This window comes from Niabella drilacis (genome assembly GCF_900101395.1).
Taxonomy (GTDB): Bacteria; Bacteroidota; Bacteroidia; order Chitinophagales; family Chitinophagaceae; genus Niabella; species Niabella drilacis.
This window is the reverse complement of the sequence record NZ_FMZO01000004.1, coordinates 358680-416350: the sequence shown is the minus strand read 5'-3', so window position 1 is coordinate 416350 and position 57671 is coordinate 358680. Positions and strand designations below refer to the sequence as shown.

Annotated in this window: 48 protein-coding genes and 1 pseudogene (1 of these 49 only partly in view); 28 read left to right on the top strand and 21 right to left on the bottom strand. The window is 47.1% G+C overall.

The genetic code is table 11. The features are described from left to right. Positions 1–605, bottom strand: the 5' portion of a protein-coding gene (locus BLS44_RS10250; protein WP_090389971.1) for a Yip1 family protein. It extends 13 nt beyond the left edge of the window; the window shows 605 of its 618 coding nt (coding positions 1–605); the start codon lies at positions 603–605; its stop codon lies beyond the left edge, outside the window. 320 nt (positions 606–925) lie between these two features. Between BLS44_RS10250 and BLS44_RS10245 the strand changes: the two genes are divergently transcribed. The 4 genes from BLS44_RS10245 to BLS44_RS10230 all read left to right on the top strand — a co-directional run bounded on the left by BLS44_RS10245 (position 926) and on the right by BLS44_RS10230 (position 3474). Then, positions 926–1294, top strand: a complete 369-nt coding sequence (locus tag BLS44_RS10245; RefSeq protein ID WP_090389970.1) for a hypothetical protein — start codon at positions 926–928, stop codon at positions 1292–1294. A gap of 22 nt (positions 1295–1316) precedes the next feature. Next, complete coding sequence (locus BLS44_RS10240) at positions 1317–2183, top strand: pirin family protein (protein ID WP_090390013.1); 867 nt, start codon at positions 1317–1319, stop codon at positions 2181–2183. Between the two features lie 73 nt (positions 2184–2256). Then, the gene (locus tag BLS44_RS10235) at positions 2257–3150 is read left to right on the top strand and encodes a pirin family protein (protein ID WP_090390012.1); all 894 of its coding nucleotides are present in this window, start codon (positions 2257–2259) and stop codon (positions 3148–3150) included. A 6-nt stretch (positions 3151–3156) separates the two neighbouring features. Beyond that, positions 3157–3474, top strand: a complete 318-nt coding sequence (locus BLS44_RS10230; protein ID WP_090389969.1) for a GNAT family N-acetyltransferase — start codon at positions 3157–3159, stop codon at positions 3472–3474. A gap of 83 nt (positions 3475–3557) precedes the next feature. Here BLS44_RS10230 and BLS44_RS10225 read toward each other — a convergent pair whose 3' ends face one another. Beyond that, entirely contained in the window at positions 3558–4679 is a 1122-nt protein-coding gene (locus BLS44_RS10225) for a Fic family protein (protein WP_218127721.1), read from the bottom strand. A gap of 280 nt (positions 4680–4959) precedes the next feature. After that, positions 4960–6300, bottom strand: a complete 1341-nt coding sequence (gene ffh / locus BLS44_RS10220) for a signal recognition particle protein (protein ID WP_090389967.1) — start codon at positions 6298–6300, stop codon at positions 4960–4962. Positions 6301–6526: 226 nt separating this feature from the next. On the opposite strand from ffh, the gene BLS44_RS10215 reads away from it, so the two are divergent. Next, the gene (locus tag BLS44_RS10215) at positions 6527–6904 is read left to right on the top strand and encodes an START-like domain-containing protein (protein WP_090389966.1); all 378 of its coding nucleotides are present in this window, start codon (positions 6527–6529) and stop codon (positions 6902–6904) included. A 26-nt stretch (positions 6905–6930) separates the two neighbouring features. Here BLS44_RS10215 and BLS44_RS10210 read toward each other — a convergent pair whose 3' ends face one another. Beyond that, entirely contained in the window at positions 6931–7539 is a 609-nt protein-coding gene (locus BLS44_RS10210) for a hypothetical protein (RefSeq protein ID WP_090389965.1), read from the bottom strand. 117 nt (positions 7540–7656) lie between these two features. Between BLS44_RS10210 and BLS44_RS10205 the strand changes: the two genes are divergently transcribed. The 3 genes from BLS44_RS10205 to BLS44_RS10195 all read left to right on the top strand — a co-directional run bounded on the left by BLS44_RS10205 (position 7657) and on the right by BLS44_RS10195 (position 10992). Further along, positions 7657–9477, top strand: a complete 1821-nt coding sequence (locus BLS44_RS10205; protein ID WP_090389964.1) for an LptF/LptG family permease — start codon at positions 7657–7659, stop codon at positions 9475–9477. Between the two features lie 12 nt (positions 9478–9489). Continuing rightward, positions 9490–10494 (top strand): cation diffusion facilitator family transporter, encoded by a 1005-nt coding sequence (locus tag BLS44_RS10200; protein WP_090389963.1) that lies wholly within the window; start codon positions 9490–9492, stop codon positions 10492–10494. Between the two features lie 90 nt (positions 10495–10584). Then, positions 10585–10992: an RrF2 family transcriptional regulator gene (locus BLS44_RS10195; protein WP_090389962.1), complete on the top strand. Its 408-nt coding sequence runs from the start codon at positions 10585–10587 to the stop codon at positions 10990–10992. Between the two features lie 322 nt (positions 10993–11314). On the opposite strand, the gene BLS44_RS10190 is transcribed toward BLS44_RS10195, so the two are convergent. From BLS44_RS10190 to BLS44_RS10125, 14 genes are all read right to left on the bottom strand, one after another. After that, a complete protein-coding gene (locus BLS44_RS10190; protein ID WP_090389961.1) occupies positions 11315–11989 on the bottom strand; it encodes a hypothetical protein in 675 nt (224 codons plus the stop codon). Between the two features lie 220 nt (positions 11990–12209). Further along, positions 12210–12902 carry a hypothetical protein gene (locus BLS44_RS10185; protein ID WP_090389960.1) on the bottom strand — a complete coding sequence of 231 codons (693 nt, stop codon included), beginning with the start codon at positions 12900–12902 and terminating at the stop codon, positions 12210–12212. Positions 12903–13129: 227 nt separating this feature from the next. Beyond that, a complete protein-coding gene (locus tag BLS44_RS10180; RefSeq protein ID WP_090389959.1) occupies positions 13130–14056 on the bottom strand; it encodes an OmpA family protein in 927 nt (308 codons plus the stop codon). 48 nt (positions 14057–14104) lie between these two features. Further along, positions 14105–15103, bottom strand: a complete 999-nt coding sequence (locus tag BLS44_RS10175) for a hypothetical protein (protein ID WP_090389958.1) — start codon at positions 15101–15103, stop codon at positions 14105–14107. Between the two features lie 166 nt (positions 15104–15269). Continuing rightward, complete coding sequence (locus tag BLS44_RS10170; protein ID WP_143019718.1) at positions 15270–15758, bottom strand: hypothetical protein; 489 nt, start codon at positions 15756–15758, stop codon at positions 15270–15272. A gap of 30 nt (positions 15759–15788) precedes the next feature. Further along, the gene (locus tag BLS44_RS10165; protein WP_090389956.1) at positions 15789–16433 is read right to left on the bottom strand and encodes a hypothetical protein; all 645 of its coding nucleotides are present in this window, start codon (positions 16431–16433) and stop codon (positions 15789–15791) included. A gap of 82 nt (positions 16434–16515) precedes the next feature. Continuing rightward, entirely contained in the window at positions 16516–16842 is a 327-nt protein-coding gene (locus BLS44_RS10160) for a hypothetical protein (RefSeq protein ID WP_090389955.1), read from the bottom strand. A 65-nt stretch (positions 16843–16907) separates the two neighbouring features. Beyond that, a complete protein-coding gene (locus tag BLS44_RS10155; protein ID WP_090389954.1) occupies positions 16908–17417 on the bottom strand; it encodes an RICIN domain-containing protein in 510 nt (169 codons plus the stop codon). 12 nt (positions 17418–17429) lie between these two features. Beyond that, positions 17430–18119 (bottom strand): hypothetical protein, encoded by a 690-nt coding sequence (locus BLS44_RS10150; protein WP_090389953.1) that lies wholly within the window; start codon positions 18117–18119, stop codon positions 17430–17432. A gap of 44 nt (positions 18120–18163) precedes the next feature. Continuing rightward, entirely contained in the window at positions 18164–18880 is a 717-nt protein-coding gene (locus BLS44_RS10145; RefSeq protein ID WP_090389952.1) for a hypothetical protein, read from the bottom strand. Positions 18881–18889: 9 nt separating this feature from the next. After that, positions 18890–19951 (bottom strand): cellulase family glycosylhydrolase, encoded by a 1062-nt coding sequence (locus BLS44_RS10140; protein ID WP_245729174.1) that lies wholly within the window; start codon positions 19949–19951, stop codon positions 18890–18892. 10 nt (positions 19952–19961) lie between these two features. Next, a complete protein-coding gene (locus BLS44_RS10135; RefSeq protein ID WP_090389950.1) occupies positions 19962–20444 on the bottom strand; it encodes a hypothetical protein in 483 nt (160 codons plus the stop codon). A 360-nt stretch (positions 20445–20804) separates the two neighbouring features. After that, positions 20805–21506, bottom strand: a complete 702-nt coding sequence (locus tag BLS44_RS10130; protein ID WP_143019716.1) for a hypothetical protein — start codon at positions 21504–21506, stop codon at positions 20805–20807. 70 nt (positions 21507–21576) lie between these two features. Beyond that, positions 21577–22350, bottom strand: a complete 774-nt coding sequence (locus BLS44_RS10125; protein WP_218127720.1) for a hypothetical protein — start codon at positions 22348–22350, stop codon at positions 21577–21579. A gap of 296 nt (positions 22351–22646) precedes the next feature. On the opposite strand from BLS44_RS10125, the gene BLS44_RS10120 reads away from it, so the two are divergent. The 19 genes and pseudogenes from BLS44_RS10120 to BLS44_RS10025 all read left to right on the top strand — a co-directional run bounded on the left by BLS44_RS10120 (position 22647) and on the right by BLS44_RS10025 (position 52555). Beyond that, positions 22647–23360 carry a LytR/AlgR family response regulator transcription factor gene (locus tag BLS44_RS10120; protein WP_090389947.1) on the top strand — a complete coding sequence of 238 codons (714 nt, stop codon included), beginning with the start codon at positions 22647–22649 and terminating at the stop codon, positions 23358–23360. 8 nt (positions 23361–23368) lie between these two features. Then, entirely contained in the window at positions 23369–24181 is an 813-nt protein-coding gene (locus BLS44_RS10115) for an AraC family transcriptional regulator (protein WP_090389946.1), read from the top strand. 471 nt (positions 24182–24652) lie between these two features. Next, the gene (locus BLS44_RS10105) at positions 24653–26635 is read left to right on the top strand and encodes a tetratricopeptide repeat-containing sensor histidine kinase (protein ID WP_090389944.1); all 1983 of its coding nucleotides are present in this window, start codon (positions 24653–24655) and stop codon (positions 26633–26635) included. A gap of 302 nt (positions 26636–26937) precedes the next feature. Then, positions 26938–27573 carry a peroxiredoxin gene (locus tag BLS44_RS10100; RefSeq protein ID WP_090389943.1) on the top strand — a complete coding sequence of 212 codons (636 nt, stop codon included), beginning with the start codon at positions 26938–26940 and terminating at the stop codon, positions 27571–27573. 74 nt (positions 27574–27647) lie between these two features. Further along, positions 27648–28343 (top strand): phosphoadenylyl-sulfate reductase, encoded by a 696-nt coding sequence (locus BLS44_RS10095; protein WP_090389942.1) that lies wholly within the window; start codon positions 27648–27650, stop codon positions 28341–28343. Between the two features lie 85 nt (positions 28344–28428). Then, positions 28429–29337 (top strand): sulfate adenylyltransferase subunit CysD, encoded by a 909-nt coding sequence (gene cysD, locus BLS44_RS10090; protein ID WP_090389941.1) that lies wholly within the window; start codon positions 28429–28431, stop codon positions 29335–29337. 36 nt (positions 29338–29373) lie between these two features. Beyond that, on the top strand, positions 29374–30615 hold the full coding sequence (locus BLS44_RS10085) for a sulfate adenylyltransferase subunit 1 (RefSeq protein ID WP_090389940.1): 1242 nt from the start codon (positions 29374–29376) through the stop codon (positions 30613–30615). Positions 30616–30703: 88 nt separating this feature from the next. Further along, positions 30704–31579, top strand: a complete 876-nt coding sequence (gene cobA / locus BLS44_RS10080) for a uroporphyrinogen-III C-methyltransferase (protein ID WP_090389939.1) — start codon at positions 30704–30706, stop codon at positions 31577–31579. Next, on the top strand, positions 31569–33263 hold the full coding sequence (locus tag BLS44_RS10075) for a diflavin oxidoreductase (RefSeq protein WP_090389938.1): 1695 nt from the start codon (positions 31569–31571) through the stop codon (positions 33261–33263). Before cobA ends, BLS44_RS10075 begins: the two co-directional genes overlap by 11 nt. Positions 33264–33343: 80 nt before the next feature. Next, positions 33344–35017 (top strand): annotated as a pseudogene (locus BLS44_RS10070) (NADPH-dependent assimilatory sulfite reductase hemoprotein subunit); the annotation flags it as partial. Positions 35018–35144: 127 nt separating this feature from the next. Further along, complete coding sequence (epsC, locus tag BLS44_RS10065; RefSeq protein WP_090389936.1) at positions 35145–35984, top strand: serine O-acetyltransferase EpsC; 840 nt, start codon at positions 35145–35147, stop codon at positions 35982–35984. Between the two features lie 6 nt (positions 35985–35990). Further along, positions 35991–37583, top strand: a complete 1593-nt coding sequence (locus tag BLS44_RS10060; RefSeq protein WP_090389935.1) for a TSUP family transporter — start codon at positions 35991–35993, stop codon at positions 37581–37583. A gap of 463 nt (positions 37584–38046) precedes the next feature. Next, the gene (locus BLS44_RS10055; protein WP_090389934.1) at positions 38047–39432 is read left to right on the top strand and encodes a TSUP family transporter; all 1386 of its coding nucleotides are present in this window, start codon (positions 38047–38049) and stop codon (positions 39430–39432) included. A 255-nt stretch (positions 39433–39687) separates the two neighbouring features. Then, positions 39688–42654, top strand: a complete 2967-nt coding sequence (locus tag BLS44_RS10050) for a TonB-dependent receptor (RefSeq protein WP_090389933.1) — start codon at positions 39688–39690, stop codon at positions 42652–42654. A gap of 196 nt (positions 42655–42850) precedes the next feature. Beyond that, positions 42851–44101: a 6-bladed beta-propeller gene (locus tag BLS44_RS10045; RefSeq protein WP_245729173.1), complete on the top strand. Its 1251-nt coding sequence runs from the start codon at positions 42851–42853 to the stop codon at positions 44099–44101. Further along, a complete protein-coding gene (locus tag BLS44_RS10040; RefSeq protein WP_090389932.1) occupies positions 44098–47055 on the top strand; it encodes an outer membrane beta-barrel protein in 2958 nt (985 codons plus the stop codon). Before BLS44_RS10045 ends, BLS44_RS10040 begins: the two co-directional genes overlap by 4 nt. Positions 47056–47494: 439 nt before the next feature. Further along, positions 47495–48718, top strand: coding sequence for a hypothetical protein (locus BLS44_RS10035; protein WP_143019715.1), 1224 nt, complete (start codon positions 47495–47497; stop codon positions 48716–48718). A 3-nt stretch (positions 48719–48721) separates the two neighbouring features. Next, positions 48722–51547: a TonB-dependent receptor gene (locus tag BLS44_RS10030; RefSeq protein ID WP_090389930.1), complete on the top strand. Its 2826-nt coding sequence runs from the start codon at positions 48722–48724 to the stop codon at positions 51545–51547. Positions 51548–51634: 87 nt separating this feature from the next. Next, entirely contained in the window at positions 51635–52555 is a 921-nt protein-coding gene (locus BLS44_RS10025) for a lipid A-modifier LpxR family protein (RefSeq protein WP_090389929.1), read from the top strand. Positions 52556–52696: 141 nt separating this feature from the next. On the opposite strand, the gene BLS44_RS10020 is transcribed toward BLS44_RS10025, so the two are convergent. The 3 genes from BLS44_RS10020 to prfA form a co-directional block, all read right to left on the bottom strand. Beyond that, the gene (locus tag BLS44_RS10020) at positions 52697–54031 is read right to left on the bottom strand and encodes a thioredoxin domain-containing protein (protein WP_090389928.1); all 1335 of its coding nucleotides are present in this window, start codon (positions 54029–54031) and stop codon (positions 52697–52699) included. Positions 54032–54041: 10 nt separating this feature from the next. Further along, positions 54042–54998: an energy transducer TonB gene (locus BLS44_RS10015; protein ID WP_090389927.1), complete on the bottom strand. Its 957-nt coding sequence runs from the start codon at positions 54996–54998 to the stop codon at positions 54042–54044. Positions 54999–55157: 159 nt separating this feature from the next. After that, positions 55158–56222, bottom strand: coding sequence for a peptide chain release factor 1 (prfA, locus tag BLS44_RS10010; protein WP_090389926.1), 1065 nt, complete (start codon positions 56220–56222; stop codon positions 55158–55160). Positions 56223–56509: 287 nt separating this feature from the next. Between prfA and BLS44_RS10005 the strand changes: the two genes are divergently transcribed. Continuing rightward, positions 56510–57652, top strand: coding sequence for an amidohydrolase family protein (locus BLS44_RS10005; RefSeq protein WP_090389925.1), 1143 nt, complete (start codon positions 56510–56512; stop codon positions 57650–57652). Positions 57653–57671: the final 19 nt, after the last annotated feature.

Below are 57671 nucleotides of genomic sequence, written 5' to 3'. Positions count from 1 at the left end.
ATGGATTCCAGGATATCTTTTGACATCGAAAGTCCCATGGAGGGCATTACCAGGGCGCTCATGATCATTCCAATAACAAAATAAACGGCCAGGATCACCAGCAGGGATACAATAAAATAAGAGAGCTGCTTATCTTCCGGTGTCCTTTTCATTTTGGGCAACCCGATATATAAAAGATACAGGCCATAAAGCGCGAAAATGGCCCCCAAAAAGGCCAGCCGGGGCAATACCGCCAGTAAACCGCCTACCCATGCCGGCGTATAGGCATAGGCCACCAGCTGCACAGACCGGCCCATATTTTTTTCAGAACCAAAACTGGACGCTAATGCATCGATCACAAAGGCGCTGACAAACACTCCCAGCACAGCACCAACCAGCGTGTTGATAGCCTGGTAAATACCCCAGTTGATACCCTTGATCCGGAACAGCCCCGCATCAAAACCGATAAAGGCGTACCCGATAAAGGCCGCTATAGCTGCAAGACCAGCCAATGGCAATACATAACCGGTGATCACTTTGGCATTATCGGGCTGCTCGCCGTCAATAACATCCCATTCCGTTTTTGGGGAAAGAATCATACTTTTTGCGCGGTTGATAACATTCATAATCAGAGCGTTTTTAGCTTTTGAATTGAAAAATTAAAGTTATGGAGTCTTTGTTACTTTATCATGAACAAACGGATCGCCAAATCAGGCGATACCGGTAATCTTATCGTTGTCCTTTCCCCGTTCTGTATATGGATCCTTTATACCCGCCCCAACTGCAAAAGTAACAAGCCTCTCCCTATTATTGCGTCTTGTTATCCGGGAAAATACAGGCAGCGCGCAGGCGCCTGTTGATATGTGCGTACAATTCCGGCACTTAACATAGTTTAAGTATAAATCTTTTATGCCGTTGTAACTTTATACCACAAGGAGTAAAAGATATGAAAACAGAAATTTTAGGCATACACATCAATGAACAGGCAAGACGCCTGCTGAAGGAACAAAAAAACAGCAACCTGGTTGAAGTATCAACCGCTGAAGCAGCCGTTGAGAAGTTCCAGCTTATTGATTTTGACGTGGTTGTTGCGCCGGAAAACGACCTGGCGTCCAATGCGGAAGCAATGCTGAAAAAATTGCTTTCATTGAACGATCATGACAGCATGTGGATCACCTATCAAAGTGATCATGAAGAAGAACTGGGAAAAGAGATCGCTGCTTTTTTAAAAGAGCAGGAAACGGCACCCCGGCATTCTTTCTCTGTAACCGATGACGGTTTAAAGCCGCAGGGCCTCAAAATTGAAATTTTATAAAAAAGTAAGGAGTACGCATAATATGAAAAAAACAATTGCAAGAATAACACCCCGGCCGGCGCAGCCGCATATGGTAGGTGACGGGTTCAGGGTATATGGCTTTATTCCTGCTGCTGTTGACCGGCGCAGTATGAGCCCCTTCCTGGTGCTGGATTTTAACCCGGAATACGATTTTGGTCCTTCCGAAATTCCTCGGGGTGTGGGAGCACACCCGCACAAGGGCTTTGAAACCGTTACTATTGCCTATAAGGGCAGTGTACAGCATGCAGACAGCAGTGGCGGCGGTGGCGTTATTAGCGAGGGGGATGTGCAATGGATGACAGCTGGTTCCGGCATCCTGCACAAAGAGTTTCATGAAGAGCACTTTTCAAAAACCGGCGGCCCCTTTGAGATGGTACAACTTTGGGTAAACCTGCCGGCAAAAGATAAAAATACAACGCCCCACTATCAGGCCATTACCAAAGACCGCATGGGCCGGTATGAAATACCCGGTAATGGCGGTGTGGTAAACGTAATTGCCGGCGCCTTTAACGGGATAAACGGTCCTGCAGCAACCTACAGCCCGGTCCATCTCTCCAACATCCGCTTAAATGCAGATGCAGAAGTGACCACCAGCCTTCCGGCAAACTATAACACGGCCCTGCTGATCATAAAAGGCAATGTAGAAGTGAACGGGCAGCCTGCAGGAGAGCACAGTTTCGTCCACTTTACAAACGAAGGCGAGGATATTGTTATAAAAGCCACCCGCAACGCAGTGGTATTACTGCTGAGCGGAGCACCCATTGATGAACCCATTGCGGCCTATGGTCCGTTTGTAATGAACACACAAGCGGAGATCTATGAAGCCATGGAAGCGTTTCAGGCCGGTAAATTTGGTACACTGGTTTAAAGAAACAGGTGAGGGCGCCGCTATGTTAGCATACCTCACCTGTTTACCTTATATTCACATAAAACCGATAATAATGTCAAATATTGGAATGATCATTGAAGAACGGGCTGCAGATATCGGCAATTTTCTGGTTGGCCGCCTGTTACCCTTCCGGCAAAAACGAATGGTTGGTCCCTTTATTTTTATTGACCACATGGGACCTGCCAATCTCCGGGACCACCAAAACCTGGACGTGCCGCCGCATCCGCACATCGGTCTCTCTACGCTCACCTATCTTTTTGAGGGCGCCATTATGCATCGCGACAGCATCGGGTCAGAAGTGGAGATCACTCCCGGGGCAGTGAACTGGATGACGGCCGGAAAAGGAGTGGTACATTCTGAACGGACACCTGAGCGCCTGCGTACAACGGATAAAAAACTGCATGGACTACAAATATGGGTAGCGCTCCCCAAAGAGCTGGAACAATGCGAGCCCTCCTTTACCCATGTAGAAGCCACGGCCATCCCCGTATGGCAACAGGACGGGGCCGAAATAAAACTGATTTCCGGTACGGCGTTTGGCAAAACATCCCCGGTGCCCGTACACAGTCCGCAATACTTTATCAAGATCGTTACCCCTAAAGGGCAAAAACTTAATATCGGCAAGGATCTTTACGGAGAAAGCGGGCTATATATCCTGGAGGGCAGTGTGATCAGTGAGGGCAATACCTATGGCCCCAGGCAGATACTCGTTGCCAGGGATAGTACTCTTTGTTCTTTTGAAACCACCGATGATACAACCATTTTCATTTTTGGGGGCGAGCCTTTTCCCGAAGAGCGCTTTATCTACTGGAACTTTGTAAGCGCTGACAGGGACGTTATTGAAAATGCCAAGCAGGCCTGGCGGGACCAACGCTTTCCACCCGTGCCCGGCGAAACTGAATTTGTACCATTACCGGAACAATCCGGCAACATTAATCTAAAATAAGCAATCATGAAACCCGAATTTACCGGTATCCCCCTTATAAAAAACGACAGTGAGAAGCAATACGAATTGACAATAGAAGGCTATACTGCTGTCATCCGGTTTAACGAAACCCCTCACCATATTACCCTGGTACATACCGAGGTGCCTGCTGAACTGGAAGGTAAGGGCGCCGGTACGGCGATCGTGGAAAAAACCCTGGAATCCATTGAGCAAAGCGGTAAAACCCTGGTACCCCTCTGCCCCTTTGTGTTTGCCTATATCAAACGGCATCCGGACTGGAAGCGTATTGTGGACCCTGGGTTTAAAGGGTTTAACCAGGCATAGGCATTGTCTTCGTTCCAACAGGGGGCGTTCGCTATTCCTGATACGCCCCTTTGCGTCTTTTTGGGCCAGTGCGTTAGTGCTGTTTATACCCGTACCAGGCGCATCAATGGCTCAAAGGAATACAAGGCAGATTTACGCCCAGCCGCCTCCTGCTGTAAGTAAAGCAAGCCCTCATCAAGCAGTTTTTTAATGAACGTTGAGGCCGATTTTTCGGGTATCCCTGCTGTCCGGTACAGGTTGGGCAATCTGAATTTGGGATAGGTAAAAATATAGTCCAATACCTGCATACTCCATTTTGAGGCCAGTGTTCCTGAAACACGCAGTTTCATATCTTCATACAACCGGTTTATCTGTTCTGCAATTTCCAGGTTTTGTGTGGCCTGTTCTTTCACAGCTGTTAAGAAAAAAGCACACCACTGCTCCCAGTTTCCTGTTTTGGACACTTCGCGCATCCTGTTAATATACGCATCTTTATGTTCTTCCAGGTAGCCGCTGATATAAAAATGCGGGGCACTGATTATTTGCTGCTGCCACAGGAACAATGTTATCAGCATTCTTCCTATTCTTCCGTTCCCATCTTTAAAAGGATGCAGCGCTTCAAACTCCAGGTGCATTAATGCTGTTCTTATCAGAACCGGGTGTGTATTGCTTTTTAAATAGGTAAATAAGCGCTCCATGCCGTCCTGTAATTTTTCTGGTTCAATCGGAACATAAGAGATCTGTCTTCCCGCCTGGTCTCCGATAAAGTTCTGTTCTGTTTTGTACGCCCCGGGCGATTTTGAAGCCCCCCTTCCAAAACTTAATAATTGCTGATGAATCTGCTTGATCAGGCTGTCTGATATTTGATATCCGGCTTCCATACCTTTTTGCGCGTTACGCAGGGAACGTTGATATAAAAGAGTTTCAATAACATCAGAACGTACATCCATGTTGTAAGTATCTTCATGATCTTCTTTTACATTGGCCTCAAATTCCATAATCTCATCAATGGTGCTGATGGTGCCTTCCATACGGGAAGACAATACTGCCTCCTGGTTCCGGAGGGGCGCCAGGAGTATTTCACTGTTATGAAGATTCTTCAGCATCTGGTCAAAGCGGGCAAGCGCCTGTTCTGCTGCTAATAATTCATTTATAATGGGTTCATAATGAATTTTTTCAGGAGGGAACAGCCCTTCATGATACCGGGTTGCATTTTGTAAGTTCATGGTTGAAATCATGGTTAAGCAAAAATAACGAATCTATTTTGTCCGCCAAAAAATACACAAAATTGCGGACAAAATGTTTTAAACGCCCATTTCGGCAGACAAGCCAATTTGTCCGTCAAAAATATAAAAAAATGACAGACAAATATAATTAGGGGCCCTTTTTAGCAGACAATCAATTTTGTCCGCTAAAAAAAGGATCATATGACCCACAAATAAAAAACCCTCTTCCGAGGGTCTGTAAAATGCTATAAAGCGTCTGTTCACTTAACTTCCAAAACTTCTATGAAGGCGTCTTAAACTTTCCCATGCCCGGCATCATACGACCGAATGCGCCCATTTTATTCATGTTCTTCATCATGTCGCGCATCTGCTCAAACTGCTTCATAAAAGCATTGACTTCTGCAATATCTTTTCCGCTGCCCAGGGCGATCCGCTTGCGGCGGCTGCCGTTGATCAGGTCCGGGTTACTACGTTCATCAGGGGTCATAGAATCGATCATTGCCTCAATCCCTTTAAAACTTTCATCGCTGATATCAAGGTCTTTGATCTTTGCACCAACACCCGGGATCATTCCCAGCAGATCCTTCATGTTCCCCATTTTTTTGATCTGATCCAGCTGCATCTTAAAGTCGGCAAAATCAAACTTATTTTTCCGGATCTTGCTTTCCAGCTTCTTGGCCTGTTCCTCATCAAATTGTTGCTGGGCACGTTCCACCAGGGTAGTAATATCGCCCATGCCCAGGATCCTTTGCGCCATCCGCTCGGGATAAAACACATCCAGCGCATCCATTTTTTCACCATTGCTTACAAACTTGATCGGTTTGTTTACGGTGTATTTAATGGATAATGCCGCACCGCCCCGGGTATCACCATCCAGCTTGGTAAGCACCACGCCGCTGAAGTCCAGCCGGTCATTAAAGGCCTTGGCCGTATTCACCGCATCCTGCCCCGTCATACTGTCCACAACAAATAAGATCTCCTGCGGGTCGATGGCATTTTTAATATTGGACACCTCTGTCATCATAGCCTCATCCACCGCCAGGCGACCGGCCGTATCGATAATAATGACATTTTTATTCTTTGCCTTTGACTGGGCAACCGCATTTTTCGCAATTGCCACCGCATCCTTATTCTCGGGTTCAATGTATACTTCCACGCCGATCTGCTCACCCAGCACGCGTAGCTGCTCCATTGCCGCCGGCCTGTAAATATCCGCAGCCACCAGCATGGGCGACAATCCTTTTTTGGTTTTAAGATAGTTCGCCAGTTTACCGCTAAAAGTGGTCTTTCCACTACCCTGCAGTCCTGCTATCAAAATAACCGCCGGGTTGCCCTTGGCATTAAATGTAGCTTCTTCTCCACCCATCAGTTCCGTAAGCTCATCCTTCACGATCTTTACCATGAGCTGACCCGGGCTGATCGCATTCAGCACCTTTTCACCCATAGCCTTGTCCCGGATTTTATCTGTAAAATCTTTGGCAATTTTATAGTTCACATCCGCATCAACCAGTGCGCGACGGATCTCCTTTACCGTAGCAGCTACGTTCAATTCTGTAATGCGCGCCTGGCCTTTGAGGTTTTTAAAGGCAGACTCTAATTTATCCTGTAGACTATTAAACATATATTCCCAAAATTATAAGCTGAAAAATGCCCGCAAATATACTATTTTAAGAAGCAGTAACCGCTAAAAACCGCCAGAAAGACCCCGGCAGAGTCTTTTATGCCCTGAAAACAGGGTTTATCCCGGCAAAACATCAATCCGGCAGCCCGGAACCAAAAAAAATTTTGAAAGTATGATAATTTTTATATTATTGTAGCTAATTGAATTCATAAACACACCCCGAGAGATGAGTAAACAGCTATACACCCTGGAGTACCCCGTACGTTGTTCTCCAACAATTTTATTCGAATTTTTAGCCACTTCCAATGGGTTGGGTGAGTGGTTTGCGGAAAACGTGGACGAGCGGAACGGGCGTTTTTATTTTGGCTGGAACGGTTCGCATGAAGAAGCAGAGGTAGTTGACCAGGAGGAAGAGCGTTTTATACGGTTTCATTGGGCCGGCGCTCCCAAGAATGAGTACTTTGAATTTCGCATCGATAAATCAGAAATTACCAATCAGACCATTTTAGTGATCACCGACTTTGCTGAAAAAAGAGATATTAAAGATCAAAGTCAGCTGTGGGACTACCAGGTGAAGGAATTATTTCACCGGCTGGGCAACTAAATAATGAACTGTCCCCGAAATTTTTGTTACCGCAATAACTCCGTTAAATTGCGGAATTTCTCTCTCCAGAACTCTGGAGCTCTTTCCAGCTGATCCACCGGAGCAGCATAGGTGAGCTTTATGAAACTGCTGTTGCGGAGCAGATCCGGCCCTTCTCTGTGTTCCGGACCAGATAATAGGATATGGCTCCCGCCCCGAACATCGTGTTCCCATTCATCCCCATGACAACTCAGGTACAGGGCCTCATTTTTAAGCCCCTCCAGCCGGCTGGTCAGCTGATCTGCAAACCGCTCCTTCCATTCTCCGGACAAATGCAGGGTGACACTAACCTGTTTTCCCCACCAGAACATACTCCTGACCGCAAAGATATGCCCCGGCCTGAAATGACGGGGGTAATCGAGTATCAGGTAAGGCAACCCCTTATAATTTTCCCCCTTTGAAATTTTACCGTTATACTCAAATACGGCTTCCGGCAGTCTCCCCGCATTTTCCCTGACAAAGCCAAGCTGCCAGTGGCTCAGCGATTCCAGCGCTGCTTTTATTTTCCGCAAAACCGCATTCTTTGTTAAAATGATTTCGGGGTCAGCAACAATAGACCACTCCTCTGAAGAAAGGCTTAATTTTGTTTCTTCCATTATGTATACGTTATTTGCAAATTAAATGAATTATGGTTGAAAGACAATAGACCCTGCGCCTCCTGCTTTGAGCTATTGACGATGACAGAAGAACCATGAACCAGAAACCGGAAACAGTTGAAAAAGCTAGATAAACTGATCATTAAAGCATTTATTGGCCCGTTCGTGGCCACTTTTTTCATTACCCTTTTTGTATTGGTAATGCAGTTTTTCTGGCTCTGGATCGATGATTTTGTAGGAAAAGGGCTGGATGCCTTTACGATATTGCGGTTTATCTGGTACCAGAGCGCCGTTTTGATCCCGCTGGCATTGCCACTGGCAGTACTGCTGTCCTCGCTGATGACCTTTGGAAACCTGGGAGAGAGTTTTGAGCTGGTAGCCATCAAGTCCTCGGGTATTTCCCTGCTACGGTTTATGCGGCCCCTGGTTGTCGTAACACTTTTCATCAGCTTCTGCGCTTTTCTCTTTGCCAACTATGTGATCCCCGTTGCGCAATTGAAATCACGTACCATGCTGGCCGATATCGTTCTGGCCAAGCCGGCATTTGATATCAAAGAAGGGATATTTTATGACAAACTGGACCGTTTTGCGATCAAAATAGGCAAAAAAGAGAAGGATGACAGCACCATCCGGGATCTGATCGTGTTTGAGAACAATTATGGTTCCCTGCAGGATAATTTTATCGTTGCAAAGAACGGGGTTATGAAACCCTCCCCCGACAAGCGGTTCCTTGATATCGTATTCCGGGATGGGTGGCGATACCAGGAGCGGGGGAACCGTACCGATTCTGCAACCGAATACATCCGCCTTGGATTTAAGGAGTACAAAATGCAGCTGGACATCAGTGCCTTTAATTTTAAAGCCTCCAACGACAGCAGCAACCGCAATAATGAACGCGTGCTGAGCATGCGGCAGCTGGATAAAGCCCTGGATTCTATGACCAAATACACCAACGTGGAAGTGGAGCGTTACCAGGCCAACCTGCTCAATAATTTCAGCCTGCTGCTTTACAAGGACAGTGTAACCAAAGGCATTTCCATCCCTGACTCGATCCTTAATTTCAAAAAAAATAAAGACGCTTTTTTAGGGCTGGATACCATCACAGGGAGGGCAAAAGCCACGCTCCTGCCCATAAAGACCGACACGGTATCAAAGAAAAAAGAAACGGTAAAAGCGCCGGAAAAGAAACGCCGGAAGTCCCGGAAAAGCCGGAATACCCGCCGGCCGGTTTTTGCCATTGATACCATCCTGCAAAAAATGGCCGAAGTAAAAGCGGATTCGTTGAAAAAAATGGTCCGCGACAGTGGAAGCGCAAAAAAGGACACAGTTAAAAAAGCCGGCGGCGACAGTGCAGCCCTTCAAAAAGACTCAACCAGGAAAGATACTGCAAGAAAACAGGTAAAGCCCGTTAAAAAGAATGCCAATATTTTTACGGCCTTCCTGCCGGATAGTGCACAATCCAATGTATCAGAACGTGCGCTGGGCACCATTTCGGTGGTAAAGGACAATGCCAGCATGAACCTGAGCAGCATCCAGGAACAGGAGAAAAATATCCGCCGCTATAAAATTGAATGGCATAAAAAGATAGTGCTGGCACTGGCCTGCTTCCTGATGTTCATGATCGGTGCGCCCCTGGGCTCCATTATCCGTAAGGGTGGCCTGGGCACGCCGATGATCTTTGCCATCGCTTTCTTCCTGGTGTTCTACTTCTCCTCCAACACCGGGGAAAAGATGGCCAAGGAAGGCAGCCTGACGCCCTTTTCCGGCATGTGGCTGTCCACCTTTGTGCTGGCCCCCATCGGCGCCTTCCTTACCTACAAGGCTATGCACGACTCCAACCTCTTCAATAAGGAATTTTATCACCGTTTAAAACGCAGGATACAGAAATATATCAAGGCAAAAAGAATGCGTCATAGCGAAAACCGGAAAACAGTATAACCCCATATCATAATGGCCGCAAAAGGGTCCCGACAAAACCTGAAGATCCAGAAATGGGTGGCAGCAATATCATTATTATTGCTGATCGTAAAGTTTATTGCCTATTTTTTTACCCATTCCGTAGCCATCCTGACGGATGCACTGGAAAGCATTGCAAACGTAGCCGCCGGCTTTATAGGACTTTACAGCCTGTTCCTGGCGGCGCAACCCCGGGATGCCAATCATCCTTACGGACATGGAAAGGCTGAGTTTTTATCCGCCGCCATAGAAGGCACCCTGATCGGGATTGCGGGGTTAGTTGTCCTCTACAAGGCGATCGACCAACTGATCCATCCCATGGTACTGGCCCAGCTCGATCTTGGCATGATCCTGATCAGTGCTACGGCAGTGGTCAATTATGCATTGGGAAGCATCTGTATCGCTGCCGGGAAAAAAAACCACTCCATTGCGTTGGAAGTGAGCGGGCGGCATCTGCGAACAGACACTTACTCAACCATCGCCGTAATTGCAGGGCTGGCACTCGTCTTTTTCACAAAGATCCACTGGCTCGATTCTGTTATTGCCATCCTGCTGACCTGTTTGCTCCTGTACACATCTTACAGCATCCTGAGGCGCTCCATTGCAGGTATTATGGACGAGGCCGATCAGCAGCTGCTGCAGGAAATGATCACCTATATCAACAAAAACCGTATGGAAAACTGGGTAGACCTGCACAACTTCCGGGTGATCAAATACGGAAGTGTATTGCACATCGACTGTCATTTAACGGTTCCGTGGTATCTCAATGTTATTGAAGCTCATAGTGAAATCGATCAGCTGGCAGCGCTCATCCGCGACCAGTATGGCCAGTCCGTCGAATTTTTTGTTCACTCAGACGGGTGCCGGCCCTTTCAATGCGTGCTCTGTTCCAAAACGGACTGCCCTGTAAGGCAATCCGCCTTTGAAAAAACAATTCCCTGGACGCTGAAGAATGTGCTCCAGAATCAACGCCACCGGCTGAGCGGAACAGCTTCTTAAAACAGGGCGTCCGCAAAAACCGTCCATGAACAGATTCAGTATTCAGCCAATTGTTCCTTAACTTTATGACCGAACATTTGTTATTAATGTATGCTCACAAAAAAATCGCAATACGCCTTTAAAGCCCTGGGTTACCTGGCTGATAAACAACAGGACGGACCAGTGCTGATCTCCGAGATCTCGAAGAAGAAACGGATCCCTTTAAAGTTCCTGGAAAACATTCTCCTGGAGCTTCGGAAAGCCGGTATCCTGGAAAGCAAAAAAGGAAAAGGAGGCGGCTATTTTTTTAAAAAAGACCCCGCCGATGTAAAAATGGCCACTGTTATACGGCTGATCGACGGTCCCATTTCTATGCTGCCTTGTGTAAGCCTGTATTTCTATGAACGTTGTAAGAACTGTGATGAAAAACGCTGCGGTCTGCACGATGTAATGAAACAGGTACGGGATGTAACGCTCCAAGTGCTGGAAAGCAGAACACTGGCGGATCTGAAAGACTAAGCTGCTACACCCGGTCATTGTTGCGCTCCTTCCTGGTAAGGAACTGATAAAAACCCTTTGGTGTGAATAAACCCATACATATATGGGTTGCTCATTTTGAAGCGGGTTCACTACCCCGGATAATCACTCAGCCGGCATATCGGCGATAGCATACTCCATATCCGGTACATTGCGGTAATATATTATACTTTACCGCAGTTGTTATACCACCGGCAGGATGTGCTTTGTACAGGGTTACAGAGGCGCCATGTTTATTGCTATTAAAGGACAGCCGATAACCCTAATCTGTAATTTCATTTTTCCATTTTCCATAAAAACTGTTTTATTGAGGGCTTAATAGGGCATATTGATATTGGTTTTCCTCTTTATTAAAATAAATTGCCAGCAGCCGCCCGTTGTGCCATACCATCAGCTCCCTGTCATTACCAGGTTGCGCAAAGGCCGCTACATTGCCTATGTTTATATAGGGGTTGCTACGCACAGGCATGCCTATTGTAAATCCTGCCGCCAGTGTATTTGTGTTTTGGGCAAATTTGTAATAAAAGCTATTGTGCAATACCGAGCCATCAGGATAGTTATAATAAGTTCCCGTAAATGTTTTACCTTGTAGCTGGCTGGCTTCGGGCTTTTTGTACAGGTTGAACGATAAATCGTGCGTGCTGCTTCCGGGTGTATACGGATTGCTCGAGTAGTAATAATAATGCGTTACCTTTTTGTTTTTTATAACCAGTTTAATATTATCGTTTACTTTTAGCGTATCCTTATCAATAACATAATCTTTACTGTCATAATAAAAAGTTTCGTATCCCAGTTTTACTTTTTGCCCCGGTAAAAACTCGGCTGCAAAGGGCGTAAATCCCGTGCTTCTTATTACAGCGCCCGAAATGACATAACCTTCCAGCTGGTTAATGTTGAAGCCCGGCGCTGCGTCATCGTTGTTTTTTTTGCAGGAAAAAAGGATACTGCAGGCGAGTGAAAACGTAAATATGAGTTTCATAAGATTTGATTTTTAAGATTGAAAAATTTCACCGGCCGGCCTCAATACCTAACCGGCAAACGGCATTTGAAGCAGACCAACGACGTTGGGCAGGCAGCCTCAGTTCTTCTATTGAAACGCTATTTATTCATTGCCGGAGGTTGCATATCTCCATCACGGGTTTGCTGGATTTTCCATGAGCATATCAAAATCATTTCATAAAAAATTCGTCTTATAGCTTCTAACTTGCGAATTTTATTACCAGGTGCTTCCAAAAATCAGTTTGCGGAATCGTCATCAACAGCAGTATTTCCGCCAGCCATAACAGAACAAATAGTAAATATGGACTTTTAAGAACCGGGCGTTTAAACCGGAGCTTTTCAACCGTTATTATGATCAGCGGAACAATAAACGGCAGGATCACAGCGGCCGGCAGGCCTGAGCCCGGCCTAAAATGGTTGAACACTCTGGACATACCGGGATTGAACACGATCAGGGTAGCGCCAATGATGAAAGCCACATGCCAACGCACGTTATGCCTGTTGATCATAGCCACACTATAGCAAACGGAAAAGGACACCACATCCAGCAATCCGATAAATGCCGTCATTGCGGCGGCTCCTGCCGAAACATCCAACTCCCGCTGCACTTTATCCTTCACCAATAAAAGGATGGTTACTACCAGCACCGGCGCCAGCAGCCAGGACAATTTTCCCAGCTTACGATGAAGAAGGTACTGCCGTTTCCTGATCAGAACAGGCTGAATCACCAATAATAAGAACCAGCAAATAAATGCCATGAAATGAATATGGATCACCACCCGGAACCGGTCAAAATCCGGAAAGAACCTCAGGTAAGTAAAAAAGAACCCTGATAAAGATATAACTGCTACAGCTGTGAAAAACAGCATCAATATTCTATAGCTCTTTTCCATATTATTCTATAAGTCAGTTTTAAAATTGAGTGCTTCGGAAGCCAGTGCAAAGATAAGGCTTGTAACAGCGGCTACGCATATATTTGCTGCCGAGCTTGCGGGGGCTGTCACTTAAACCCTGTGTCCCCCGGGGCCCTCATACCCTGTTCGTTGATTTTGTTTTTTTGCTTTTAAACATCGTGCATCAGTGGATTCGGATCACCAGCTCAGGCTTACCTGAACGATGATCAGGGAATCGGCGGAATGACACCCGCCCCGGCTTCACCCGGCGCTGCACTTTGAAGGTCCACTATACCGCAGCTGCCGCCCGGTTGGTTATACTTAAATATGAACCGGTCGGCGCTGACACCTTGCTCCTGCACCAGGTAACTGATGACCGCATTGACCCTTCTCCAGCTTAAAACCCGGCTTTCCTGTGTGTCGCCGCAATAACCACCGGTTACACGTACTTTGCATGCCGGGGAAGCCTGTAAGGTATTAGCAACAGAGGCCAGGATCGCTTCGTTTTCGCTTGTAATCTGGGTAGAAGATGCTTTAAAGCTGACACTGGGGAGGACCAGGTTGCAAACAGGGTTGGGAGTGGCTATATTGATCGGATCGCCCCATCCTGCCGCCGTCTTGGGTCCGTATAATTCAAGGGTAGTAGTGTTCAGGTAAAAATCGCCGATAGCCCCCTGTGAGTTATCCGGAGCCTGTGGTCCGCTTAAAATTGTATTGCCGTTTGTGCCATTGCTGCCCGCCGGCCCCTTCAGGCTCACCGGCGGCCCCCAGTTCCCATCTGTTTTTGGACCATACAAAAGAGCCTGAGCCTTGTCCAGGTAATAATCACCCTCTCTTCCTGCAGCGGCATCCGGTATCCCGGATCCATGGATAATGATACTGCCGGGCTCCCCCTGCGGACCGGTAGCTCCAACCAGGCTTACGGGGTTTCCCCAACCTTCTTTACTCTTGGGGCCATACATGGCTCTTGCTTCGGTGTCAAAATAAAAATCACCGGTCTTGCCTAAGGCAGCCTCCGGTATGCCCGTGCCACTATAAATCCGGGCTCCCGGTTCGCCTACGGGACCGGCCGCACCGGTATCGCCTTTTTTACAGGAACCTGCTATAAGCATTATAAATGCCAGTAAGATTAGTTGGTAAGTTATTGTTTTCATGATCAATTGTTTGATGTTAGTTAAAAAACCTGTGCTTCAGCGATCGCATTACCACTGCTTAAAAAAAGCCTCAAAATTGGATGAGGGCACTACACTTAGCGTCACCGATTTTCTGAAAACTTCTTTGTTCCCATTCATCGCTTTAAAATCAATCACAATTACGCTCATGATCAATTCAGTGCCCACATCGCCATTTTTGGGCTCATAGGGATCTATGGGTAGTACATGCCACTTGCCATCATCGCCAACAGGTTTTTCGAACGAACCGAATTTTTTGTTTTTTATATTGGTAACCTTCTTTTCGGTGTACGTCTTTACACCCGCCACTTTCACTACCTTTTTATACTCTGTTTTTGTACCGGAATAATGCACATCGATGATAACCCGGGAGCCAGGGGCTGCTGTCCCCTGCATGCCAAAAGGTGTTTCGCTTACAGGCACTATGGGCACGTCGTTAGAACTTGCCGTAATACCACCGGTACGGGTAAACACTTTAAAATCATTTCGCACTTTATCATCTGTAAGCAATTTGACCGTACCAACAGCGATCACTTTCAGCTTTTCGTCTTCCAGCTTTATTTCCCGGTTCACAGGCCTTTTGCTCACCAAACCGTCCTTGCTTTGGCCCGCAAAAACGTGCACCCGTCTTTGCGTGGCACCTTCCCTGAATTTTACGGCAACAGGTTCTCCCAAGAGCCAGGATCCATTGCTACCCACGGTGGCGGTATAGTTTTGCACATCGTAAGGGCTCTGTTTGCCTGCCACCACCAGCACGGGCTTGCTGCTGCCGCCTTTGGAGACAGGGGTAATATGAATTTCAACTTTTGCACCGGGTACACCGTAGCCCGCTATGCGCAGGGGTTGGGAAAGATCGTTATTTTCGGCAGGGCTGCTCATCTTAAAATTCTCGTTAAGCGCTTTTTGCAGCTCGCCGGTAGTAAGCAGGATTCCTGTTTTTGCTTTAAACTTTACGGTTTCCGTTTGTGCCATAGCGGTATGCGCCATTGTAAAAAAAAGGATACCGGGCATTAAATATTTTATTTTCATGTTTATAATGTTTAAGGGTCTTGAGTATTCTATTCTGAAATGCTGGTACAAACATATACCCCAAACAAGGCCACAAAAAGCAACAATAGACGAACAGCGGTTTCAATAGATGAACGCGCCTGGTTTCGGTGAGGTCCATCCTCAGGGAGATTGTTCCCCAGCCGAATTAACGGGCTTTGCCATGACCTATAAACGATGATTTACCCCCTGTTTTCTTCAACACATACCAAAGCGCCCATTGTCCCTCCCGCAGGGGTTGACCGCTTTGCGTATTGTAATCTTCCGGCGCAGCATATAAATAACTTTTACTGCTAAGGTCGTCCAGTTCTATATAGCGGTTCAATGCGCCGGCGTAATAAACCGGCACGTCGTGCACCAACTCAGGGCAGGGAGGTTTTAAGCATGGCGCTACTTTTTTTACCTTTATAGTAGCGGGAATTATTTTGTAAGTACTCACCAGTTTGCCGTTGCGGTAGTGGCGCAGGCCCTTTTGAAGCGATACATCTAGCATATCGCCGGTTTTGAACAGGTGGAAAACGGTGTCCATTGCTTCGGTTACACGGAACCTTCCTGTGACAGGCTGACGTTGCTTTGCAGGCTGTGCCATTGTTTGAATGAAGGCCATTAAACAAACTAAAAGTATGGCTGTTTTCATGCGTTTATCTATTATTGTCCTTGTCTTGCATTATTCCTGTCCATAGGTTGCTACCACCGGCGCGGTATCAACCAATACGTTCTCCTTTGCATTACCTTTCCAGGAGGGCACAAATAGGAACATTTTAGAAGGTGCCCTGTCGTCCTTAAAACCAACGCTACGGCCTATTGCATAGCCAGGAAATTGCGGAAGTTCGGTTGTGCTGCTTGCAAATACATACATTGATTTGTCGGCCGAAAATTTGATATAAGGCGCATAGCTTGCAGGCCCCGATTTTCTGGAAAACGTTTTTCCTGCCCAGTCGGGCACACTTGTTGTTGCGTACATTTCGGCATGAACAATTTGCCTGGATGAGGTTCCCTCATTGGTCAGGCTTTTGAGGATAATTTTTCCATTATTCTGTTTTTCAAAGGTTAGCAAAAGTATGGTAACCGTTCCATTGGTTTCTTCTCCTAAATCGAAGCGAAAACTATTATTTTCTATCACTACGGCCTGCCCTCTTCTGCCGCCTGCCCCATCCTGTGTGGCATTTATCGTACCGTTATTGTTTTCAAAATAGAGGGCGCGGTATTTTGTTTTGCCGTCTTCATCAAGCCGCTCAAGCGCTACATAATAATTGGTGAGTTCGGCTGCCGTTACGGGGGAGATAGCGCTCTTGTCTTTTTTGCATGCCATAAATAGTATTAACAGGCAAAGGATTATTGAAAGTTCTTTCATTGTGTATTTTTTGGTTAATTTTTATTCAATGGAACTTATATTACAATTCTCCATCGCCTGCGGGTTCCAGTTGCGTAGAAATTTCAGCATAATTGAGCTTGTTATTATCATCAATAGTGATATGGATATAAACAGGGCCTTCGTTGCGCAGCAGATCTATTACATGGGACATATTGCTCCATTTAAGATTGATGGTAAACCTGTTGTCCATATACTGATTCGGTATGGGTACGGCATTATCGGCCCCAAAACGGATATAGCCGAGGTTTTCATTATTATCGGCATAAACGGTAACGCCGGCAGCATGGTCATTTAGCAGGTATAAAGACCAGTAGTAGCCCGCAATCTTTTTTGTAATGTGTATCATTGCATTTAAATTTTATATTTTTTCAGAATTTAGTCAGCCGCCTGTCTTTTCATTTTTCAATGAGGCTACTCCACCGGCACCAATTGCCACCGGTAGCCATCTTCATTCTCATCGGGGCCAAACCAGGGCTCATCATCCCCGGCGCTTACCCCTTTGGAGTACAGGGCGTCGCCGCCCATTTTATTGCTTTTGATGATAAAGTTCTCCTCATCGGTATCAATGCTAAAACTGCTGTTACCGTCTTTATCACTTACAATGGCTTCGTGGTTATCGGGCACAAAATAAGGGCGCAGGTAAAAGCCTGATGAGGCGCTTTGAATGCTGTAGCTTACAATAACTTTTCCACTTTTACCTTTGGCAGTATATTTTTTTATCTTCCATTTTTGCATACCGCTTTTATTAAACTTTTTCAACCTTGTATTGCTGTTAATGCCCCCATCCACGGGCGTTAGCGCTTTTCCGGTGGCTACATTCACAACAAAGTAGGTTCCATCGTCCGGGCCGGATTGGGCCCGGGAATAGATCGATAATAGCAGTAGTACAAACAGGCCTGCCATGTGTTTTACTTGTTTCATTTTATTTGTTTTTTAATTGTATTTATAACCGGCCACCCCAACAATATTCTTGTCTTCCAGCAGCATTTTAATGTTTGCATCCCCTTTCCATGCAGGTACAAAAACGCCCAGCAGGTTGTCATGCTCGTTATGGAAGCCGATACCTGAGGTTTTGGGGTAGCAGTTTGTACCATTTTCACCAACCACATTGTAATATTTCTGCCGGTCCTGCGAAAAATAGTACTGTGCCAGATGGTTGTAAGGCCCATCCACTTTCCTGAATGTCTTCCCGGCCCACACTGGTATATCACGGGTCCTGAACAGTTCAACGTGTTGTATCTGTACGGCATTAACACCTTTATAAGTAGTCCCTTTCAAAGAAAGGTTACCCAGGTCGTCCTTTGAAAAACTAAAGTCAAACACATCCGAACTATTGCCGTTTACATCAAAGGAAAAGCGGTTGCCGGATAGTGTTACAACTGCCAACCGGCCAAAACCCGGTCCGTTCCAGGCAGCCATTATGTTATCGTAGTCCGGCGGAAAACAGACCAGGCGTAGCTTTACCCTGTCGCGCTCCCTGATCTCTAAAGCCATATAGTAGTTCAGCAGGTCAACGGCGGCCACTTCTTTTTCTTTAATTGCGGTTTTGTCCTTTCCACAACTGCTGATCACAGGCAGGGCTATTATACCAATGCAACACATGAATAATTTAAAGCGGCGCATTTTATCAGATTTCAACGTTTAAATAATAACATCCATTCAATACTTTAATTTACATACACATCTATTTTGGGGGATCCACCGTTACCTGCCCGTTTTTCCACCAGTAGCGTTTTTTTCCCATTTCCCTTCCAGGACGAAACGGTAACACCCATATAAGATCCATGCCCGGTATCGCTCTTCCAGCCCACGCCGCTGCCTACCGTGTAGTAGGAGTACCCTTCCTCCGGAATGATGCCCGCAATACCATCAATAAATTTTGTGCTGTTAAAACCAATATGGTAAAGTACCCCATTCACCTGCTCCCATTTACGGGAGAAGGTTCTGCCGGCTACGGGAAAAGACTCGCTGTTTCTGTACATCTCTGCATGACTAGCGCTACCCGAAAAAGATTTGAGCACAATGTCTCCTCCACTTGTTTTTTCAAACAGGAAATCAAACGTCTGTCCATCGCTGCCGATTTTCAAATGATTCTCTTCAATAACCGCTTCATACCCGCGCCTGAGGCCCGGACCGTCCTGCGTTACCATCAGCTTGCCATCCGTTTTTCCAAAATAGAACAGGGACATCCGTGGGTTCCATGCATTGTTTTCAGTAACCAGATAATAGCCCTCCAGGTCAGTGGCTGCCAGGTTTTTTTTCTCCGCACCGGTGAGTGTGCTATTATTGTCTTTCCTGCAGGAAAAGAGGCTAAACGTCAGTATGCAGCCGAATATTGCCGGTAACAGAAGGCTTTTTTTAACTATGGAAGGAAAATTTTTCATACAATTATTTTAATTTTTACAAGGTTTCCGCGCAGTTTTCTGGATAGCGTTGGCATCGGTTATGGCCATTACTTTTCCATCCGCATTTAACCCGGTATACAAGCCATTCGCTGTCATGCTAAGGGTGTTGTTGCTGCCGGGATTATTATAAAAGCCCCACCACCACACGAGGTAGCCAAAACTGTGCTGCTGACTTAAGGCCATTAGCAGCCGGTAGTTTATGGTATAATCCACGCCACTTTGCACATCAGCCCGGGCCAGCTCACCCACGGTAACGGGCAGGTTGGTATTTTTAAGGGCATTCATATAGGCGGTTATCTGCGCATCGCTATAGTTACCCCACCGGCCATTTGCGGGCCAATAGGCGTGCACACTAAAAAGCAGCGCATGCAGGGGATCATGATCCATCAGCGCCCTGCCTTTGTTTACGATAAACTGAGGGTCTTTGCCCCAGTTATAGCTGTCTATCATGAGCGGGCAGGTATAGCCGGCATTACGCAACGCGGTAATTGCTTTTGCATAAGCATTATAAAGGGCATCATGGCCGCCGGTACCATTGTCGGGCTCATTGGCTATGTTTACAATAATCGATCGCTGGTATTGCATCAGTACATTTTTAATATCAGCGCTGATCCACCAGCCAGCTGCTTTATCTATGTCAGCAATGGGGTTAGCGCTGCCGGTATAATCGTGTAGCTCCAGCACCGGGATCATATTATTGGCAATACATATTTTTATCAACGATTCTATGTCTGCGCCGGTTAATGCAATATTGCCGGGCGTTCCGTTGCTCCACCTGGTGTACCGGCTGGTAAGCACCAGTCGCACTGCATTAGCTCCGGTTTGTGCTATTTCCGCAAGCTCTTTTTTCCCAAGATCTACAGCATACACAGCGCCCATATTTACCCCGCGCAGCACCAGCCTGTTGCCGCAGGCATCGGCCAGGTAATTGCCGTTTATAATCTGAAGGCCGCCGTCACTGGAAACGCCATTATTTTTCCGGCAGGCAGCAAAGACCAACGTCATTATTGTCAATGACCAGATACTGCATATTGAAAAAAAGTATTTCATATTCTTATTTTTATTGTGCACGCTCAACCGGGCCATTGTAACTGCCTTGCACCAGGCCCATGCTGCTGGTAAATTCAAAATTTATCTTATAGTTGTTACCATCTTTTGCGATGGTTATTTTTCTGCCTATATTGCTTACCGTATAGCTTTCGTCACCATCGTTATAATAGAGAATAGCGCTGCGGAAGGCAACATTATCAGGAGCGTTTGTAAACGTCCCTTCAGGAATCGCCGAGAAATTGGGACCAGCGGTTTCCAGGTACAGTTCTACTCCGTCATTTGCATTACCGCTATTATAAAGGAGCAGCCGCATTTCTTTACCTTCCGGTATCCAGGTTGCTCTTGCTATCTTTTCTGTTTTGGGATTGCCACCGTTCGCATAAGTATAACTATTACCGGAACCATCCTGGCCCGTATGCTCCTTTTTACAGGACACCAATAAAAAAAGCGCGGCAGCCGCAGCTAAAAAAATCTGTTTAAAATTTGTTTTCATAATGTATTGTTTTTCTGAGTTAAGGAATGACTATAAAAGGCCGTTCATGATTGCTGTATCAAAACTATTGATGGGAAGGAGCAGAAAAAAGAGCCAATCGGCAAACAACACTTTGAATAGACGAAGGATTAAAACGATAACAGACAGAGGCCATACCCGTTCCGGTATTCCACTGCAGCCTGCTGCTGTACTGACGGGGTCTTTTGCATCCTTTGATCCATCCCGGCACACCAATACCTATCATCGCCATGCCCGCCCCACCCGCTATCCATCCATCAGGCCCGCCAGGTGCCTTACCGTTTGATCTGCCGACCCGGCTTTTTTTTGGGCATTCAGCAGGACAACTGTACCGGCAATCCGTTATTCGTTGATGGTATAGGTAGCCAGGCCGTTGATATTCCTGTTTTCTAAAAGGAATTTGATTCGGGTGTTACCCTTCCAGGATGGTACAAATATGCCCATCAGGTTGTCGCTATTGTTTTTAAATCCTACATCGCTGCCCAGTGCATAGCAACCCAGTGCTGGTGCGGTGGCAGGACTGGTACTATTGGCATACAGCGTTTTGTTCCCCGAAAATCCGTAGTAGGTAAAATAGTCTGTAAGGCCCGTAATACGTTTAAAAACTTTTGATCCCCAGCGGGGTGCATCCGCTACTTTAAACAGCTCGGTATTGACCATTTGCACCGACGCGCTTCCAACGTTGGTGGCGGTTTTGAGCAGCAGTTCGCCTGCTTTGCTCTTCGCAAACGTAAATTCGTACACCAAGGTTCCATTTGCATTTATATCAAACCGGAACGTATTATTTTCCACCGTAACGGCCTGCCCCCTTCGGGAAGCGGCCCTGTCGCTGGTGGCGTTAACCATTCCGCCATTATTATCGAAGTAAATTACACGAAAGCCTGCCCTGCCCTCATCGCTAATGCCTTCCATTGCTATATAATAATTAACAAGATCAGGGGCCATCACAGGCGTTTCCGATACTGTATCTTGGGCTTTTTTGCAGGAGACAACCGCTACACCCAGTATGGCTGCGAGTGCTACACAATAAAGAATTGATTTCATAGTATTTAGTTTTATGGGGCATTTTTCTTTGTTTCCGATTTTCAATGTTGCAACTTGCCCCATTCACCAGCTAGGGCAGCCATTGGCTAAGCTTCGCATATAACTCCTCCGTCCAGGCCTTGGCGCAATGTGTATTGCAGGTACCATCTGTGATACCCGCGCTTTTGGCTTTTACAGGCGAATTATTGGGTATCCTGTCATAGAGTGGCTTCCCGTAAAAGCCGGTGATATTATCGCCTTCGTTGTTACCGGCGCAGTTGATGGCAAATACCGGTATCTTGAATTTTGAAATCGCGTCGGCACCCGTGCCGCCACAAGCACCCAGCAGGCCTTTACAATAGTCAAGACTGCTGTAATAGGCGATCGTGGTATAAAGAATCGTTGTGGCATAAGAATAGCCGCCCACTACCGACCGAGATTTGTCTACTCCGTATTTATCTGCCAATGCACGGATGCTGTGATCATAATCCTGTCCCATCATTTCGGCGCTTTTATTCCAGTCTGCAGTACCAGGCCCTTTGTGGTATTGCACAATAGCCGCTATATAGCCGTTTTCTGCAGCCTTTTGGCAAAGGGCGTTCTCCGGTCCGCCCTCCAGGCTGCCCTGCGTGGGATTATGCTCATCATTGCCACTTCCCATAACCAGGATGCCCTTGTATGTGCTGCGATCCTTCTGCACATACACTTTATAGGTGATGCCATTGGTGGTTTGCGTACTGCGTTCTATATTCCCGGGCAATAAAGCATCATCCTCCTTCTGTTTTTTACTACAGGAAAGCACAGCAACGATCAGCATCAGTAAAGCCAGTATGACACAAAGAATGGGTAAAAACTGCTTCTTCATTGTTCCATTGTTTATATGGTTTCAAAGCTAAATGCAGCCGCCCCCCTTTTGCAAGCTGTTTTAGATAAACAGCAGTTTGAATCGACAAACAACAGCTGGTTTGGAGGGCCACTGCAAAAAGCCGGTGGGCCACTTTCTATACCGATACGGCCCGGGCGGATACCCGGGAGTTTGTCTTATCGCTGAAAAAAGCGATATGAACCGGTGACCAAACAGGTTTTTTGGCCGCATCTTTGATCTGTTTTATATGACCACCCCTGATGAAAATCCCGGCAGATTAGTTAATTTTGAGAGACATGAGCGAAGCCAATGCATACAGCTGCATCATCGTGGATGATGATGAAATAGACCGCCTGACCACCCTGTCTTTTGTAAAGAAGTATCCCTTCCTTTCTGTAAAGGGCGTATATGACAATGCCGCAGCAGCGCTCGCTGAAATTGAGCAGACCCGTCCCCATATCCTATTATTGGATGTAGATATGGATGGCACGAATGGGTTGGAGCTGCGCCGGCAGCTATTGCAGGTGGATGCCTGTATCTTTATCACCTCCTACCCGGACTATGCACTGGAAAGCTTTGAGCTGGCGGCTCTTGATTTTTTGGTAAAGCCCGTAAAGACAGACCGTTTTGCGGCCTCCATGCAACGACTGGAAGAGTACCTGTTACTGCGCAAAAAATCGGCATTGCTGGACCATAGCCTGAATGGTGATACTATTTTTATAAAGGATGGCCATGAGCATATAAAGATCAAGGCAGCCGATATCCTGTACCTGGAAGCCCTGAAAGATTACACAGGCATCATTACCCGGCAAAAAAAGCATTGCGTACTGGCATCGTTGGGAAATCTTCTAAAAGATCCTTCATTTAGCAGTTTCATAAGAGTACACCGGAGTTACGCCGTACAAAAGCATTTTATTGATAAGATAACACCACAGGAAATCCATATCAGCGGAATATCAATTCCTGTGGGCCGGAGTTACAAGAAAGCATTGGAAAAAATAATAATGTAATATCCCGCATGCATGTTATTCCTTTAAATATAGCCCCGCAACTGAGGCCCTACATACACAGTGCCCTATGGATACAGCGTAACGAGACCGGCGGCTACGTATTTAACATGATACCCCGCCTGTACCCCTGCATCATACTCCCTATGGAACAGGCAGACGGCCTGGAAGTCATGAACAGGGATGAACGACTTCTGTTTGAACGGAATCAGCTCTATTTTGGAGGCGCCGGCGACGCGCTGTGCCGGTTTTCGATACCCGCCAAAATGGACCTGCTGCTCGTGCTGTTTCATCCGCACAGCACCGGCCTGTTCTGGAAGGAAGACGCGCTGCATTTTGCCGACCATCCGATCCTGATTACAGATACCAGCCGGGAGCTTTACCTGCTCAACGAAAAAATAAACAATGCAGGGTCGGTCATCCAAAAATGGCAGTCGCTCCAGACCTTTATGATCCAAAAAATGACCTGTAAACCAGCCCGCAATTTAGTTTATGTAACCCGGGCCGTAGAACTCATTTATCGGTCGGCCGGCCGGGTGGATATCAAAACCCTTGCGAAAGAGGCGTATACCTGTCAGCGCAATTTACTCGACAGCTTCCGGCAGCATGTGGGCATTGCGCCTAAACGCTTTACGGCAATGGTCCGTTTTAATGCTGTGGCAAAGGAGCTTACCAATTATACCGGCAAATATTGCCTGCAGGAAAAGGCCGTGGAATATGGTTATCATGACCTGTCGCATCTTTATAAAGACTTCAGCCGCTATTTAGGAAAAGTCCCAAATACGTTCCTGGAGCAGAAGCAGGAGATCAATGCCCTGGTTTAATCTGCAGCAGAGCGTTGAAAGAATCATAATAAGCCGGAGATTGTAAAAAACGGAGATTTTTTTAAACCGGGTATGTTCATCTGAAGAGCGGTTTAATTTTAGGAGTGATATGTATTCTAAAACCACAGGGGGCGGCTTTTACCGGATAAAAAACGCCGGTAAACCAGCCCGCAATAAAACCGATGCCCATAGATTAAAAATGCCAGATACAATAGCTATTCTTATTTCGAATGTAATGATGGGCCGGGGCTACGCTGCTCCAGGACCCGGCAAAGCGATCCGGCACATTTCTTTCGCCCGGTTCCGGGGCGCCTGGTTTACGATTATGATCTGGAACTTCAGATACGGATTATCTGCAAAAAACGAGTATCTTTCATTCGCAAACCCGAAGCCCAACTTGTGAATATCAACTTGGCATCAAAACCGGCAATGCCATTCAAAAAAATGCCTTGATTTAACCATAAGTATCCTATGCGAGTACTGAAAATCTTATTACTGGTCTGTTTATTTCTGAACGGGAATGCGCAAAAAAGTGGCCAGGAGGCTATCGACTCTATGTTGCTAAAACTACGGGAATCCCAATACGATACCAACAAAGTACGGCTGTTATATAAAATCAGTAAAGCGTACCAGGACCTTGATATTGAGAAGTCGACACAATTTGCAAACCAGAGTATGGCAGCGGCCAAAACCCTGGGCTGGAAAAAGGGCATTGCGGCAAACCATATTTTATCAGGTGAATTGCTGTTAAACGGCAACAAATACGATTCAGCCTTATTGCAGTTTAAAGCAGCTTACGCAACAAATACAGCAATTAACAATATCCCCGGCATCATCAGTGCTTTACAAAGTATCGGAAACGTTTATTATGGTCAAAGCAATCACAACCAGGCACTACCCTACTATCTGAAAGCCCTGGAAATGGCAGAAAAAGCTGAAGACAACGATCGAATCTGCCGGATCAATCAAAATATTGCCGGGGTGTACCTGGACCAGGAAAACAGCACAAAAATGCTGCAGTATGCGAAAAAATCTTATGCGGCAGCGATAAATAGTAAGATACCGGAAAATACCATTACATCCCTTGAATCTATAGGATTGGCTTATTTGCTGGGGAAGGATAGTATTTCCGCAGGAAATTATTTTTCAAAAGCGCTGGAGCTAAATGAAAGCACCGGCAATATTTACCGGGAGGCCAACTTATATCATTATTTAGCGCTGGCAAAAAAATCAATCTCAGAAAGGATCCGATGTTTGCTACAGGCAAAAAAACTATTTGATGCCTATAGCCCGGACCATGCAATGGCGCTCAGCAATCTAAAACATCTGGGAACCGCCTACAGGGATTCGTCTGTTAAAATAACCGACCCGGGCAAAAAACAGCAGTTATTATCATCAGCAGAAGCATATTATGAAAAAGCGATCGCAATAAGTAAAGCGATGGGCCATATCGACACTTATAATGATGCCGAATCCGGCCTGGCCACGGTCAGGGCAGCTAAAGGGGAATACCGGTCTGCCTATGAATTACTTTATAATTATGTTCAGACTTACGACTCCCTTTACTCACAGGAAACCAAAAACAGGATCGCCACGCTGGAAAATGCCCGGGAAATCGATGCCCGCGATAAACAGATCCAGATCAACAAACTGGCCCTCAGCAATGCAAGACGAACCCGGGGAGCCTTAATAGCAGGCGCTGTATTCCTGTTCATCATCGGGGGGCTCTTGTTTTACCAGAACCGTACCCGCCGCAGGACCAATACCACCCTGCTCACCCTGAACAATGAGCTGGATGAGGCCAATAAGGTAAAAACAAAATTCTTTGGCATCCTCAGCCATGACCTGAGAAGTCCTATTGCAAATCTTATCAATTACCTGCACCTTCAAAAAGAAAGCCCGGAGCTGCTAAGCGAGCAGAAAAAACAACATTATCAAAAGGATCTCACAACAGCTGCTGAAAACCTGCTGGATACCATGGAAGCCATGCTGCTCTGGAGCAAGAGCCAGATGGAGCGTTTTTCTCCACAAAAGAAGCTCATACCGGTTAGCCATCTTTTTGAGCACATCCAAAAACAACTACCAGCCAATAATACCGTTCATTTCCACTTTGCCAATCCCGAACAACTGTCCGTAAGTACAGATGAAGATTACTTAAAAACCATTATGTACAATCTTACCGCCAATGCATTAAAAGCCCTGCAGCATACACCCAACGGCCAGGTCCGCTGGGAGGCCCGGCAACAGGCACACCTGGTGCTCCTTACCATCACCGATAATGGTCCGGGCATCCAGCAACCGCAAATGGAGGCGCTTTACAATGAGAACGCTGTGATAGGCACCAAGCACGGCCTGGGCCTGCACCTGATCCGGGATCTGGCAAAAGCCATCCAATGCACCGTTTCATTTCGCCCGGCAGCAAACGGAGGCGCCTCGTTTACCATTACGATCTAGCCATCACAATAACGGGGGAATAAGGAAATTTGAAAAGGAAAGCCTGGCAGCAGGCGTAAAGCGGGTCTGACGGATATGGGGCCCCAAGACCCACTTATGTGTGGTTAGCACTGTTCTGCTGGTCTATTCCTGGCGCTGCGGCCCGTCCATTGCCTATTCACTTTTGATTATTTTTCCATTTTCACCATTTTTTTACACTTCCATTCAAATATTTTATCGTACCTTGCAAACCACCCTATTAGTCTACTTGATTAGTAGGTTTATTAAAAGAGCTATTTTGTCACTAAAAACTGTTTAAAATTATGTCATTAAGATTAGGCGACATTGCTCCGGATTTCACGGCGCAATCTACTGAAGGAGAAATCAAATTTCATGAATACCTGGGCGACTCCTGGGGCGTGCTGTTTTCGCACCCGGCTGATTATACTCCTGTTTGCACAACCGAGCTGGGAAAAACGGCTTTATTAAAAGGCGAATTTGAAAAACGCGGTGTAAAGGCCCTGGCAGTGAGTGTTGATCCGCTGGATTCGCACCTGGGATGGAAGAACGATATCAATGAAACACAAAATTGCTCCGTTGATTTCCCGATCCTGGCAGATCCTGATAAAAATATCGCCACCCTTTATGATATGATCCACCCCAATGCTTCTGAAAAGGCAACCGTGCGTTCCCTGTTCATCATCGGGCCCGATAAAAAAATAAAGCTGATCATTACCTATCCGGCTTCTACCGGAAGAAATTTCCAGGAAGTATTACGGGTGATCGATTCATTACAACTGACAGCCAACCACAGCGTTGCAACTCCTGCAGACTGGAAAGCAGGTGAAGATGTAATTGTAGTACCTTCTATCAGCACAGAAGATGCCATTAAAAAATTCCCTAAAGGCGTAAAAGAGGTAAAACCTTACCTGCGTTATACACCTCAACCGAATATTTAATTTTTAGTTTATCGTTTATGGTTTATAGTTGATCTCAGCTATAAACCATAAACAATAGACCATAAACAACAACCGTGTTTACAGAAGAGCAGATACAGGAAATAGAGAACGCTTCAACGGCGGATGCCTTACGGCTGGTAACCGGGAAGTTTCCCGAAGCAACCGTTTTCTCCACATCACTGGGCCAGGAAGACCAGGTATTAGCGGAAATGATCGCAACGGCAAAACTGCCGGTGCGGATCTTTACGCTGGATACCGGGCGCCTGTTTTACGAGCACTATGACCTGTTGGAGAAAACCAATGCCCGCTATAAAATAAACATCGACATTTATTTTCCGGAAGCTCCGGATGTAGAAACCTTTGTAAAAGAGAAGGGTGTCAATGGATTCTATGAATCGGTTGAAAACCGTAAAGCATGTTGTTTTATCCGGAAGGTAAAGCCCCTTAACCGTGCGCTGACAGGTGCAAAGGTCTGGATCACCGGTCTGCGGAGCGAGCAGTCGGACAACCGGAAGGACATGAAAATGATCGAATGGGATGCCGATCGGGGTCTTTATAAATTCAACCCGCTGATCCGGTGGAGCTATGATGAAATGCTCGACTACATCCGGCAAAAAAACGTGCCTTATAACCCGCTGCATGATAAAGGATTTATCAGCATCGGCTGTGCCCCCTGTACCCGGGCTATTGAGCCGGGTGAGGATCCCCGGGCCGGCAGATGGTGGTGGGAGGTTTCGCACAAAGAGTGCGGGCTCCATGTACACCAATAAAGGGATCCCGATAAATGCCCGCCTTGAAAAAACCACTTTGATTGTTAAAAAAATCCGCACAGGCGGATCTGTATAAAAAGAATGTATGGGTGAGTACACATTAGATTACCTCGAGCAGCTTGAAGCTGAAAGTATCTATATTTTCAGGGAAGTTGCCGCACAATTTGAGAAACCGGCCTTGCTTTTCAGCGGCGGTAAAGATTCCATAACGCTGGTGCAACTGGCAAAAAAGGCTTTTGCACCCGGAAAGATCCCCTTTCCGCTGGTGCATATCGATACCGGCCATAACTTTCCGGAAGCGCTCGCTTATCGCGATGCCCTGGCAAAAGAAGTAGGCGCCGAGCTGATCGTACGCAAGGTTGAAGATACCATTAAGCAAAAGCACCTTACCGAACCCAAGGGCAAATTTGCAAGCCGCAACTGGCTGCAGATCCACACCCTGCTGGATACCATTGAAGAATTTAAATTCGATGCCTGTATTGGCGGAGCCCGCCGCGATGAAGAAAAGGCCCGTGCAAAAGAACGCATCTTTTCTGTAAGAGATGAGTTTGGACAGTGGGAACCCAAGCTGCAACGCCCCGAATTATGGAACATCTACAATGGCCGGATCCACAAAGGCGAAAATGTGCGGGTATTCCCCATCAGTAACTGGACGGAGCTGGATGTATGGAACTATATCAAAAAAGAAGAAATCCCCCTCCCCTCGATTTACTTTGCGCATGAACGCGAAGTGCTTGAACACGAAGGACAGCTGATTGCCGTTTCCGATTATATCACCATCGATGAAACCGATGTGATTTCCACAAAAAAAGTACGCTACCGCACCGTAGGAGATATGACCTGTACCGCAGCCGTGGAATCCAGCGCCACAACCCTGGATGAAGTGGTAAACGAAATTATGGCCACCCGGATCTCCGAAAGAGGCGAAACCCGGATCGATGACCGGGTAACCGAAGCAGCCATGGAAGACCGGAAGAAGGGCGGGTACTTCTAAATTCAAAATTTGAAATTCTAAATTCTAAATTTCCAAATGGATATATTACGTTTCATAACTGCCGGTAGTGTAGACGATGGCAAAAGTACATTGATCGGCCGGCTGTTGTATGATAGCAAAAGCATTCTGGTAGATCAGCTGGAAGCGCTGGAAAAACAATCAAAAAACAAAAATGCCGATGGCATTGACCTGGCATTGCTCACGGACGGTTTAAGGGCCGAAAGGGAACAGGGGATCACCATTGACGTAGCCTATCGCTATTTTTCTACCCCAAAAAGAAAATTCATCATTGCGGATGCCCCGGGTCACGTACAGTATACCCGTAACATGATTACCGGTGCTTCCAACTCCAGCCTGATCATCATCCTTATTGATGCCCGCGCCGGTGTTATTGAACAAACCCGCCGCCATTCTATCATCGCGTCCCTGTTGAAGATGCCACATGTGGTGGTAGCCATCAACAAAATGGACCTGGTCGATTTTTCTGAAGAGCGGTTCAACGAAATCAAAGCCGATTATGAAAAAGTGGCGGCACAACTGAATCTCGGAAACGTCACGTATGTTCCGATTTCCGCGCTCCTGGGCGATAATATCGTAGACCATTCCGAAACAATGTCCTGGTATACCGGTCCTTCATTGCTGGAGTTCCTGGAAGCCGTTGAAGTAGCTTCCGATATCAATCATAAAGACCCGCGGTTCCAGGTGCAGTACGTCATTCGCCCGCAAACAGCCGAGCTGCATGACTATAGGGGCTATGCCGGCCAGATCATCAGCGGCGTTTACAAAACAGGCGACAAAATAAAGATCCTTCCCGCAGGTATCGACTCTACTATTACAAAGATCGAAGTAGGCGGCAAAGAAGTAAACGAAGCATTTCCCCCGCAGGCTGCAGTATTGCATATTGCAGATGATATTGATATCAGCCGGGGAGATACCTTCGCCCATGTGGATAACCTGCCCAAGGTGGCCAACGAGATCGAAGTGGTACTCTGCTGGCTCGATAATAAACCCCTCATCCAGGGAAATAAATACTTTCTTCAACATAAAGGGCGTTTGCTCAAAACCATTGTACGGAACGTAGCATACAAAGTAGACGTAAACACCCTGGAACGCATACCAGCCGAAGACGGCGTTAAACTCAATGAAGTGGTACATGCTACCATTAAAACCGCAGCGCCGCTGGTATACGACCATTTTGATACTTTAAGCGACTATGGTAATGCCATCCTGGTAGATGAGACCAGCAACAGCACTGTAGCAGCAGTTTTACTGAATTGATCCAAACGGCGCCCGGCCGGCAATCCCGGTGCGCCGTTATTTTTTAACTACGAAGTCTACATTTTAAGTAGATTATAAAAAACAACAGATGCTCCTTCAACATACATCATCTGTAAAAAAGCAGCCGCATAAAAGCGCCGGTAAAGTGATCCTGGCAGGCGCCGGTCCCGGCGACCCGGACCTGATCACGGTTAAGGCAGCCGATGCCCTGCGAAGCGCAGACGTGGTGCTTGCAGACCGGCTGGTCAGTGACGTAATCCTGCACCGTTATGTTTCCCCAGCTGCCGAGATCGTATACGTAGGCAAGGAATGCAGCAAAAAAAGATCGGTACCTCAAAGCACGATCAATGAGCTGCTGGTGCACTACGCGCTACAGGGAAAGTTGGTGGTACGGCTCAAAGGGGGCGATGTTTCCATCTTCTCCAATATCCTGGATGAGCTGCAAACCCTGACACAACATTCGATCTCTTATGAGATCATTCCGGGCGTAACAGCGGCCCTGGGAGCAGCAGCTTATTCGGGAATGCCGTTAACAGCACGGGGATATGCAACAGCAGTACGGTTCCTTACCTATTATAAATCGGATGTGGTTACAGATGCCTACTGGAAGGAGCTGGCAGCAACAGAAGATACCCTGGTATTTTATATGTCGTCCGGGACCCTGGACCAGGTAGTAGAAAAATTAACAGCGCATCACATCGCAAAAGAAAAGCAGCTGGCCGTTATTGAACAGGCAACAACCTGCTTTCAGCAGGTACATACCTGCAGCCTTTTCGATTATGCCAATACCCTGAAAGGCGCAGTGCTGGCCTCTCCCAGCCTGGTGGTCGTGGGTAAGGTAGTGGCATTGCACCAGCAGTTCGGCTGGCTGGAGAATAGCCACAGCCAGCAGTTATACTTTAAGCCCGTTACCGAAGAAATGATCCGTGTTCATCAACAAAATAATTTAAAACATGCTATCTGACGCAAAATTAGGAGCCATCAAAAACCTTACCCCAACACTTTCGCGGGACGAGTTACTTTGGGCCAGCGGCTATTTTGCCGGCCTTGCACAGGGAATTGCAGGCGGCCAGGAAGCTGCTGCAGCCGCCCCTGCTGCAGTAAAAAAAATATCCCTGGTCTATGGTACCGAAACTGGAAATGCAAAAAAACTGGCCACGCAACTGGCTGGCATTGCCAAAAAAAAAGGAATTACCGTAAAGCTTACCGGGCTGGATCAATATCGTTTTACCGATCTTCCCAAGGAAGAGTACTTTTTTGTGGTAATCAGTACACAGGGTGAAGGAGAGCCTCCCTTACTGGCCAAAAAATTCTATGACCATATTCATGAAAACCAGCTCAACCTCAGCAAGCTCAAATTTGGAGTGCTGGCGTTAGGCGACAGCTCTTATCCCGAATTTTGCAAAACCGGGGAAGACGTGGATGCCCGCCTGGAAGCCCTGGGCGCCCACCGCGTACTGCCCCTGAAAAAATGCGACGTGGAGTACGAAGAAGATGCGCTGCACTGGCTGGACAACGTAGCTGCGGCGCTGCAGTCCACTGCAAGCGCGCCCGCGGCTGCCCTTCCTGCGGAGCCCAAACCCACCGGGAAAAAATACTACATGGGCAAGGTGATCACCAATATCAACCTGAACGACCGCGGCTCTAATAAACAAACCTATCATATCGAGATCACGACCGATGAGCCCATTGATTACCAGCCCGGCGATGCCCTGGGGATCGTACCCTCCAACAAACAGAACATGATCACCAAGATCATCGGCATCACCGGCATAGACCCGGAAAAAGAGATCCAGACCGAAAGGGTAAAAGCAACCGTGCGGGATCTGCTGAGCCAGCATCTGAACATCTGCTACCTGCTGAAATCGACCGTTAAAAAATTTGCAGCGCTTACACAGCAGCGGATCCCCGATACCCGCATGAGCCTGTACGACCTGCTGCGCATCTACCCCGTAAAAGATGCCGCACAGTTTGAAGAAGTGATCAAAATATTAACCGCACAATCACCACGGCTTTACTCCATTTCCTCCTCGCCCAATGCACACGGAGAAAATGAGATCCACATTACAGTATCCAAAAACCAGTTTACCGTTGAAGATGAGGAACGCTACGGTGTGTGCAGTGAGTTTCTCTCCGACCTCGATGAAGGGCACGAGATCGAGTTCTTTATTCAAAGGGCCAAACATTTTAAACTTCCGGAAGAAAACAAAGATGTGATCATGATCGGCCCCGGTACCGGCGTGGCCCCCTTCCGCTCCTTCCTGGCAGAACGCGATGCCAGCGGAGCCAGCGGCAGGAACTGGCTGTTCTTTGGCGAACAACATTTTGTGACCGACTTTTTATACCAGACCGAAATTCAAAGCTACCTGGAAACAGGCGTGTTGAATAACCTGGACCTGGCTTTTTCCAGAGATACAGATCAGAAAATTTATGTACAGCACCGCGTTAAAGAAAAAGGAGAAGAGTTGCTGGACTGGCTGAACAACGGTGCATACCTGTACATTTGCGGTGCAAAAGACCCCATGTGCAAAGACGTGGAAAACACTTTTGTAGAGCTCTTCAAAGCAAAAGGGAAATCGGAAGAAGAAGCCCGTAACTACCTTGTGCAGCTGGAAGAGGAAGGACGGTATTCAAAGGATGTATATTAGTTAATAAAATTTATCGTTTGTGGCTTATGATTTATGGTTAGCAACAACTATAAACGAATAACCAGAAACCAGAAACAAAAACAATGAGTGAGAAAAATAATTTATCAGGAACCGAAAAGATCAAAGTAGCAAGCCAGGGGCTGCGGGGAACGCTGAAGGAAAGTCTTACAGACGCGCATACCGGCGCCATACGGGAAGACGACCAGGCACTGGTGAAATTCCACGGCATGTATATGCAGGACGACCGGGACCGCCGCGAGGAACGGAGCCGGAAGAAACTGGAGCCGCTTTATTCTTTTATGATCCGCCTTCGGCTACCCGGTGGTTTTATGACACCGGAGCAGTGGATCGGCCTGCATCATGTAGCAGGAAACTATTCCACTGGCACCATAAAGATCACAACAAGGCAGACCATCCAGCTGCATGGCATCTTAAAATCACATACCAAACCCACCATCAGTGCATTTAACACGATGCAGCTGGATTCCATTGCAGCCTGCGGCGATGTAAACCGGAACGTAACCTGCGCATCGCACCCCAAAGAGTCGCCCTTACATGAGGAGATCTACCAGTTTGCCCGTGAGATCAGCGCGCATCATTTGCCTAAATCAAGAGGCTATTATGAAGTGTGGATGGATGCTGAGAAACTGGTGGAAACTACAGAAGAAGACCCCTTGTACCAGGACCGGTACCTGCCCCGTAAATTTAAGATCGGGATCGCCATTCCTCCCAATAATGATGTGGACGTATTCATCAATGACCTGGGGCTTATTGCTATTATCGAAGACGGTGAGCTAAAAGGCTATAACCTTGCGGCCGGAGGCGGTTTGGGTACCACCCATGGTAATGCCAGCACCTACGCACGGCTTGGAAGTATGCTCGGGTATGTACCAAAAGCACAGGCTTTAAAAGCCATCTATGAGGTCATTACCGTACAGCGTGATTTTGGTAACCGCAGCGACCGGAAGCAGGCCCGTATCAAATATACCATTGATAAACTGGGAGTAGACGCCTACCGTGCGGAGGTAGAAAAGCGCTGTGGATTTTCTTTTGAACCGGCACGCCCCTACGCCTTTACCAGCCGCAAGGATGCTTACGGTTGGTCGCAAAACCATGAAGGGAAATGGTATTACACCCTATTTATCGAAAATGGCCGGGTTGTGGATGAAAACAATTACCCACTGAAAACCGGTTTATTAAAGATTGCTGAAACCGGAAAGGCAAATTTCCGCTTCACCTGCAATCAGAACCTTATCCTGAGTGATATTGCCGATGCCGACAAAGCGATAGTAGAGCAGCTCCTGGTAGAACACCAGATCATTAAAAGCACGGATAACGCCAGTCCCATGCGGCGGAACTCCATGGCTTGTGTGGCCTTGAATACCTGTGCCCTGGCGATGGCGGAAGCACAGCGCTACCTGCCCACCCTCATCAGCAAAATAGAACCGCTGCTGCAAAAACATCAGTTGGCGGACGAAGATATTATTGTACGGATGACCGGCTGCCCGAACGGTTGCGGACGCTCTCCCAACGCAGAGATTGGCTTTGTAGGTACATCCCTGGGAAAATACAACCTGCACATCGGGGGAGATCGCCTGGGTGAACGGCTCAACACAAAATACAAAGACAGCCTGGATGAAACAGGTATTCTTGATACGCTGGACAACCTCTTCGACGTTTATGTAAAAGAGCGCAGCGCCGGTGAAACCTTTGGCGATTTCTCGCAGCGGAAATGGATCAGTGATAACCGCTGAGGCTCAGAAGAAGCAGATCGTTACCGCCACTAATAATACTAAAAGATACCACTAAGGCGGCAAATGCTTTAAAATTGATTATAACAGTTGAGATTCAGTGTTTCAGTGGCCAACTTAAACAAAAACAATGAACGAAAAAGATTTCTTAAGTCTCCTGCAAAGACATAATAAAAAGCACGCAGGCAATATTCCGGATAAAGTATTAAGCCACCAGTTTGTCGACGATCTTTTTGGATTCCTCTTCGTTCCGGAAACCGGTGTCAATCAAAAAGAGCGTGATCTCGAAAAGGGCTGGTATTCGCTGAAAAGCCATTTAACTACGCTGATCTATGATGTCGTTAACGACGGGGCAAGGGCACAAAGTCTTTCCGATCAGTTCTTCAACGGGTTGCCGGATGTATATGAGACACTGCAAAAGGATGCTTCCTTTTTCCTGGTCAATGATCCTGCTGCCTTAAGCAAGGAAGAAGTACTGCATGCCTATCCCGGCTTTTATGCCATAGCCGTATACCGCATTTCAAATACTTTGTGGAAGCGGGGCATTCGTGTACTGCCCCGTATCTTTACGGAGTATGCGCACAGCAAAACCGGCATCGATATTCACCCGGGAGCAACCATCGGTGCCTCTTTTTTTATTGATCACGGAACCGGTGTGGTCATTGGCGAAACAGCCGTTATTGGCGAAAAGGTAAAGATCTACCAGGGCGTCACCATCGGTGCCCTTAATTCGGCCCGGGCAAAAAAAGATAAAAAAAGGCATCCCACGGTGGAAGATAATGTGATCCTGTATTCCGGTGCCACGATACTGGGAGGTGACACGGTGATCGGGAAGGACAGCGTGATCGGGGGTAATGCCTGGATCACTTTCAGCGTACCCCCATCGTCACTGGTTTATCACAAAAGCGAAGTAGTGGAAAAAGAACATTTTTCTCACAGGAAATCAGTGAACGCGATCCTGAAAAAATAATACTGCATGACGGAACAGCAACCGGCCTACTCAAACGGAACTCAGGAAACAACCGACAATACCCTTTTCCCGGTTTTTATAAAACTGGAAGAGTTAAGATTGCTGATCATCGGGGGCGGAAAAGTAGCTTTGGAAAAACTCGGCGCCGTACTGACCAATTCCCCTGCCACCCGTATACAACTGGTGGCAAAGGAGATCATCCCGGAAATCAAACTGCTGGCGGCAGACCATATACACCTGCAGCTGAGTGAACGGCCTTACGCCATAGAAGATATCCGGCAGGCCAGCCTGGTGATTGCCGCAGTTAATGACCCCGGCACGGCACTGCAGATCAGGAACGATGCTGCCGCTGCTGAAAAACTGGTGAATATAGCGGACAAACCCGCCCTCTGCGACTTTTACCTGGGCTCCGTGGTAAAAAAAGGACACCTGAAAATTGCAATCTCCACTAATGGAAAGTCTCCCACCATCGCTAAACGTCTGCGGGAGACATTTACAGCCGCCATACCGGATGAGATGAACGACCTGCTCGACAATATGCAGCAGATCCGGGACCAGCTTTCCGGTCATTTTGATCATAAGATCAAAGTGCTCAACCATATTACCAAAGGACTTGCGGTAAACGGGGTTGACAGTGATGCCTCCTTTAATATAGATAACCCTTCCGAAAACGAGGTGGTTGACAGCTCAGCGCTCGTTGCCAATGCCACAAGGCGCAGCACGCCCTACCTGATCGGTATCGGTTTGTTCCTGGTACTGGCCCTCGCCATCTACACCCTCTATATTTTTGGGGTCAGCGATTCCATCCTCCACTTCTTAAACAAGGATCACCATATGTTTTACTGGATGCTCCTCGTAGGCTTCCTGGCTGAGATCGTGGCAGGATCCATGGGTATGGGATATGGCGTTATCTGCACCACCATCCTGCTGATGCTGAACGTAGCACCTCCTATTGTAAGCGCCAGTATCCACTCTGCGGAATCCTTTACGACCGCTGCCGGCAGCATCAGCCATTTCAAGCTGGGAAACGTTAACAAAAAGCTTACAAAAGCGCTCGCCATACCGGCGGTCATTGGTGCCGTTATAGGTGCACTGTCATTATCCTACCTTGGCGAAAAAGATGCAAAGCTGATGAAACCCTTCATCGCAGCCTATACGCTATACCTGGGAGTGCGGATCCTGATGAACACCTTTAACCGGAAAAAAGGGAAACCCGCTCCCAAAAAAGTAAAACAGAAAAAAACCAATATTACCGCATTGGGACTGGCCGGGGGATTTATTGACTCCTTTGGCGGCGGCGGCTGGGGCCCGTTAGTGACCGGCACCTTTATCAAGAACGGACGGACGCCCCGCTATGTAATCGGCAGCTCCACTGTTGCAAAATTTATCCTCACCATTACCAGCGCCATCACCTTTGTATTTACCCTGGGCATCCAGCACTGGAATATTGTAGCAGGTTTGCTCATTGGTGGCATCATTACTGCGCCCTTCTCTGCCATGCTTACAGCAAAGCTCCCTACTAAAAAAATGTTTGCTATTGTAGGAGTACTGGTTATTGTAATGAGCTGTATTACGATTTACAGGGCTGTATTTTTGTAAATCGCTTTTTCTTTCGGGAAGAATACGCACCAATAAAGGAATCCAAAGAAGTTCCTTTAAATCTTTGGTTTCATCACCTTTCTTATGAAAGAAAGAGGTTTTGCCAGGTCTATACACAGCGCACCCAAGGGAAATTGGCGATATTGCCAAAGTCGATAATATTTTTACCGCACCCCTGGCGGTATTCAAAGTAAGACCACGCACAGGGTGGCAATATCAATCTTTCCTGTACGCCTCTATAAGTTTCAATCCTTCCTGAGAATAAATAACCCTACAATTTTGATAGACTAATAAAATCCCCTATTTTTGCGTTCTATGCAAATGAAGAGTAGGATAACAGGCGCCCAAATGCCCGGCGAAAAGCCGGTCTGCTGTTGTACATACGTGGTCCGCAATGCAGGAACCGGTATGCAATAATCTCTTTTTTTAATCAAATAGTCTACTAAATTAATAGACATTTTAAATGGCCGAGCAAGAAATACTTATTCCCGAAAATCCCCCAACTGCACGCAGCCGTACAGCCCCGGTTGCCGCCCTGCCGGGGTCACTGCCCCTGCTGATCATTGGCGGCGGGCATACAGCCCTGGAGCAGCTGCAATCCCTGCTGCAGGCAGGGTTCCGATCTTCCATTACCCTCATAAGCCCAAAAATATTTCCCGCCATAAAGGCGCTTGCGGCAGATGTTGAGCTGCATTTGCAGGAACGCGCGTATACACCTGACGATGTTGAGCATGCCGGTACTATCATAGCGGCTGCAGACGATCCGGATACCGCCGGCCGGATCACCGCCGATCTGCACCGGCTCGGGAAACGGGCTTTCATCACCACCAAACCGGAACTTCAATCGCTCTATACAGGTCTTCTTGCAAACGAACAAAATGTCAGTATGCTCCCGGGCATACTTATGACCTCCCGGCAGCCATTCCTGTATCCCCCAGTTACCGGACCGGCTGAAAAAGGGAAGGGAAAAGAGATCGCCTATAAGAAGATCGCCGCCCGCGCATTACTTTTATTTGGCGTAATGCTGACCGGGCATTTCCTGTTCTCTTACCTTCCGTATGATGCCATCAGGGAAGGAACAGAGCAACTCTACCAGGGTTTCGACCGATCATTCCTTATTATGCTCCTGGCCGGTTTTGCAGCACAGCTTGTAGACGGGGCACTGGGTATGGGGTATGGCGTCACCAGCGCCACGATTCTGCTATCTGCCGGGGTGAATCCTGCTGCTATCAGCGGCAGTATCCATACCGCCGAAATGTTTGCCAGTGGCGCGTCCGGCTACAGCCATTACCGGTTCGGCAATGTCAATAAAAAACTTTTCAGAACCCTGCTGATCCCCGGCGTTGCCGGCGCTATACTGGGGGCAGTACTGCTGGTTTACCTCGGCGAAAAATACGGTTCGTGGATACGCCCCTTGCTGGCCTGTTATACCCTCTTTCTCGGAATAAAGATCCTGGTCAATGCATTCCGCAACCAGGTCCGGAAGAAAAAATACAAACATTACAAACTACTGGCCGGGGCCGGAGGGTTCTTTGATTCTTTCGGCGGCGGTGGATGGGGCCCCATCGTTACCACCACCTTAATTACAAAAGGCCGCAGCCCCCGGTATGTGATCGGCTCAGTAAGCCTTACCGAATTTTTCGTAACCCTTTCCAGTGCCTTTACGTTCTTTATCTTTCTGGGTGTAAGCCATTGGCAAACCATATTAGGATTAATCATCGGCGGATTGATCGCCGCCCCGGTTGCCGCAAAGCTGGCCGGAAAACTTCCCCGGAAAACGGCCTTCATACTGCTGGGGATACTGGTGGTTACCTGGAGCATTAAAATACTGGCCGGTATCTTCAGGTAAGCCTCCCGTCCCTTCGTCCTTCTCTTTTTAAAATAAAACTCTACTTTTTTTATAGACTAATAAATTCCCCTATTTTTGCATCTTTAATTTTCACTATGTGTACAGCAAGATCCCATAAACAACAGGTAATCCGCAGCGCTCCCGGGATGCGATATACCATAGCCCGATGTTGTTAAAATCGCCTTTCCTATTTTTTTACTCTTTTAGTCTACTTATTTTGTAGACAAATAATTTAATACATAAATAAAACAGATCATGACCGCTTTCAAGATAAACCAATGGCTTATTGCCGCCCTGCTTTTTATTGGCTTCAACCTTCCTTTCGCATTAAAGGCACAGGAGAGCAATATGCTCCAGATCACCGGCAGGATCTCAGACGACCAGAAGAACGAGCCACTGGCAGGCGCCAGTGTCCAGATCGGGAATAGCGGGGAGGGTGCCATTACTGATCAGCAGGGAAGATTCACTTTGCGTACCCGGGCCAGGATCCCTTTTACCCTCCTGATCACATCCATCGGGTACGAACCAAGGGAAGTGGAAGTAAAAAGCACCGGGTCCAACCTCAACATTGCGTTGGTTACCCGTACGGTTTTGGGTAATGAAGTGGTGGTAACCGCCTCAAGAGTTTCCGAAAGCATTTTAAAGTCCCCGGTAGCTATTGAAAAACTGGATATCCGTGCCATCAAAGAATCTGCCGCCCCGGGTTTTTATGATGCCCTTGAAAACGTAAAAGGAGTGCAGATGACCACATCCAGTCTTACCTTTAAAGTACCCAATACCCGCGGCTTCAATATTCCCAATAATTTCCGCTTCATGCAGCTGGTAGATGGTGTCGACATGCAAGCCGCCACGCTGGGTGTTCCGCTCGGAAATGCCATTGGGCCTACCGAACTGGATATTCAAAGTGTAGAAATCACGCCAGGTGCAGCCTCTGCCCTTTATGGTATGAACGCCATCAACGGAATGGCCAATCTCATCACAAAAAACCCTTTTACCAGCCAGGGCCTGAGTTTTTATCAAAAACTGGGAGTCAATCATGTTGACGGAAAAGATCATGCGCCTGCCCTGTTAACGGAAACCGCGCTCCGGTATGCAAAAGCCTTCAATGATCGTTTTGCCTTTAAGCTGAATATAGATTACATGCAGGGTACGGACTGGCGCTCGAATACCCGGCTGGATCAGAACTCCAACTACCTGAAAAGTGCCAACCCTGGTTTTCCGGCTTTAAACGGAACTGCCAATGCAGCGTTTGACGGCTGGAACAAATATGGCGATGATGCGCTGGCCGGGAGCAACGTGGTGTCCATCGGCGGATTGACGATCGATGGTAAAAATGATCAGACACTCCGCGTGGCCAGAACCGGGTATTGGGAAACCGACCTGGTAAGTCCCCAGGTCAAAAACATTAAGTTTGATGGCTCGCTCCATTATAAGCCCACTACTCACTCAGAAATTGCCTATACCTACCGGGTGGGATCAATGGATGGCGTGTTTCAGCGGGGCAACAAGATCCGTCTTCAGGATGTGGTGGTGCAGAATCATGCATTGCAGTTCAAAAACAGGAACTTCTCCTGGCTGTCCTACCTGTCTGTTGAAAATACCGGAAGTTCCTACAATGTCAAACCCCTTGCAGACAATATGGACCTCTACAGCGGGGGCGCCACCGATACAAAAACCGCCGCCTCCTGGGGTACCAAATATAAAAGCGCATTAAATGCATATGGAGCGGAACATGGTGGTCTGAACAGCGCCAACCTCGCCGCAGCAACGGCCTACGCCCGCCAGCAGGCAGATGCGGGTCGCGCCCTCCCCGGTACCGCGCGGTTTGATTCCATTAAAAATGTGATCACTTCCATCAATAACTGGGATATCAAGTCCGGAAGCATTCCGGATGCACCCGTAACCGGAGGCGCTGCCCTGGTGCAAAAAAGCAGGTTGTACCACACCGAAGCACAATGGGACCTGTCTTCAAAAGTAAAAGTAGTGAACCTGCTGGTGGGCGCGGATGCCCGCATTTACGCAGTGGTACCGGATGGAAACAACTTTGTTGATTTCAGCAGGCCGCTGGATGAGCGCAATGACCCGCTGCCCGATGGCCGTTTTGGAAAAAATGTGCTGTATAAAAAATTCGGCGGTTTTGCGCAGGCAACCAAAACCCTGTTTGGCGAACATCTGAAACTATTTGGCTCCGTACGCTATGATTATAACCCGGAATTTACGCCAAAAATCACGCCCCGGATCGCTGCCGTGTATACCGCCAGTGAGCAACATAATTTCCGTATCACCTATCAGCAGGGATATCGCTTCCCCGCTTTATTTGAAGCCCTGTCCTTCGTTAATAACGGGCGTGTAAAACGCGTGGGAAGTCTTTCTTATATCAACGAAGGGCTGGGCTACCTGGATAACAGTTATACACAGCAATCCGTTATCAACTTCAATGCCACGGTAAGCGCACAGGGCAATACCGATGGTGCGGCGCTGGCCAACCGCAGCCTCCTCATCCCCGCCGGTTTGCCAAAAGCAAGGCCCGAAAAGATCAACTCCCTCGAGATTGGCTACAAAAGTATTTTGTTTGATAACAAAGTCGTAGTTGATATTGATGCCTACAGCAATGTTTACGATGGTTTTTTAGGCCAGGTGCAGGTATTTGTACCCAAAGGTGAAACGATCGGCTCCGATGCCGCCGTACGGGCCATGCTCGACAGGAACCGGGATGCCACCAACGCAACAGCTACAACAGCGGCCAGCAAGGGACAGGATCGTTACCGCGTTTACACCAACGCCAAAAACGAATATACCAATTACGGCTCCTCCCTGGGCATTACCTACAACTTTTACCAGAAATTCCTGGTAAAAGCCAATGCCGCTTATAATAAAATGAAGTCCAACAAAACCGACGATATCTTCGTTACGGGTTTCAATACACCCGACTGGACGGCCAACATCACGTTTGGCAACCGGGAGCTCTTTAAGAACTTCGGATTCAACGTTACCTGGCGCTGGCAAAACGCGTTCCTGTGGGAAAGCCCGCTGGTAACAGGCACCATCAGCGCCTACCATACCGTTGATGCCCAGGTAAACCTGCGCCTGCCGGCGCTCAAAACAACGATCAAGGCAGGCGCCAGCGACCTCCTCAATCACCGTTACCTGCAATATGCCGGTGGCCCTACCATCGGGGGGCTCTACTATCTTACCCTTACACTTGATAATATCCTGCAATAAAATACTCATTAATACAGAGCAATCAAAAAAGGCCCTGCTGTTTTCACAGCGGGGCTCATTTTATACAGGGAGTATTCTTGAGCGGTCATGCCATCGCGCCTGCTGTAAATAATATTCAGCGCCTATTAAACCCCGCTCCTTTTCATTGGTCTAAGATGGGTATTTTTGACAATTATCGCTTTTGACACAATTGACAATGAAGAAACTAATGTTTGTTTGCTGGGCCATGTGGCTTTGTACGAATGTTTTTGCCCAGGCAAAAACATTGTATATCGATCCCAGTAAAACCATCGGCGCGCCTGCTTCCAGAATATTTGATGAAATAAAATTCATTCCGCTGGAGACCACAAAAAAAAGCATTTTTGGCGCTATCCGGCAGCTGGTTGTTACCGACTCGCTTTTCATCGTTCTTGACGGAGACACCGATGCGCTCTACTTTTTTAACAGGAGAGGAAAATTCCTGCAGAAATACCGGATCCGGCGGTACCGGATCCGTGATATTCAGCTGGACCGGACAAAAAACGCCTTACTGATCTTCAGCATCAATAAAAACTACAATATCCCCTCCGTTCAGGTACAGGAGTACCTGGAGCCGGATGCCCGGAAAGACGTTTCCAAATTCGCAAAAGCGACCTGGTATTACCTGGACAATGTAGCCGCTGCCAAAACCGAAGACCTGAAGAACTTCCGGTACGCTTTTACCAACCCCGTGCGCTTTGATAAGAATAAGTTCGCTGCCAGCTTTATAAAGGCAAAAAGAACAGCCCGGGATACGCTCGACTATCAATTGAAGATCATCGATCAATCGGCCGTACTCCAAAACTACTTTCCTTACAATAAGAAAACCGAGTCTGTTTATTACTATGCAGGTGCTTCCCAGTGCAGCATTATGCCAACACAGAACGACTCGGTCCTGTTTGTAACCCGCCCTTTCCAGTACGAGATCTATACCCTTACACCTTCGGCTATTTCGGAAAGTTATAAGCTGATGCTGCCCATGGATAATGCCGTTCCTGCATCTTTTTTCAACACTGGCTTTTCAAGCCGCGGCGAAATGGATACCTATAAAATGGAGCACCCTTCCTTTGCGCATAAGATCGAGAATGTGATCTCTTTCAAAAACCTGATGTTCTTTAACCTGAACCTGTTCAAAGGATACAACCGGTATCTTTATGATAATAAGACCAGCCTGATCTACGACTACAACAAGATAACATCAGACAGCAGTACGTACTTTTTACCCGTTTCCGGGGGCATAAAGAGCTTTGACGACGAACATATTTATCTTTCTCTTTCTGCAAAGAGCATGTTTAATTCAAAAAAAGCGTCTGAATACAGAAACCTGCAATATGATGAAGTGCTCACGCGCTTTTTCGCAACGCGGAAAGAAACAGATAATCCCGTATTGATCCAATTAAAACCAAAAGAAGACTTAACGACAAAATGAAGCAACGTTTCCTGATCCTTTTGCTACTCCTGCCCATTTTGTCATTTGCCCAAACCAATGGCAGTGTTAAGGGGCTCGTTTCAGACTCCGTACACGATTATGGCCTGCAGTCTGCTACCGTTACCGTTTATAAAAAAGCGGATTCCTCGCTGGTCAATTACCAGGTAACCAACAACCAGGGCGAGTTCAACATCGGGGAACTCCCGGTGCGGACGCCGCTCCTGCTCTCTATATCCTACTCCGGCTATAACGACTTTTCAAAAGAAGTGTACCTGGATTCTTTAAAGAAAGATTTCGACTTCAAAAAGATCCTGCTTTCAAGAGATACATCGCGCCAGATGGAGGAAGTTGTTGTAAAAGCCGTTGTGCCGGTACGCATGAACGGTGATACGCTGGAGATCAATCCCGATGCCTTTAAACTGGATTCCTCTGCCGTAGTGGAGGACATGCTCCTGCGGGTCCCCGGCGTAACGATGTGGAGCGATGGAACCATTACCGTTAACGGTAAAAAGATCAGCAATGTGTTTGTGGATGGCAAGCCCTTTTTTGGCGGCAACCCGGAAATTGCCACCCAGAACCTGCCCAAAACGGCCATAGAAAAGATACAGGTATACCAGGAAAAAGATTACAGTAAACAGGATATATCCAATACCGAGATGGACTCCACCTTTACCATGAACATTAAAATGAAGCCGGAAAAACGGAAAGGGTTCTTTGGTAAAATAGGCGCCGGGCTGGGAACAGATCAGCATTATGAAGGTGACATGACCATGCAGGCCTACAACAAAAAAACAAAACTGGCTATTGCCGGCAATCTTAACAATACCAACAAGACCATCCAGGATGTACGGGAAGCCATCCAGAATAATACCTTCCGCTCCTATAACCGCAGGAATTTTGGTGCGCCAAATGCCAATGCCGGCGGGCTCAATACGGTGCACTATTTTGGAGCCTCCCTGCAGCATAATTTCGATGAAAGCACCAACTCCCGTTTTACCAATTCAGCAGAAGGGGAATACAATTTAAGAGATTCCAGGAACAACCAGCTTACCAACAGCACAACGATCCAGAACCTTACCGGTTATACCATCACCAATATTTCTGACCGTCGCAATACCGGAAGCTCCCTGAATCAGTCAATAGATGCGGGTTACGAAAACAGGAAGCAGGCCACTTCCTTTTCCACGAAGGCAAACTACTCCTGGAACAACGGGCAATCCTCATCAGAAGGCAATACTACAGCGTTCCGTAATGACACTGTAATGGCCAGCAGACGCCGGAATACTTCGGCAGCCACATCGCATTCAAGCAGCTTTAATCTCAATGGGTACTTCAACAATAACGATTACGATGAGGGTATCAACAAAAAAAGTTTTTCTACCAATTTTTCGGTATCCTCCAATAACAGCGAAAGCAACAGTAACCAGACCAGCCGGTTTGAGTCTTTCCTCGACAGTATTTACACCCAGAATACCGACCGGAAATACCATAACGAAAACTCCAACTTTACCACCAATATCGGGATGAACTATAACGGGCTTCGTTCCCTCTTGTTTGGCAATTATAATTTCTGGAACATCAACATCGGTCTACGGAATAACTTCCGGTATAACAAATCGGATCTGAATGCAAACGTGCTGGAGCTGGACACCCTCACAAATACCTACCAGGTCAACGAGGCGCTTACCAATATCAACTCCGTGGTAAACATCGAGGACCGGCCGGGTATCAGCTTCTTTAAAACCATCAGCAGGACGCTTTCTGACCGGTACTATAAAAGTATCTCTTTCCGCACAGACCTGCAGAACCAATTCCTTTACCAGAAAAACACATCCACTCTCAGTTACCGGAACCTGGAGCGGTCGTTCCATTTCTTTACACCGTCCTCATCCGTTTACTATAACTATAACCGGTTCAACCAATACAACCTGAACATCGGCCTTTCCCACAACAGCTCCGCTAACGCGCCGAGTATTGATCAGCTGTACCCTATTGTTGATAATATCAACAAGTATAATATCGTTGTAGGCAATCCCGATCTGAAATCGCCCCTGAGCAACAATTTTAATTTCAATGCCAACTACAATACCCAGCGGTTCAATGAAAAAACCACCTATACCGCAGGCCTGAACCTGGGATACAACACCTTTAAAAACAGTATTTCAGACAGCAGCATTTTTGGCAATAACGGCTCGCGTACCTCTTACCTGCTCAATATTGACGGAAAGCGCTCCTTCAGGGGCGACGTCAACGCCAGTGCTTCTTTCCGTATCAATAACAAAAACATGTTGCAGGTGCGGTATAACGGAGGTGCAGGAGGATCACATGCTCCGCAATATATAACCACCAAAAAGCAGGACGGAGATTTCCTGACCCAGCTCATCTATACCCAAACCAGGAACCAGAATCATTCGATTCATGTATTTTACAGCCTGACAGATCTTTTCAATATTTCCCTGGGAGAAAGCATTAACACTAATAACAGCCAGCAGGTGGGCACCGGCAAAGCGGTGCTAAAAGCAAAGACCTACGGAACCAACGCCCGCTTTACGCTCCTGGTTCCCAAAAACTTTACGTTGAGCACCAATGTGAATTACCTGAATAATATTTCGGCACAAAGCCAGTCCGAAGAAGCCACCCTCTGGAACGCTTATGCCACCTGGCGCTTTATGAAAATGAAGCAGGCGGAGATAAAACTGTCCGTATTCGACATCCTGCGGCAGAACCGCAACATCACCAACTTTGCCAATGATAATAATACCACGGGGACCACGATCACCAACGGGATCCAGCAGTTTTACATGCTGACCGTTTCCTATTTTCCCCGGCGGTTTGGTGGCCGTACCGGCAGATCAGGATCGCGGCGCTCAGAATCAGGAGAACAACGCCAGCAGCGCCCGCAGCAACAGTTCCGGCAGCAGAACAACACGCAGCGCGGCGGGGGACGAAGGTAGGTTCACGGGGAACGTCAATGACTTGTCAACCGTTGCCGGGGGGAGTGGGAAGCAGCAAGCAACGGCCAGGGAAAGAAACGTTGAACGGAATGCAACCGCAGAAGGTATAGTCAACGGATCGCCCCATATGAAACGGGCCCTTGGCAAACCCAGGCAGATAAGCGCTTAACATTGCCTTGGGATTCCTTTGGAGAACGTGGGAACCCGGAATTAAAGAAATCCTATCGGGCATGTAACCGGATCGGACCCAGACAATTTGAGAACGGGGAATACTTAAAAATGCTAACGCCTCCCCGGCAACCTGCTTCACACGTTTGGTGGAAGCTGTATCTGAATCCGAGCTTTCAACATTGCCCCTGTCTCCTGTTTGTAAAGGCTTTCAATCTTTTGAAAAAGTTAACAGTTATCCCTTTAAATTTGGAAAACTAAATTAAAACGATTGAAACACTGTTTGTTGCCATTACTGTTCAGTTGCTTATGCCTGATAACAAAAGCACAGCCGGGTAAAATATACCTGAACCCCAAGTCACCGGCTACCGAAAGCCAATCCCGGTTTGTGGATAGTGTCCGGTTCATCACATTGGAGCTGCCGGAAGGAGCAGTCATCAGCAATTGGGATAACATGACCCTAACCAAAAAATACCTGGCTGTTATTCAGTATTCCAGCAAACAGCTGCTTTTATATACGCATGATGGACGGTTTGTAAAAAAGATCAGCTATAAAAAACTGGGCGATGATTTTTACCCGGTGTACGATAAAAAAACGGAGCAACTGCGTTTCTATGGTTCCAATAAGAATTATACATTAACGCCCAGGGACGCCATTAAAATTGAGCTGAACTTTAATAACCCCCGGAACCGGAAATATTACAAGAAATATTTGGTCGATCTGGAGGACCCGAATTTTGAAATAAAAAAAAGCACCCCCACAGAATACGATGTTAACAACATCTATTACCTGAATGATGACTACTATCATCGTTCAAGAGCCACTGCCAGTAAATTGTATAAGGATAGCGTTGGCTATGAACTGAAAATATATAAAAACAACAAGCTGGTAAAACAGTATTTTCCCTACAACCAGACAAAAGAGCCCAGGTTCCTGTACGATGAGAGTTATGTTGCAGCATCTGAATCGCCCGACCCTAAAACGATGTTTATAACCCGGGCCTATTGCGATACCATATATAAAATAACCGGAGATAGTGTGTTCCCTGCTTACCAGGTGGTGATGCCACTGGAAAATGCCCTGCCCTCCAGCTATTTCACCCAGCCGTTCAAAAACAAGGCCGAGTGGGATAATTTCCGCCAAAACAATAACTGGATGTTCCGCCAGGTGTACCGGTTCGTAGAAACACCCGGGTACTTTTTCTTTTCGGCAGCGTTTCTTTACAACTATGGCCTTTACATTTACGACAAAAAAAAGCAGATCGCCTATCAGACCTCGAAAATAAAGGCGGACAGTACCACCTTTTTTATAAACATTATACCCGGCAGCAATATCGACTATCAGAACGGTTTTTTTTACAAGCTCATCGCCCCGGAGGTTATTCGCGAATCTTATAAACCGGTTGCCGGCAAAACAGCGCCAGCCGCCATTGAAGCCATTGTCAATAAAAAATCAAACGCAGCAATACTTGCTGTTTTCAACATGAAAAACTAACGCATGAGGCCCATTATATTCGCCATTTTTTTGCTGCTTACCGGTACCATTTCCTACAGCCAAACAGGCAAGCTAACCGGACTGGTAACTGACTCTGCCAGCAATACACCGCTGGAATCTGCCACGGTCACCATTTTCCGGAAGGACTCCGGTATGGTAACCTATAAGCTCACTGACAAAAACGGGAACTATTTATTGGAGAACTTGCCTACAACAGATTCATTGCTGCTCGATATCAGCTACGTTGGGTACCGCGCCCACCGGCAAACGTTGCGCATAACGCATTCAAAGACCGATACCGTAAACGCCGCTTTAGCCATCGGCTTTGATGAAAAAGATAATGTCACCGTGAATGCTGTGATACCGGTAAAAATGGAAGGGGACACCCTGGTCATCAATCCCGCAGCATTTAAGATGAAGCCCGATGCGGTCGCCGAAGAGCTATTAACCCAGGTGCCGGGCGTGGTGGTCTGGTCCGACGGCTCTATTACTGTAAACGGAAGATCAGTAAAGAACCTGTTAGTAGATGGAAAACAATTTATGGGATCCTCTGACCCGAAAATAGCCACTCAAAACCTGCCCAAGACCGCCATCGATAAAATTCAATTGTACCAGGAGTATGATCGGTCCAAGATCGGGCAACAGAAAACGGCACAGGATTCTGTGCTTACGATGAATATCAAACTAAAAGAGGAAAGCAAAAAAGGCTACTTTGGTAAGATAACGGGTGGCTATGGAACAGACCACCGCTATGAGGCAAATATTTCCTACCAGATATATGACAAGAGGCGGAGCCTGGGCATTGGAGGAGGCATTAATAACATCAATAAAAATATCGAAAACCTGCAGGAACTGTTCCAGAACAATACTTACCGGACCTATAACCCCAACCTGGATTATGTAGGTCAATTTGGTTCCAATGGCCTGAACAGAAACCATTCGATTGGCGCGGTATATACACAGGATTTTAATAAGGTTCTCAATTCAAGGCAAAACAACCGCATAACCCTTAATTATAATAAATCGGGAACAGACGCTTACATTACCAATCAGAATTTACAAAACCGCACCACAGCGGATAACCCGCAGTTCATCAAAGACGAAAGCGTACAAAATGACTGGAGAAGCAAACATGTATTTGGAGCAGATTATTCCAAAACAAGCAGCTACAGTGACAACCTGCATATTAACGGAAATGTGGAATTCAACCAGAACCGGGGTAACACCAAACGTTTTACGGAGGTCAGCGATACTTCGGGACAGTTGCAGAGCACCAACGATATCAACACTATTTCCCGGGGCAGATCCGATGCCGAGCGGCTGAGCTTCAGCTATAGCAAATCTGACTGGCAGGAGCCGCTGAAAAATATCAATATTTCATTGAACGGCGGAAACAACAATTCTATCTCCGAAAGAGATGTGGTCAGCCGTTTTAATTCCTTTACCGATGCCGGGAACGACACTACCTACAATCGTCATTATAAAAACGACAATAATGGGATCAACCTGTCGGGCGATATCAACTATAATGGATTTAAACGGTTGTTGCTGGGGCGTTATAATTTTTTTGGTATTGACCTCGGTCTATCCCAGCGGTTCAGCTACAATAAACAAACAAACCGGGCCTATGTGTCGGACTTTGACAGTATAGCCGGGCAACTCGTTATCAATAACCGGCTTACCAATTCCAATACCAGAGAACTGCTGGAATACGCGCCTCAACTTTATATCAACAAAAGTTTTTTTAAATGGAGCGAGCGGATGAACCGTTCAATAAGTTTTAGTACCCAGCTGATTGACGACCTGAAATCAGAACGCAACCACTCTTCCATCGCTGAGCGGAATCTCAACCGGTCCTTCCAATTTTTCAGATACCAAGGAGATATTAGGTATAGTTACTCCCAGTCCAATAAGTCACGGCTCTATGGGGGCCTGTCGTATGAAAAAAATTTCGATTACCCCTCCATTGACCAGTTGTATACCATTACGGACGACATCAACGCCTATTCTATCAGATATGGGAATCCTGATCTCAAAAACAGAACCAACCATACGCTCAGCATTAATGCCAATTTTAATACGGAAAATCAGAAGTCTCTTTATTCAATCAATGGCGGGCTCTATGGCAACTACCGGAAAACAATAGATCCCATATCCGATAGTGTAATCAATGACAAGGAGTCCGGAAAACGTTTTTATTACTCAATAAACGCAGACAAAAGTTCTAATGCCAACCTGAATTACAACTTCAATATTGCCCGTAAGCTGGGCAAAAGCAGCCTTCAACTGAGGTATAACGGCTACCAGAACTATTCCGTTTTGCCCAATTACATCGATGGATTATATACCAACAGCCGTAACAATTCTATCAGCAATAATTTAAACCTGCAATTTTCACTGCGCGCCCTGTTGGTGCTCAACATCGGCGAATCCTTTCAAACCAACCGGTCCAAACAAACTGCCGCCGGGCTCTCTTCCTTTAAAAACACCGGCAATACCACAAAATTCGGGGCCACACTCAACCTTCCCAAAAGCATAACCCTTAGCAGCACATTTAATATCACCAATAATACCGGGTTAAATAAGACGATGCACTTGTGGAATGCCTTTGCCACTTACCGGTTTATGAAACAGCAGGCGGAGTTTAAATTTTCGGCTATGGATATCTTAAAACAATATCAAAACATCAGTAACGATGTCAATTTTGACGGCACCACCACCCGTATCACCAACGGTCTGCAGCAGTACTTCCTGCTTACCTTCTCCTATTACCCGCGTAAGTTTGGAAAAAAGGAGTTAAAACAGAAAGCCACGGAACATGTTTGGTAAACCCGTTCCACGCTTCAAAAATATTACGCCCCCATTGTATTAAATGAAAAACAGTATCTATATTTGACCCCATTATTATATCAGATAATGGCCTGCTTATTCAGAACGGTGCTTCTTCTTTTTTTGACTTCTTTTTTCCTACCGGTTTCCGCGCAAACCCGGCGCCAGGTTACTATTATTTCTGAAAACGACGGGTATATTTCTGTGAACAATGATGGCTACTACACCAACGGATTAAAAGTGGCATACCAATGGAGACGCCCGCCGGCGGATGAAACACGCCGCGAAAAAATAAATGTCTTCCAGGTTGGCCAGTTCATTTATACGTCGCAATTTGCCGGCGAGGCAAAACTCGACCGGCCGATCACCGGCTATCTCTACGGCGATTTTCATCAGAAGCGGTTCAATAGCCGGCAAAACCTGCTGAAATGGGGTGTTGGCTTCGGACTGATAGGACCGCCTGCTTTTGGCAAGGAAATGCAGGAACGCGTGCACCAGGTCATGCAGATCTACAAGCCCAAGAACTGGGACAAACAGCTGCGGGCAGACTGGGGCCTGATTGCCGATCTGGGGTGGTCGCCACAGGTTGGGAAGCACGCATCACTCTTTAAAGTTAAGCCCCTGATTTCCGCAACCGCAGGCAATATCTTTACCAATGCTACCCTGGGATCGGCCTTTTTATTGGGGCGATCGAACCCCAATAATACCACCGTATTCTGGGATCATCACAATGGGAGTTCCAAAAGAGACCGGGAATATTTTGTTTATGTGTTTCCCACGGTATCATTTAAAGCCTATGATGCTACGGTACAGGGAGGAATGTTTAAGAAGGGACCCGAGCCCGTAGAAGGCCGGCTGAACCCTGTTTTTTTTCAGACCCGGATGGGTGCCATGTACTCCGGCAATAAACTCTCTCTTGGTGCCGCTGCCGTTTATGAAAGCCGGCAGTCCCTTACGCAGCTCTCTGCCCAGTGGTACGGCAGTTTGCAGGTAGGGTTTATGTGGTAGTGGTTGACAGCTGTCCGTCTTCAGCTATAAGTGCCAAAAATTCGGGAATACGCCTGGCAATAAATATGGATTTAACCAACGTTAATAGGCAAGGGGCAACAGATCATCGATTATGAAACGGATCTACCGTAAGACCATTCTCTAAAAACTACCCGCTCCCGGTCCGATCCGCTCCCCTCTTTTCATTTTCTCCAGGATCTGTGGCCATTGGGCAGTATAAGCAGCTTTCACTTTCCGGCTCCCCTCAATTGCAAGGGTTTCATAGCGGATGGCTTCTTCTTTTTTACCGGAAGCATAAAGGAGCTGAGCGTACACATGCTGGTTTACAAAACCTGGCGCCAAGGCAACGCTTTTATCAGCCCAGGATAGCGCGTTGCCCAGGTATTTGCCGGTTGAATCATTCCGGTAAAAAAAACCGGCTGCCTCAGACAGGTAACGCGCATAAACTGCTGGTGCTACCGTTTTCACCGCGGTTGCCGTACGTACCTTCAGCAAGGCCTCCGGAAGCTCATGATCTGCCGGAACAACAGACGGCTGCACAGTTGTCTCGCTCACCACAAAACGAAGATAATCGTCATAAAAGAGCACTGCCACATCAAGATACCGGGTCATATTCCTTGTATGCAGGTAGTAATACATCATCACCCTCCTTTCTGCATACAAACTTCCGGGAACATTATTATAGGTAGATGCGGCAAACTTTGCAATGCGTTCTGCAAATGCTTCGTCCCCCGTCTCCGCAGCAATCTTTACAGATTTTCCGGAGATCTGATCATTAATTCTAACGCGCTCCTCAACCGGCATCTGATACCAGGCCTCCTTGTAAAGCGGGCTGCTTACCATTATATTGTAAGCCATCGATTCAAAAACCGGCGCCTGTCTTGCTAAAAACCAGAGAACAGAAAGGGTATTAACGGAGTCCCTCGGCACCAGGCCAAGATATTCCGTCAGCAATAACCGGGTATCCTGTTCAAGGTTCGTTTTGGCAGCGATGAGCTGTTCCAGGTCTTTTATACTTTTATGATTCTGTCCAAAATAACTTTTTTCTTTTACCCTTAAGATCTCAATACTTTTTTGCCGGCTTAGGGCTTCGTTGATGAGCGAGTCAATACTTAACGGAGCACCGTAGGGTACTGCATAAACAAGCTGACCGGAACCATCTACAAACAAGATCCCCGCAGGTATTTTAAGATCAAACAACACGCGCAAATGCTCCCGTTCACCGCTTTCCGATCCGACCCTTACCGGTATAAAGGACCGGTTTATCTGCTGCTTCACTTTTCCGGAGCTCAGGTGGCGGTACAGCGTCTCGTTACAACTTTCACAATCGGCCGATGTATACAGCACGCAGATCAGCTTATCTTCCCGGGCAGCCCTGTCCAGGGCGGTTTTATAGGTTATATTCAAAAACGGCGATTGCCCGCGAAGAGCCATTGTCAAAAACGTAAGCACCAGCAGTAACCCTGTAGATTTCATAGCATATTTTTTAACGGCGGACCTGTACAAAATTTACCGGTTGTCTTCTGTATGCCTTTGCTTTCCGGTTGTGCGCATCTGTTGCAGGATTCCATTTCGGAGAAGCTTTGATGATGTCCAATGCTATTTTATCAAATGCCGGGTGAAAAGGAACGCTGGTAAAGGCATCTTCAATCCGGCCCTCTTCATCAACTATAAAGTCCACAACCACTATAGCCCTATCAGAATTTTCGATCTTATAATTGGGGGGCATTACCAGGCGGGATACAAGATAATTTTGCCAGGCGGCATTTCCCCCGGGAAAGGAAGCCGTTCTTTCTGTATTGGCGGTATCGCTGACAGGCTTTCCCAATTCAGAAAAATATTTCCGGTTTACCAGCGCCCCCTCTCTATATTCTTCTACAGAGCTCTTTGTCCCATTCCGATGATAATAGGTCCAGGCGCCGTTTTGTTTTTCCCCTGCACTTAATTTACCCGAAGATGAAATACGTCCATTCGCAAACCGCGAAAGCCGGGTGCCACTCCCATCAGGACTTAGTACAAGAGAGTCGGTCAGCTGCCCGGCGCTGTTCCATTTCAGTGAGGTTCCTGTAACCTGGCCGGTCTTATAAACCGATGAGTCGGTCAGCTGCTGGTTCCGGGCATATCCCAACCAAAGGCCTTCCCTTTTATCATCCAAAAACTTCCCGGTATGTTCGATATCTCCATCAGGGTAAAAATAGGTGAAAAAGCCGTTCTTAATTTTGCAATCCTCATCGGCATAGAGGCCCTTCATCTGTAATTTCCTTTCGTTTATATAGTAATCTTTCCGGGTCCATCCGGAGTCCGTTTTTATGGTAAGGCTGTAATAGCGTGCATTTACAGGAGCGCATTCCTTCCAACGGTAGTCAAAATACTTTTCTACTTTTTGCGCGCTGGAAAATTGTACGGCAGCAAGTATAAGCAGCAGGGGTAGTATAGGTTTCATAAATCGGGAATTATATACAGACGTCAATTTACGTGTTTTTCAGAAAAGCGCAGCTTTTTTAGATGACCGAACCAGCAACCATTCCGGGCGCGTTCTTATGCATAGCCCTGGTTACCGGGCGCTGATGGCGGCTGCTGACAGCTGAATACGAATAGCTCCCTACTCCTGCTTTGCCAGCTTTTCAGAGTTTTCTGCAAACTGCAGCTGGTCAATAAACTCCTGGATATCCCCGTTCATAAAGGCATCCAGGTTATAGGAGGTCAGGTTGATCCGGTGGTCTGTAACCCTTCCCTGGGGATAATTGTAGGTCCGGATCTTCGCACTCCGGTCCCCGGAACTCACCAGGCTTTTCCGGTGCCGGGAGATTTCTTCCTCCTGCTTCCGTACCTGCTCCTCGTATAATTTCGTACGCAGCATCTGCATGGCCTTTTCACGGTTGCCCAGCTGGGTACGTTCCGTCTGGCAGATCACCACCGTACCCGTCGGAATATGGGTCAGCATCACTTTGGTTTCCACTTTGTTTACGTTCTGACCGCCGGCCCCCCCACTACGTGCCGTTTCCATCTTCACCTCGCTCTCCTTTAACTCAAAATCGATCTCCTCGGCTTCAGGCATTACCGCAACGGTTGCTGCAGATGTGTGTACCCGGCCCTGCGTTTCCGTATCCGGAACCCGCTGTACACGATGCACTCCGCTTTCAAACTTCATGGTGCCATATACATCATCCCCGGTAACTTCCAGCTGCACTTCTTTATATCCGCCCACTGTTCCCTCGCTTTCGCTCAACACTGCGGTTTTAAATCCATGCCGCTCACAGTATTTGATATACATCCGCAAAAGATCGCCCGCAAAGAGACTGGCCTCATCACCACCGGTACCGGCGCGTATTTCCATGATCACATCCTTGCCGTCCTGCGGATCTTTAGGGATCAGCAATTGGCGGATATGCGCTTCCATCTGTTCCTTACGCTCCTCCAGGCCGGTCATTTCCTCTTTTGCCAGCTCCCGCAGTTCATCATCATCACCATTCAGCGCTTCCTTATTAAACTCCAGATCATCCAGCAGGTTTTTATAGGCATTATAGGCCGTAACGATCTTCTCCAGGCTCCGGTATTCCTTACTGGTTGCCGCAAATCTCTTGTTATTTCCCACAATCTCCGGGTTGGTGAGCGCTACACCCAATTGGTCATACTTGGCCTTTATGGCTTCCAGTTTATCTAACATCAAAAACTTTATTTTGGATCAACAGGGCGCAAAGGTAAACAATTTGAAAATCCGGGAATTTTAAAATATGGAAATGTGGAAATGATGCACCCGTTACAACTCCATGTTCCTTCTTTTGGCCGGGGGCTTTTTCGATCCCGTAAAACGGGAAAACCAACAGGCAATGATCAATAGTACAAGAAGAGCAGACGGGGTATAGCCGGAATCTTAAACGCAGAAACCCACTCTCCTGCGGTCAGCCTTCTTCCTGCCTGCATAAAATACCGTACTGATATTATCTTTGAAGTATGTATAAAAAAATAAGACCGGCACAGTTGTTTGACGGATACCGTATGCTTCCGGACAAAGTATTGATCACAGATCACAACGGAACCGTTGTGGATATTGCGGATACCGCCGATGCCGGTGATGATGTAAAAACAGTGGCTGGCATCCTGAGCCCGGGTTTTATCAATTGTCACTGCCACCTGGAGCTAAGCCATATGAAAGGGGTTATTGAGGAACATACAGGATTGTTAAAGTTTGTGAACCAGATCGTTAGTAAAAGATACGCCCATCCGGAGGCCATTCCTGCCGCCATAGAAAGCGCTGAGTTGGCCATGGTAAAAAATGGCATTGTAGCTGTTGGTGATATCTGCAATACCACGGATACCCTCTTTCAAAAAACAAAAGGGCATCTTTATTATCACAATTTTGTAGAAGTGATCGGCTTTGAGCCGGTTCAGGCACAACAGCATTTTGATAGCTACAGAGCCATTTATGACGACTATTGCCGGCATTTTGATGCTCAACAGGTGTCGTTAACCCCTCATGCGCCCTATTCCGTATCCACACCGCTGTGGAAGTTGCTGGCGGCATTTCCCGGCAATGGCTTATTAAGCATCCACAACCAGGAAACCGAAGATGAAACCGAATGGTTCCTGAACGGTACCGGTGGCTTTAAGGCCTTATATGAACGGCTTCAGCTGAACGAGGTTCCCGTTGTTCCGGAGGGAAGGACCAGCCTTCAAACCTATGGTAATTACCTGCCGCAGGGGCAACGGCTGCTGTTCATACATAATGTGTTTACCACGGCAGAAGATATCCGCTACGCACAGGACCGTTTCCCGGAAGCATCCTGGTGTCTTTGTGCCAATGCCAATTATTATATCACCAACCGGCTGCCGGATATCCCGATGTTGCAGGGAGCGGGTATTCGGCTGGTGCTGGGTACCGACAGCCTGGCGTCCAATTACAGCCTGAGCATCTGGGATGAGATCCTCCGCATCCGGCAACATTACCCGCAGATCCCGGTGGAACAAATGTTATCCTGGGCCACCATTAACGGCGCAAAGGCCCTGCAGATCCAGGATCAATATGGCAGCTTTGAAAAAGGGAAAACGCCGGGGGTTGTCCAGATCGTGAACGATACCATCAACCGGCTCGTTTAGGCCAGAACAGGAGCACTGC

Coding starts and splice junctions, on each gene's coding strand:
- BLS44_RS10245 (WP_090389970.1), top strand. CDS start 926: ATGAAAACAGAAATTTTAGGCATACACATCAATGAACAGGCAAGACGC.
- BLS44_RS10240 (WP_090390013.1), top strand. CDS start 1,317: ATGAAAAAAACAATTGCAAGAATAACACCCCGGCCGGCGCAGCCGCAT.
- BLS44_RS10235 (WP_090390012.1), top strand. CDS start 2,257: ATGTCAAATATTGGAATGATCATTGAAGAACGGGCTGCAGATATCGGC.
- BLS44_RS10230 (WP_090389969.1), top strand. CDS start 3,157: ATGAAACCCGAATTTACCGGTATCCCCCTTATAAAAAACGACAGTGAG.
- BLS44_RS10225 (WP_218127721.1), bottom strand. CDS start 4,679: ATGAACTTACAAAATGCAACCCGGTATCATGAAGGGCTGTTCCCTCCT.
- ffh (WP_090389967.1), bottom strand. CDS start 6,300: ATGTTTAATAGTCTACAGGATAAATTAGAGTCTGCCTTTAAAAACCTC.
- BLS44_RS10215 (WP_090389966.1), top strand. CDS start 6,527: ATGAGTAAACAGCTATACACCCTGGAGTACCCCGTACGTTGTTCTCCA.
- BLS44_RS10210 (WP_090389965.1), bottom strand. CDS start 7,539: ATGGAAGAAACAAAATTAAGCCTTTCTTCAGAGGAGTGGTCTATTGTT.
- BLS44_RS10200 (WP_090389963.1), top strand. CDS start 9,490: ATGGCCGCAAAAGGGTCCCGACAAAACCTGAAGATCCAGAAATGGGTG.
- BLS44_RS10195 (WP_090389962.1), top strand. CDS start 10,585: ATGCTCACAAAAAAATCGCAATACGCCTTTAAAGCCCTGGGTTACCTG.
- BLS44_RS10190 (WP_090389961.1), bottom strand. CDS start 11,989: ATGAAACTCATATTTACGTTTTCACTCGCCTGCAGTATCCTTTTTTCC.
- BLS44_RS10185 (WP_090389960.1), bottom strand. CDS start 12,902: ATGGAAAAGAGCTATAGAATATTGATGCTGTTTTTCACAGCTGTAGCA.
- BLS44_RS10180 (WP_090389959.1), bottom strand. CDS start 14,056: ATGAAAACAATAACTTACCAACTAATCTTACTGGCATTTATAATGCTT.
- BLS44_RS10175 (WP_090389958.1), bottom strand. CDS start 15,103: ATGAAAATAAAATATTTAATGCCCGGTATCCTTTTTTTTACAATGGCG.
- BLS44_RS10170 (WP_143019718.1), bottom strand. CDS start 15,758: ATGAAAACAGCCATACTTTTAGTTTGTTTAATGGCCTTCATTCAAACA.
- BLS44_RS10165 (WP_090389956.1), bottom strand. CDS start 16,433: ATGGCATGCAAAAAAGACAAGAGCGCTATCTCCCCCGTAACGGCAGCC.
- BLS44_RS10160 (WP_090389955.1), bottom strand. CDS start 16,842: ATGATACACATTACAAAAAAGATTGCGGGCTACTACTGGTCTTTATAC.
- BLS44_RS10155 (WP_090389954.1), bottom strand. CDS start 17,417: ATGAAACAAGTAAAACACATGGCAGGCCTGTTTGTACTACTGCTATTA.
- BLS44_RS10150 (WP_090389953.1), bottom strand. CDS start 18,119: ATGCGCCGCTTTAAATTATTCATGTGTTGCATTGGTATAATAGCCCTG.
- BLS44_RS10145 (WP_090389952.1), bottom strand. CDS start 18,880: ATGAAAAATTTTCCTTCCATAGTTAAAAAAAGCCTTCTGTTACCGGCA.
- BLS44_RS10140 (WP_245729174.1), bottom strand. CDS start 19,951: ATGAAATACTTTTTTTCAATATGCAGTATCTGGTCATTGACAATAATG.
- BLS44_RS10135 (WP_090389950.1), bottom strand. CDS start 20,444: ATGAAAACAAATTTTAAACAGATTTTTTTAGCTGCGGCTGCCGCGCTT.
- BLS44_RS10130 (WP_143019716.1), bottom strand. CDS start 21,506: ATGAAATCAATTCTTTATTGTGTAGCACTCGCAGCCATACTGGGTGTA.
- BLS44_RS10125 (WP_218127720.1), bottom strand. CDS start 22,350: ATGAAGAAGCAGTTTTTACCCATTCTTTGTGTCATACTGGCTTTACTG.
- BLS44_RS10120 (WP_090389947.1), top strand. CDS start 22,647: ATGAGCGAAGCCAATGCATACAGCTGCATCATCGTGGATGATGATGAA.
- BLS44_RS10115 (WP_090389946.1), top strand. CDS start 23,369: ATGCATGTTATTCCTTTAAATATAGCCCCGCAACTGAGGCCCTACATA.
- BLS44_RS10105 (WP_090389944.1), top strand. CDS start 24,653: ATGCGAGTACTGAAAATCTTATTACTGGTCTGTTTATTTCTGAACGGG.
- BLS44_RS10100 (WP_090389943.1), top strand. CDS start 26,938: ATGTCATTAAGATTAGGCGACATTGCTCCGGATTTCACGGCGCAATCT.
- cysD (WP_090389941.1), top strand. CDS start 28,429: ATGGGTGAGTACACATTAGATTACCTCGAGCAGCTTGAAGCTGAAAGT.
- BLS44_RS10085 (WP_090389940.1), top strand. CDS start 29,374: ATGGATATATTACGTTTCATAACTGCCGGTAGTGTAGACGATGGCAAA.
- cobA (WP_090389939.1), top strand. CDS start 30,704: ATGCTCCTTCAACATACATCATCTGTAAAAAAGCAGCCGCATAAAAGC.
- BLS44_RS10075 (WP_090389938.1), top strand. CDS start 31,569: ATGCTATCTGACGCAAAATTAGGAGCCATCAAAAACCTTACCCCAACA.
- epsC (WP_090389936.1), top strand. CDS start 35,145: ATGAACGAAAAAGATTTCTTAAGTCTCCTGCAAAGACATAATAAAAAG.
- BLS44_RS10060 (WP_090389935.1), top strand. CDS start 35,991: ATGACGGAACAGCAACCGGCCTACTCAAACGGAACTCAGGAAACAACC.
- BLS44_RS10055 (WP_090389934.1), top strand. CDS start 38,047: ATGGCCGAGCAAGAAATACTTATTCCCGAAAATCCCCCAACTGCACGC.
- BLS44_RS10050 (WP_090389933.1), top strand. CDS start 39,688: ATGACCGCTTTCAAGATAAACCAATGGCTTATTGCCGCCCTGCTTTTT.
- BLS44_RS10045 (WP_245729173.1), top strand. CDS start 42,851: ATGAAGAAACTAATGTTTGTTTGCTGGGCCATGTGGCTTTGTACGAAT.
- BLS44_RS10040 (WP_090389932.1), top strand. CDS start 44,098: ATGAAGCAACGTTTCCTGATCCTTTTGCTACTCCTGCCCATTTTGTCA.
- BLS44_RS10030 (WP_090389930.1), top strand. CDS start 48,722: ATGAGGCCCATTATATTCGCCATTTTTTTGCTGCTTACCGGTACCATT.
- BLS44_RS10025 (WP_090389929.1), top strand. CDS start 51,635: ATGGCCTGCTTATTCAGAACGGTGCTTCTTCTTTTTTTGACTTCTTTT.
- BLS44_RS10020 (WP_090389928.1), bottom strand. CDS start 54,031: ATGAAATCTACAGGGTTACTGCTGGTGCTTACGTTTTTGACAATGGCT.
- BLS44_RS10015 (WP_090389927.1), bottom strand. CDS start 54,998: ATGAAACCTATACTACCCCTGCTGCTTATACTTGCTGCCGTACAATTT.
- prfA (WP_090389926.1), bottom strand. CDS start 56,222: ATGTTAGATAAACTGGAAGCCATAAAGGCCAAGTATGACCAATTGGGT.
- BLS44_RS10005 (WP_090389925.1), top strand. CDS start 56,510: ATGTATAAAAAAATAAGACCGGCACAGTTGTTTGACGGATACCGTATG.